Here is a 55074-nt window from a genome sequence, read left to right as displayed (position 1 = left end):
CAGGCGTCCGAGTGATTCGGGCGCCCGTTTTTTATCGCTCGACAAGCACGCGCTTGAGCCCGCCTTCGACCAAGCGCTCATACAGACGCCTTGTCTCAGGCTCGGGCACGCCTTGAACCTGCTCTCGCAGGTGGTGTATGTGGCCGCTGTACAGCTCAACGACATCGCGACGTCGTCCCGCCGCGCCGTAAACGCGCATGGCGCAGCGAACCATGTCCTCGCGCGCCGTCTCCTGGCGAAGCCCCGATTCCACGAGCCAAATTGCCGATTGCAGGTCATTCTCCTCGAGAGCGGCATTCGCTCCCCTAATCATGCAGTCGATGTACTTGGATTGCACAATGTGGCGCATGCGCGTAAAGAATGTGGGATTGCAACCGGTGGGAACATACAGCGGACCCGCGTAGAGCTGCTCAACCTTAAGACACAGCTCAACCAGGTGAGGCCCTCTCGCACCCATGCGGTTTCCCAGAATCTCGCGGCTCAGCTGGTCAAAGAGCCTTACATCGGTCTTAACGTAGTCGCCATTGAGCCCAATGCACTCGTTTTGGATGAGCACGCACGACTTGCCATCCGGCGTTGGACCCAAAGCCGAGCGCAAGCGCGATACCGTCGAATACAGATTGTTGCGCGCGGCGTTAAACTCGGCATGGGGCCACAACTCCATGGCGATTGTCTCGCGGTCGACCATGGCATCCATACCCAGCGCAAGGCGTTCGGCAAGCGTTGCCGCCTTTTTGCGACGCCACATCTTATCCGTGATGGGAAAACCGTCGCGTTCGGCGCGAAACACGCCAAACATGCGCATCTCAATATGGCCGATGGTGTCGACAGCCTCAACCTCGCCCGCCTGGAATAGATGCTCACTTTCGCCCTCAAAGTCATCGCGTAGTGAATACCGCGACAGTTCGCGCACCGGAAGCTTCTTGCGAATCCTAACGGCAGGCTCGCCCAGACAATGCATCGCAAGACGCGCGAACAGCCGATACGATGGGTCTAAAATCCCCGAGCGATTCATGGACATCCAAGCGGCAAGATCGCTATCGCGGCCCGCAGCGGCCAAATGCAGTGCCACGATCCAGGCTTCTGAGCCACCGACCCGTGTCTTGCTAATATCGAGCAGCTCTGCCTCTTCGCGAACCGATACCAGCGACGTATTGCGCAGATACGCCACGCGCTCCAGCAGCAACGCGTTTTCGCGCATGTACGTAATCGATTCGTCGGCGAGCTTGAGCACCTGGACCGCGCGGAACTTTGCGTTGACCGGCCGCCCCTCCGCCAGCGATTGCCAGCCCTCCAGCAATAGCCCAAACAGCTGAATTTGATTGTCACGAACACGCACCGCAAAGCGGTCGAGCTCGCCAAATGCCACATCGTCGGTCACGGGCAAGCCCGCGAGCAGGCGCCGCGCTGCCAATACCATACGCAGCCAAATGGATGGCGCCTTAAGCCCGCGGATATCGAGCGCCTCGAGTATCTGCGCCATCTGGTCATCGCGCTCGTCGGGTTTAGCAAACGAGCCGTCGAACAGTTCCACCAGCATATGGTCGGCCTGTATGAGAATCCCCGCGATGTCGAGCTCGCAATCGTAGACTTTGCACACCTTGGGCTTCGCTAGAACATCACCGTCTTCCGCTCGCTCGGTTAGATGGCGCTTGACCTCGATATGCGCGGACAGCATGTCGAGTACCTCGCAGGATGTCTGTTCTTGCAAAACAGGGTTGGCGGGAAGCCCCAGGTCATTGTCGCCGTAAAAGGCGATAGTGAGCGCCTGGGCTATTTTCCAGGTAGCGGGGTCGACCTCGCGGGCCGCCTGGTCACCCGCACGTTCGATAACGGACGCCATATACCTTGCTAGCTTTGTATTGCACACGCTGACAGCCGCCAGATACACGCCGAGTGCCTCGTCGGGTGCCAGCTCTTGCTCCTGCTGTTCTGCATTGATCATCGCTGACGCCGCACGGCAAATGTCCCCTCCATGCCCGGTCAGGGCAAGATCGGCACCATACTGCCCGGCTAGCTCCAACACCACACGACGGTCCAAGAACGCATCGGCCAGGTCCATGGCCAAATCGCATCGGCCTGCCTTAATCAAAATGCGCGCAGCCCGCGATACTAGTTCGGGACGGATCTCGGCAACAAGCTTTCGCAGCCTCAGGCGCGCGTTGTCCTTAGCGCCCAAACACCTAAAGGTGCGATCAGACGGATCCACGCCAAAAATCGGATAATCGCGCACAAAGATGGACTGGTCGATCATCGAAAGCCTCACACCGCACGCCTCTAGCTCCGCAATGCGGCCCTCGCCCATCAGTACCATCAAACAGGCAACGGTAAACAACAGGTTGTTCTCGAGCGATGCGAGATCGGCCAGCGCCGCACCGTACACGTTGACGATTTCGTTCTCGAGCAACCCGGCAACATCGCCCTGTCCATACATTCCCGTCTGCAAGGCAGATACCAGCTCAGGCACACCCTGTGTGAGCCGATAGAAATCAAGCGATGTGCTGATCGAGAAGGCCGTGGCCCATGACGAATACTCATAGGCGTGCACCTTGAGCATCTGCGCATTGACTTTTACAGAATCGCCCAGCCCGTGGATAAGCAATCGGTTGGAAGGACGGCAGGCAATAAAGACCCCCGTCCCCGTAGCACGTAAGCTGCGGATTCGATCGATGAGGTCCTCGGTTTCGTGCTGCTCGAGATTGGGCACGTTGTCGATCGCAACGAGCGAATGAGGTTTGTCCTTAAGCTCATCGGCGACAACCTCGAGCTGCATAAAGAGCTCGCGTCCAATCGCGCGGTCGGCCTCGATAATCCGAACCGGCCCTCGCGTGGGGTCCGATTTAACCTCCTGCACGTATTGCAGCAACACCGACGTCTTACCAAACCCGTCGGGCGCGTAGAGCAAAACAATTCCCGCCTTGCGCCCTTTAACGATAAGCTCGTTCATCAAGCGATCGCGCCGCACTATATAGCCGCCGCCCGTCGGCATCAGCTCGAGATCGTCCGTATTGCCCAGATCGTTTTTCATGCCTGCTCCTCAACTCGACCATATGGACACCGTAACTGCAGGACCATATGAGCCACCCTGTGAATAGCGCGACATAGAGTTTTTTGGTTGTCTGCCGGTACGTATTTGGCAAGTTTTTGTACAGCGAGGCCCGATGGTAACTTATCCCCCGACCAATAGGTCTTTGCGCAGGTCAATGCGCTTGCCAGCATGTCCCATCCCATTTGCAGTGTAGCGCAGTCGGCTGTTTTTATTTGAGTTGCGCAACTCGCCTACTCCTCGCTACCGCCTGCGACTCTATGGTGGTAAATGTGCATAGAATCTGCTATAGAACGAATCGAATGATTTAGAACCCACCAGTCAAGCATGCGGCAAGGTTCTCGTCATGCATGCACCACGGCCCACGTCCACTAAAAAGGCCCCCGCAAAGCGAGGGCCTTTTGAAAAGCTCTGCAAGATCGCTTGGTCGCGCTACTCGCAGAGCGAAAGGGCGGCCTCGTCGGCAACGACAACGCAGTTGGTGTGCAGCTGCAGGATCGAAGCCGGGCACGCGGGCGTAACCGGACCATAGCACATGTCATGCACGGCCTGAGCCTTGGCCTCGCCGTTGGCGACGACTAGGATCATGCGGGCATACATGATGGTCTGGGTACCCATGGTGTAGGCCTGACGGGGAACATCGTCGATGCTGTCGAACAGGCGGCTGTTGGCCTGAATGGTGCTCTCGGTGAGGTCGACGCAGTGCGTGCCCTTGGAGAAGTGGTCATCGGGCTCGTTGAAACCGATGTGGCCGTTGTTGCCAATGCCGAGCAGCTGCAGATCCGGGTAACCGGCGGCGGCGACGATCTTGTCGTACTCAGAGCAGGCAGCGGCGGCGTCGGGGTTGGAACCGTCGGGCACATGCGTGTTGTTCAGGTCGATGTTGATGTGATCGAAGAAGTTCTCACGCATGAAGTAGTGATAGCTCTGGGGATCGTCGTGCGAAAGGCCGCGATACTCGTCCAGGTTGTAGGTGCTGACCTCGGCAAAGTCGACGTCGCCCTTCTCGTACCAAGCAGCGAGCTGCTTGTAGGCACCGATCGGGGTGGAGCCGGTGGCAAGACCCAGCACGCAATCGGGCTTGAGGATAACCTGCGCCGAGATGATATTGGCGGCCTTGCGGCTCATATCCTCGTAGTCTTTAGCTTTAATGATCTTCATTACGCGTCCTTTCTCGTACAAGAGAGGCAAGGCTCCCCTTACAAGCACTTGCCCGCGGCCCGCGTCGGCCGCAACCAACGTGTGCGGCCACCAGGGCGAGGTCGCGTAATGTATGTGTCTCGTGTCTAGCCGCGTCGAGGCCCCTGCCCGTCCACGGTGACCCAAAGCCGTTTAGCTTCGGACAAATCCCATCTTGCCACGGAGGGCGCCCTCTTTCAAGGGCGCCCTCCATAAACGTGTTTGAATTGTAGGCTAATGGCCACGTGCACTTGCTAGCGCTCGCGAGCAACGATGAGCTGGTCCATCTCTTCGACATGCGCACCAACGGAGCCCTTGATACTCGAGAACTCAACGGAGTTGCACACCAAGATGGGAACCGTCACATCGTAGCCCTCGGCAGCAATTGCCTCGCGATCGAACTCGATGAGCACGTCACCCTTATGGACGACATCGCCCACCTGTGCATGCACGCTAAAATGCTTGCCCTCAAGCTGAACAGTGTCCAAACCAACGTGGATCAGCACGTCTAGGCCATCGACCGTGTTGAGCGCAACGGCGTGACCCGTGGGAAAAATGGCCTCGACCTTGGCGTCTGCCGGCGCAATCACACGCGTGCCGGTAGGCTGAATCGCCACGCCCTGGCCCAAAAGGCCGGTGGCAAATGTCTGGTCATTGACCTCGGACAACGAAATGACGTCGCCCGAGATGGGAGCATCCAGCGTAAGAACTCGTCCACGCATACCAAAAGACCTTAGGACTTTAGTGAACATGCTCCCCCTCGGACATACCAATCAATCAAAATAGCTTTAACAGTTTACCACTTGGCACCCGTTTTTGACCATTAGGGAAGTTCGCGCTTGACAACCTCGACGATGTCGTCGACGACACGCTGGGTCAGCTCGTGCGTCTCCGCCTCGGCCATAACGCGAACCAGCGGCTCGGTACCGCTCGGGCGCACCAAGATGCGGCCGCGACCGTTGAGCTCCTTCTCGGCGGCAGCGACGGCGTCCCAAATGGGCTGGCAATCGTCCAGGCCGGCCTTGTTGTCGGAATGCACGTTGACGAGTACCTGCGGGTACTTCTTCATGATGCCGGCAAGGTCGGTGAGGGTGCGGCCGGTGCGCTTGAGCACGGCCAGCAGCTGCAGAGCCGTCACCAGACCGTCACCGGTGGTGTTGTGCTCCAGGAAGATGATGTGGCCGGACTGTTCGCCGCCGATGACGGCGCCGTCCGCGAGCATGCGCTCCAGAACGTAGCGGTCGCCCACGGCGGTCTGGACCATCTCGAAGCCCTGCTCCTTCATGGCAATGGAGAAGCCCAGGTTGCACATAACAGTCGAGACAATCTCGGAATTGGCGAGCTTGCCGCGAGCGGCCAGGTCGGAGCCACAGATGGCAAGAATGTAGTCGCCATCGATCTCGTTGCCCTCGCTGTCCACGAACAGCACGCGATCGGCGTCGCCGTCGTGGGCCAGGCCGATGTCGGCGTGGGTGCGCAGCACGAGCTCGCGCAGGGGCTCAAGGTGCGTAGAGCCGCACTCAACGTTAATGTCGGTGCCGCAGTAATCGGTGTTGATGGCATGAACCGTGGCGCCTAGGCGCTGCAGCGCGGCGGGCGTGGTCTGGCAGGAAGCACCGTGGCCGCAGTCGACGGCAACAACCAGGCCATCGAGCTTAAGGCCGTCGAGCGTGCTGATGGCATGATCGACATAGGCCTTGCGGGCATCTTTCATCTTGATGATGTGGCCCACACCGGCGCCAGTCGGCAGCGTGTCGGCAGCCATGGCCTCCTCGGACATGACCCAGGCGCTGATCTCTTCCTCGACAGCATCGGGAAGCTTCATGCCCTTGCGGCTAAAGAACTTGATGCCGTTGAACTCCGGCGGATTATGCGAAGCGGAGATGACGATGCCGCCGTCGAGCTCGTTTTGGACGGTGAGCAGCGCCACGGCCGGCGTAGGGATAACGCCGCAGCAATGCGGACGGCCGCCCTCTGCCATAATGCCAGCGGTCAGAGCACTCTCGAGCATGGTGCCCGAAAGACGCGTGTCGCGGCCGATGCAGATGTCCGGGCCAAGGAACTTGGTCGCCGCGCGGCCCAGGCGAAACGCGAGGTCGCACGAGAGGTCGGCGTTGGCGACGCCACGGACGCCATCGGTACCGAAGATGTTCTGGGGCATAGGATCGCTCCTTCCCAAGTGGGCAAAACGAAGCCGCCCACCCTAGTCGAAAAGAAAAGCGGGACCCACCGAGCAGTCGGTAGGCCCCGCTTGTACATTGTATCTCGTAAGGAGATAAAACCTTAGCGCTTGGAGAACTGGGGAGCGCGGCGGGCCTTCTTGAGGCCGTACTTCTTGCGCTCGACCACGCGAGCATCGCGCGTAAGGAAACCGGCCTTCTTGAGGTCAGCACGGTAATCGCCAGCGTTCAGAAGAGCACGAGCGATGCCCAGGCGCAGAGCGCCGGACTGACCGGAGATGCCGCCGCCATCGCACAGAGCGATAACGTCGAACTGACCGGCGGTGTCGGTCACCTTGAAGGGAGCAAGGGCGTTCTCAACGAGCTGATGACGGCCGAAATACTGCTCGGCGTCACGCTTGTTGATGGTCACCTTGCCGGTGCCGGGGACGAGACGGACGCGGGCGACGGCGTTCTTACGACGGCCGGTACCCTGGTAGACAACGGTGTTCTCAGCCATCTTTAAGCCTCCAGCTCAATCTTCGTGGGGTTCTGGGCAGCGTGCGGATGCTCGGCACCAGCGTAGACCTTAAGCTTGGTCATCTGGGCACGGCCGAGGGTGGTCTTGGGCAGCATGCCGCGAACGGCGCGCTCGATGACCTTCTCCGGGTGCTTCTCCATAGCCTGGCGGAAGCTCTCAGCCTTGAGGCCGCCGTTGTAGCCGCTGTGGCGATAATAGGTCTTCGTGTCGGCCTTGTTGCCGGTAAGCTGGACCTTATCGGCGTTGATGACGACAACGAAGTCGCCGCAGTCGCTGTTGGGCGTGAACTGGGGCTTGTTCTTACCGCGCAGGATCATTGCGATCTGGGTGGCAAGACGGCCCAGGACAGCACCATCGGCGTCGACGAGAACCCAGTTGCGCTGGACCTCGCCCTGCTTGGCGTAGTGAGTCGATTTCGAAATCACTTAGACTCCTCCATGTACAGTACGTGTTGTTACAGAGATTCACGGGGCTCTGCAAGTAACCCGTCCATATTACCCCGCTCGCCGCCCGAGTCAACAGGTATTTTGGCTCCGACCAGAGTTTCTGCACATGTCATCCATGGGTCATGACGTCGCGACACTAGCGCTCGACAAATGCCTCGATATCACTCAGTAGGCGCTTTGCCTCCTGGCGGCCCTGAATATACAGGTCGAGGAGCTTTGCCGGATCATGCTCAACGTGACCGACCTCGACCGGCTTTTGTGGAGCAACGACCAGCGCGCGGCCCTCGCGCTCATACTTCCACAGATGCATGCGCTGGATGTTATAGCGGTCGTGGCGCGTCTCGATGGCCTCGAGCAGGTAGGGGTAGTCGGCATAGCGGGCGCGTGCAGCGGGCATAAACTCGTAGGGCTTTTTTTCGTACGAGCGGTCCTGCGTGACAATGACAACCGCACGGTCGAAGCCGGCCTCCTCCAGCACGTGCTCGATGGGGACCGAATCGGCTACGCCGCCGTCGACGTATTTGTGCCCATCGATCTCGACCGGCGGCGTCACCAGCGGCAGCGACGTCGAGGCGCGCACGGCATCGAGGTCGAGCACGGCGCTTTTGACCGGCAGGTATGCAGCGGTTCCAAAGAGCATGTCCGTCGCGACGGCGTACATCTTGGTGGGGCTCGCGTCGAACGCTTCGTTGTCAAAGGGATCCAGGCGGTCCTGGACATCGTTGAAGATAAAATCGTAACCCACGATGGAGCCCGTGGACGCAAACGATGCGGCGCCCATGAAGCGGTTGTCATTGCAGAAAGCCAGGTTGATGCGGTTGGCACGGCCGATCTGATGCGACTTGTAGTTCACGCCGTTGAGAGCGCCGGCCGATACGCCATATACCGCCGGAATCTCGACGCCGGCCTCCATGAGAACGTCGAGTACGCCTGCGGTAAATTGCCCGCGGAAGCTGCCGCCCTCCAAAACGAGCGCGACCTTGCCGGCGTTCTTTGCCTTATCTTCTGCAGTCATATTGACCTCCTGCGATTGCGTTTTGGCTTTCTTCTACCCAGTTTTGGAATGGAGGGCGCATAGGTTTTGGAGTTGAGAATATGGAGCGGAAAGCGTGTCCCAGTTTGAGGCGGGATTCCGGGATGAACTTTCCGCTTGGACCGCCGTTGGGAAAGCGTGTCCCGTTCTGAGCGCGGATTCCGGGATGGATTTTCCGCCTGGGCCGCCGTTAGGAAAGCGCGTCCCACCCTACGTTGCCGTAGCGTTTGCTTAACGCCCGCGCCCTGCACAGAGTTCGATTCTCCGCGGTATCCATATGTAATAAAAAGGCAGGTAGAGACACTTCTCTACCTGCCTGTTACGTATGGTGGAGCCTCAGAAAATCTTTGCGAACCCTACGATAGCCGCCAATGGCCGCGAAATCAAAGTCTCCAACAACTGGTTTTGCATTGTAACATTGTTCAACTCGAAAAAAAGTTAACGAAATCGAAAATCAGCTTGCGTTACTATGGGGTATACCCTATAATAATAGACGTAAGAAAGAAAGGAGGTGGTTCAAATGGATGACAAAATATGGGACTTAACGATTGCTGTCATCAGCGTGCTACTGGCAAAGGCACTGGATGAAGGAATCGAAGCCCTAAAGAAAAAGACCTCTCGCAAGCCCGGAAAGCACACAAAGAGGTCTAGGTAGGGCAAGGGGCGCTGCTTCGGCGGTGCCCCGCTAGCCAGAAACATCTTACATTAGGAGTGCAGCGATGAAAACAGGCATTATAGTTTTTGTCATCTCGTTTATCTCATTCCGCATCTGGCGCAAGGCCAGAAAAAAGCGCGGTGAATGAAATGGCAACCGAAGCGCAAAGACGAGCAACATCCTCCTACCGCAAAAGATCGGTGAAACAGCTTGTCATACGCTTTTACCCTAACGAGGATGACGAGAGTATATATAAATGGCTCAAGGAGCAAGACAATACAACCGAGTACATCAAGAGCTTGATTCGAGAGGACATGAGCCGTTAGAGACTTGTTGCAATGCCCCCAAACGCAAAATGCCCGCGCCCCATTACAGGGCGCGGGCATTTTAGTTAAAGAAGCTCGTTTACTCGTTTTTGCACGGCATCAAAGTTGGCGCCAAGTCTGGCCTTGCGCTCGTCACCGTTGCCGTACTCGCCGCGAATGACGGCGCGTGCAAGAGCGTCGATGTCTACGGCGTTGACGCGGGAATTGACCACGGCTTGCACCTCGTCATAGCGGGTGCCAAGAATTACCTTGCGCGTCTCACCGTTGCCAAGCTTTCCGTTGAGCACGTCCGTTGCAAGATCGTCGGCACTTGCGGTAGCCGCACGATTTACAAGGGTTTGAACCTCGTTGAATCGAGTGCCAAGCTTGGCCTTGCGCTCGCCACCGTTGCCGTACTTCCCTCGCATTACGCCTGCTGCAAGGTCGGCGGTACTACCACTATTCTCATGGGCAGTCTCCACCGGCGCATTGTAGGTGCTGGGCTTCGCATAACGCGACCAAGCGGCAGCGTCCATGAAAGCAATGTCAAGATCGAGGTTGCCGTTGTACCCAGATAGTCTACCGTGCGAAGAATACTGGTGCATCACGCAGGTATTCCAAGCACCAAAGCCGCCATCAGGAAGCCATGGCGAATCCTGGTACCCAGTCTGATTCTCGTTGGCATACTGGGCAACCCAGAGGGCGTGGTTAGGCGCAATCTTAGACCAATCTTCCTCTTTAGTGAGATTGCGGTAGGTATACAAGAGACACCTCACGCCCGTGAGTGCATAGATACGATCAAGGAATTTCTTGGCACCGTCCGTGCCGATTCTGCCGCCGTCCTCATAATCGAGCACGGGAACACCCTTACCGAAATAGTTTTTACAGTTCTGATAGAAGTGATCCGCCTGCTTGACAGGATCATCCATATTCATGAAATGGTAGAAGCCCCAGAGCTTACCCGCCTTGATAGCCTTTTGCACAAACGCGTCACAAAACGTATTGACGCAATTGGTGCCCTGGGTTCCTTTGATGATGACAAAATCGTATTCGATTGAATCAAGATTAAGGTTTTTTTGCCAGTCTGCAATATCGATGCCCTTCATGGTCATCTGCATCACCTCTTAATTGCATTGAATTGTGTGAAAGTGACGGCGTTAAGCTCGTCGGCTGTCCATGCATGGATTGAATTGGTGCCGTCATCAGGGTCGCGGAGCGCATAGGTACCGTCGGTGTTTTCGCGCCAAATCATCACGACGTGCGAGCCGTAAGAGCGCTCGCCAAGGGTTCCGGTAACGCCTGCGAAGACGATCCAGCCGTCATCGACGGCCTTGAGGGCTTCATCCGTGCCCCAAAACGTGTCACGGGTTTCGAAATGATAGGTCTTCGCTAGATAGGCGCTGAACTTGGCCATGTCGTTAACCCGGTCGGTCAGGCAACTTTCGCCGACGAAAGCTGCCAGCAGGTCGGGCGTAATCTCGCGACCGTTGAGGTAGCTCAACGCCATTGCCGCCGCCGTTAGGCCGCAGCCGTATGTACCTATAGTTTCGTCCGAGTAAGCGGCATCAGCCCATTGAGGGTCTTTTTGCAAAAAGAGCGGCATATAGCCGCTCTTCGCACTCGTCTTATTTTCATAAACAGGCAAAGCCGCTGTATAACCATCGCTATAGCCTTGGTTATATGCTTTTCCAAATGCTGCCGTATCTCTGCCAACGTGGTCGACGGTCAAAACGAACCATAAGCCCATGCCTGCCGCGAAGCCCAGCAGCAACGCCGCCGCAATCCGCATCCTAGCCGCGCTTAGCGACTTCATCGGCAATCGCCTTCGTAATATCGTCTGTGTCAACGTTGGCGTGCTCGAAAATCTTCATGATTGGAGAATCGGCAAGCTCTGGATAAGCCTTCTTGAGGTTCTCGAGGATAGAAGCAAGCTCCATGAAGATGATGGTAATGCAGACGACGTAGACGCTGAAGCCATTGAAATTCAGCCCAACGATATGCGAGCTTAGAATCTCGATGCATATCACAAGCATGATGATAAGTGTAAGCGTCGCCTTATGACACAAGCCACGGCGCATCGTCGAAGACTTGAAGTTACAGTTGAAGATTGCCTGGGCGATTCCCGTAACCATGTCGATAAGCATCATCAGGAATGCGCCGGCGATTGCCCAGATTTGCGGCTCGGTAAACGTGTAGATATCTCCCATTATTTCTCCTTTGCATTGTCATCGATCATCTTTTGCACAGCGGCACGCCAGAGCTTTGGCACGCTATCGACAGTGCGGGTGCCATCCACGACGGCTTCGTAGTAGATCTTTGCCATAGCTACTCACCGCCTACCAAATCGCCGATCTCAAGAAGTGCGGCATTGGTGTCCTTGAGCGCCGCACGTGTGTCCTTGAGCTGGTTGATGAGCATGTCGATGCGCTCGGTGTCCGTAAGCTCGTCAACCTCGTGCGCATCCCACAGCTCGTTGAAAGCAGCCGTCACCTCTTCTACGCTCGGCACGCCGACGGCCACGAAATGCAGCTCGTCGGCTCGGTAGAACTCAACCGCACTTCCGTCGGCACCGTTGTCCGCAACATCCTTCTCAATGTTTCGGCGAAGCCAAACATCTGCGGTCACGCCGCCCGGTCGAGCTTCGATCATCACTGCGTCAAGCGGCGCCGCGCTGCATGTCTGAGTGCTCATGCATGCTCCTTTCTGCCGCGCTTATGTGTGCGCGGGCTTTTTTAAATACCTTGTTGAATCCGTTGTCGCGCCATACATCGGCGCAATCTGCATGGCGAAACCAGCCTCCATAGCTCGTAGCCCTCCGCGCTCGCTTGAGCGACGGTGAGCGTCTATACCTACGAAGCGCCCTGCACGCACGCAGGAAAAGCGAACCGCGAAGCGTGGTACGGTTCTTCCGTACCGTGTATCCAACGACATCGACCGGTTCTTCGTTGCTCATGCGGCTTATCTTCCATGGCTTGACGGTAAGGCCGAACTTTTTGTGCAGCAGCCTTTGGAGCTGCCTTGCCGCGCTCCGCAAGTTGCGCTTGTCTGGGCTGAACAAATAGATGTCATCTGCATACCAAAGCTGGTGCGTGATCAGCGGAACGCTAGCGCCGCGCCTTACCTTGCGCATGCACTCGACCTCGTGATAGCCGAAAGAAAGCACCAGCTGTGCCATTCGCAGGCTGAAATAGCTCCCGATCTCAAGCCCGCCGCCGTATGTGGCTAGCAGTGATTCGGCTATATAGAGCACATCAGGACTTCTCACGTATCGGTGAAGCAGTTTCATCACAACGTTTGCTCTGATGGACGGATAGCACTTGCGCACGTCCATGTGCACGTAGTAACCGCCATCTTGCGACCACCTGCGCACGGCATGAGCTGCCATGAGCTGACCTTTGCCGGGGATGCTCGAAACCTGCCAGAAGCCTACCTTCGCATCGAGCAGGCGCGACATGGCGGTAACGGCCACATAATCGCAAACCTGCTGCTTCACGCTCTCGACGCCGATGATTCGCATCTTGCCGTTCGTTGGCTCGCGATGCCTGTAACGCTTTATTGGTCGAAACGTCAATGAGCGCGTTTCGACCTCGCGCACGATCTCTTGAATCAACGCTGGAGCGCTGCCGTGCTCTTGCGGAACGCGCCAGGCGTTTTTCTTCCCCGCCTTCGATTCGAGCCACGATTCGTAGGCGGCAAAAACAAGGGCCTCGTTCACGCGAAGCCCTTTGCAATAGCTCTTCAATTTTTTGACCTTGTTACTCTCTGGATGTCGTACGAGCGGTCGCGTTTCCGTTACTGGCCCGCTGGTCTTAAGACATATTTCACTTAGTTAAGCCAGGCTGCCCCCGCTCGCCACCAGCGGCGGCGGGTAGTCGCGGCGGAAATAAAGATAGATAGCTGGTTGTTGAGATAATCACCCAGATAGGCGCGAGCCGATGTTCCACCTAGCGTTGCCGGTGCCGTTGTTGCCGTTGACGTACCAAAGGCCAGCATTGCCCCTGTTCCTCAAGTTGCCAAGGGAAAGCCAAGAGAACATGACAGCCCACGCGCCGCGAATCCCTGCTTGTTTTTACGAAGGGGACAAGTCCCCTCGCGGCTTACGCCGCTTCACCCCTTGAACGACCATTGGCAGAGCGGCGCGAGCCGACGTGCCACCCAGCGCTGCCGGCGCCGCTGTTGCCGCTGACGTACCAAAGGCCAGCAACGCCCCCGTTCCGCAAGTAGCCAAGGGAAAGCCACTCTCGCCAGCCTACAGTGGTGTCCGCGACTTTATAGTTGCCATCGCAGATGCCGACCGACGTTGACGCGCCCGTGCCATGCTGCATCATCAGGCCGTTGTCGGTCTTCGGGTAAAGGCCGTAGTTCCAACCTTCGCCAGCTGGGCCGGGGAACGTGCCGATGCTCAGAGCCGTATCCGGCATGCTTCCAGACTTCTCGTCTTTCGTGTCGGGATTCACCCAGACGGCTGTACCGCTGCCCGTGTACTGAATGAGCACGTTGCCGAAAACCTCGTACATGCCAAGACCAAGCTCGATGCCTTGGATCACGAACGGCTGCTTGGAATCGGCGCAACTCGTCGGTGAGCCATCACCTTCAACCATGTCGCACGCGCCTGTGATCCACGGCGAAGTCGCGAGCTGATAGGTGGTGTCGGTGTTGAAGGGCTTAGCGACATCGAAGTAGATCGCGACGTTGGACGCATCGACGGTGGCTTTCTTGATAACCTTCGCGCTGTCGAAAATATCGCGGTTGTACGAATTGCCACGGTCGGTGCTGGTGCCCGCATGTGTGCCGAGCATCATGGCCGAGCCGACGATGATCTGGTCGGCCTTGTCCTTCGCGATGACAACACGCGTCGTGTTGCTCTCGGCTAGCGTCGGCGTTGCCGTTATGTCGTAGCCTGTGCATCCGGTGAAGACGCTCTGCGAGTTTTTGGTGGCGTACTTGAGCAGGAACATCGCCTTGACGTACCAATCATCTGCTGCAACCTTGAGCGAATCGCCTGTCGCGGCTGTCTTCATAAGGCTGACGCCGGAATCATGGCTGATGCTCATGGTCTTGACCGAAGCGCCGCTAACGCTGCGCGGCTTGCCGTCGGCATCGACCGAGAGCGCGTATTTCGCATAGAGCATGAATGGGCGCTTTGTGCCGCTCGGAAGGTAGGCGGCTGGCTGCGCCTTCATGCCCTGATTCTGCGTGTCGGAGACGGTTAGGTTAACGGCATCGTCCGTCTCGGTTTCCAGCGTGTAGAGCACTGGCGTCATGATCCACGTGTCGTTGCTGCGAGAGAACCGACCGTCACCGTCGATTGCCGTGACGTAAGGCGTGCCGTCAGCATCAACGCCGCCGTTGACCTCGAAGAACGTGAAGGCTCCGTGGTTGACGTAAGGGTCGGTTGCGGCCTTGCCGATGATGCCGGGCTTGGGGTTGGCGATGCCTGCGTTTGCGCCGGTCTTGGTGCAGGCCGTGGCGCTGCCCTTCGGGATGCTAACGCCGTAGTTCTTCCCGTCGCGCATCTTAGCGAGCCATGCGGCGATACTCGCGTTTGTATAGCGTCCGGTCTTGTCATCAAAAATGGGGACTGTCGAAGCCCCCATGGATTCGAGCGCGATTGCCACGCGCTCGAGCGTCTCGTGATCTGCAATGTGGGTTTTGCCCATGCTTAATCCTCCGTATCGACTAGCGAGATGTAATCCGTATCGCCAACGGTGTCGTAGGCAAGATAGATGCGCTTGTCGGGGCTGATCGACCCTCGCGCTTCCTCAGCTGCCTTACGAGCGTCCGCAGCCGCCTGATCCGCGCTGAACTTGGATGCTTTCGTCGCGTTTGTCGCGGCGTTCGCCGCATTGGTTGCGGTGTCGGCGTTCGCCTTGGCTGTATTTGCAGCAGCCGCCGCGTCTGTGGCACTTTTTGTCGCGGCGTTCGCCTTGGCCGTCGCGGTGTTGGCTGCGTCCGTGGCGCTCTTGCAGATGTTGACCGCCGCGTTGGCGTTATTCAGCGCCTTGCCCGCATCGGTGACGGCCTGCTCGCCCTTGGTGACAGCGGTTTCGGCTCGCTTCTCGAGCGCTTCGACTGCGTTGTCCCATGACTTCGCCGGAGTATTTCCCTCACGGGCGTCGCGCATGATGTCCAGCGCGAAACGCTCGGTCTGCACCGTCTGCGAGCCTTTCTTCAATTCGAAATAGGCTTCGTCGGTGTAGCCGGAAACGCTTGCGAGCTTGGATTCATCGCAAACGTAGGTAATCGTATTGCCGCTGACCGTGGCGCTGCCACGGTAATAGTGGATTCGGTCGGGCAATCGAGCAACCAAATAGGAACTGTACCCAGACAAAGACAGCTCGCCGCCGTTGTCATAGATAAGCGCCTTGATGGTTGTTCCGCCGCCTTCGCCTTGCGCGATTCGAATGCAGTTGTTTCCGCATCCGCGCTTGTTAACGTCAAGCTCGATTGTCTGCGTGTTCATTACGCATCACCGCCAGACTTTAGCGCCCGCAGCTTCTCGAGCGCCGCCATGAAAGCCTGAACCGGATCTGTCTGCATTTCGGTGCCACCGTCTTCTGTCGAGACCGCAACTGAAGGGTTGACGATTGCAGCCAGGGCATCGAAGCATGCAACCGTGGCATCGGTTCGGTCATCAACGTACACCGGAGTAACGAGCGTGAACGGCTCGTCGGCGGATTTCGGCTTAACCACGTCCTTGCTGTCAACAACCTCACGCGTGCCGTCATCGTAGACGGCAATGAAGACGATGTTTGCCGCCGCCGCGCGTGCAATGAACTCGGCGTCGAACTCCGTCAGATAGCTCTCGGTGTTGCCCACCGGATCATGCACCATGTAATGTGTGATCTGTGCCATATGACCTCCTAATCAAAATTGCAAAGTGTGCAGATTCCATTTACGAAATCGATGTTCCTTGTCGATGTCCACCAGGTGATTGATCCATTGCCGTTGTCCTGTATCTGGCTGATGTACTTCATGGTCACGTTGGATGTAATGGCGTTGGTTGTGGTTACGCTCGTACTCGCCGAGTTAGACACCGAGATCTTCGGAACGGAAATCCTAAGACTTCCTTCGGCCTGCATCTGAAGCCCGTATAGAACCTTGTTGTCAGATAAATCCTTCATCGACGAAGAAAAGTCGATGTAACCGACCTGCGAGGCACTTGACGCGCCGGATTTCTTACGGAATCCCGACATCTGACCCATGTTGTTGAGAAGCGTGTAGTAGCTGTCGTATCCGCAGCGAAACGTGCCCTTGGCGGTAATGTTGTTCGCGCTCATGTAATTTGTCACGAGCTCGCCGGTCTTGAGGTTCCAGGAATTGCGGCCTTTGGCATCGGCGATGATTCCGGCAGACATGTATGTCGCGTTGATATAGACCTTGCCGTTCTGGAGGAAGATACCCTGAGCCGCACCGTTGCTCGTCAGGCGGTCGAAGATCTTCTTCTGGGTCAGCTGCTCGTCGTAGTCGCTGAGGATGCCGTTCGCGTAGTCAGAAGCGTCTTGCTGCTCGATGGCATGCTGAGCCGCACGCGCCGCCGAAGCGTAAACCTTAACTGCTGACGAGTACGAGCCGTACGACGCGTCGTATTCGTACATTGCCGCCTTGAGCGCGTCTGCCGTCTTGCACTCCAGCACCGCGTTTACCTTGTCGGCGTAATCGCTGTAGGCACCGCCCTCTTCGGTAGATCCGAATGCAGCCGTGTATTTAGGCGCGAGTACTTGTGTGAGGAATTGCGCATTGAGCGACTTGTTGGATTTCAGCGAGTTGTACTGGCTCGTGAGCTCTTCGCGCTCTTTGTCGACCGCCTGCATGGTCTTCTTCACTGCTGCCGCTTCGGCTGTTGTTACCACACCGTCTTTAGCCAGTTCCTGCACGGTGCCGTCAAGGCCAGTCAGCGATTCGGTAAAATCGTATGAGCTCTGGTATGCCTTGTTGTAGGCACTTTCAAGCACTGGTGTCGTGTGGCGAACGGATCCGTCACCGAGCGTGATGCGCTCCATAGACCAGACGTAATAGCCGTTACTCCATTCCGGCAATGTCTCAGACCATCCAAGCTCAGGGTTCTGCGCGTTGATTGGCGGAACCGTATCGCTCTGGTTCTTCGCATAGAGTTTGACGCTGGATGCGATGCCGTTTCCAGCCATCTGGTTCGCACCATTGATTGCCTTGGCGAGACAAGGCGTCGTGTAGCTTACGGCTCCGTCACTCCAAGTAACCTTGCTGCGAGTCCAGATGTACTTCTCCTTGCTCCAGGCAGGCTGCTGTTCGCTCCAGCTACCGCCGACTTGGGAAGAATCGCTTGAAGATAGGTGATACTGCTCGACGATGGATTTGATTCCCCTACCGGTTACACCCTGCTTGCCGTCCGCACCGCTAATGCATGCTGGATCTGAATAGGAAATCTCGCCGGACTGCGTGACAGTCTTCGTCCGAGTCCAGATGTACTTCCCCTCAACCCATACTGGCGCTTCAGACTGCCATCCGGTTTTCGGCGCTTCGGTACGCGAGATGCCTTGCGCGTACTCGACATCGACGGATGCAATTACGGCATCTGTCGTGGCGATCTGCTTGTTATCCACGGTCGTTCCGGCAGACAAGCTAAACTCGCCGGTTGTCATATCCCAAAAGTTCTTCCCCACCTCGTCGGTGAGCAAGCCCGCGCGGATGCGGTCTGCTCGCATCGTGCCGGCGTTGATGCAATCGGCGCTCACCTGAGCGCCGGTAATGAAGGTGCGCCAATTCCACTGGCCGTCGCTCGTGAGCGATGCGGCAAGGCGGATGCCCATGCCGTTGATGTTGACTGCCCACATGCCAGACGTTGCCTTGAGCGGAACGCCCGTTGCGGCATCCAGCGGAACGTTGGAGTAGATCACGCCTAGCTCGAACATCTCGACCTTGTATGTGCCAACGGCATTGAACGCCTTGTTGAGCGCCGCCATGAGCTGGTTGAGCCACGAGACGGACGTGGAAGCCGCCGCGTCGTAATTCGCACGCTGGTTGCTTCCGCTCTTTAGCTGCTGAGCCATCGACTGGAAGATGTCTGCGAGGTCATCGGTCAGGTTGCCGAACACCACCGTTGCACCTCCGGTCACAAGGTCGCGGCAAAGCTTCGAGACGCGGCCTTTGATTCTGATTCCGGCATCGGAAAAGCCCTTGTCGATGATCGCGACGCGATCGCCGACGGCAACGCTCTCCCAATCCCGACCGAAAGCAAACAGGTCAATCACGCTTGCCTCGTATGAAACGGTTGGCGTTTTGGCCTGCTCGAGGTAATCGTTCGTCTCGGCAAGAAGCTGAGCCGCATCCTCGCACTGCTCGTTAACGTAAACGTCTACGGCGGGCGCGATGCCGCCGCTACCGTCGGGATGCCCCCAAACCTCTGTGGCTGCGGCATCCTCGACGTAATCCTTGCCGCCGTTTATGTCACCGAACGTCAAGCGTCGGCCATAGCCGCCGCCGTCCGTCTCAACGCCTTTTCCGTAACCGTAAACCCTCGTCTTGGGGTTCGCGCTGCCGGTCCTGCGCTTGATGCTTATGAGGTCTTTAGTCCACGTGAAGCGTTTCGGGCTTTGCTGGTTGCCGCGCGTTGCGACCACGCGCACGTATCGGTGCGTGACCCGCACGCCGTCTGTCTCGATGACGGTTTCCAGCTCGCCGCCCCATATCTTGAGTAGGTCGCTCAAGCCCTCACGAACTTTGATGTGGTAGAAGGTGTGCGAAGCGCTGCCGGGTTGGTCGCAGTTGCCAACCTCCCAGCGCGTGCCCGCGAGGATGGACGTAAGCGCTACGGCAACGCTTCCGGACGGTCGCTTGTCCTCGATGTAATCGTCCCAAGTCTCGTTGATTGAGTTGATGCACGTGACGTTGGTATAGGGCTTGCCGGAATCGTCGTGCAGGCGCTCAATCTTGTCAACGATATGCTCATGCACGACACCTTGGCGGTCAATCCAAACAAGGTACTCGCCCTTGGTCAAATCATCATCGCACTTGATCTTAAGCTCGTCTGTTCCGTCGGTAGCTTCATCATGGGTGGCGGCGGTATACGTGAGCCGCCCAAGGTTAACGCCCCATCGGCTGAAACGGGTGAAGTTGACCTTGTTGACTAAAGCCATCTTTCCTCCCATTCCAACGTCGCGGCGCCGCTAGAGATCTTGATATGCGCACGGTCTTTAACCGTGAAAAAGTCGCTCATGATATTGAGCTGGGCAACGGAGCCGTTGACCGTGACGTGCTCCTTGTCGAAGTCCATGCGAACGACACTCGTAGCCGTCAGCGGCTGCACCACCTCCACGAACTCGGCTGTGTCGGTGTTGGTGATGCGCCAAGAGCTGCAAGCCCCGGGCTTGGCCGTCACGGTTAACGCGGCTGGCAGCGTGCCGCCGACGGCGAACGTTGCCGCCCCGTTTACGTCCATCCGGCGATGCTGCCCGTAATAGTCGGGGTCACCGATATGGAACGTCACGGTTGCCTGCGGGCAATCGTCGGTGATCTCGTCAAGGTCTGTCGCACCGCTAACGATCGCCATCAAATAACGCGTTGGGTCATCGGGCAGATAGAGCGGCGCAGGCTCGTCAGACCATAGCAGAGCCGCCAGCTCGTGCCGTGCCTTTGCGACCTCGCGCCGATGCTCGGTGCGGAGCCACATGTCAACCTGTAGGTCGTAACCGGCACGGCGAACCGTCTTGAAGTATTCACCGTGCCGTCCGGGCGCGTCCTCGAAGCTAGCCGAAACGTCAGCCATGATGGGGCGGCGCACCTTGCAGTAGACGAACTTCGACAGGTCATGCCCGTTGAATATGATGCTGTCGCTTTGGTTTCTCTTACGCTTAAGCTCCAACGGGCACTCCCCTCTGCTTCAGCCTGCTGGCAATTCCAGCGCCGATCTGCTGGCCTGTCGCGTACGCGTCCATGTTGTTCGCGACAGTCGCGTTGACGGTCACGTTCACCTGAGCACCGCCACCGAAACCTCCGCTTAGACGGTCGAGGACGCGCGAGATGCCAGCCTCGACGCTCTCTCTGACGCTTGTGCGCAGCTTGGCATCGGGCGCGACGTGCTCAAGTCCTGCTTCGCCAACACCAATGATCGAAGGTTTGTCGAAAGATGCGCCCTTTGCATACCAATTGACGCTGATAGACGGCAGTTTCACAACGCCGCCGATGTCGCGCCAGCTGACGCTGAAGTGCGGCATGTTTATATGCGGCAAACTGATTCGGATTCCACTGAAAGCGCCCTGAATCCTACCGGGGATGCCGCTCACGAAGTTCCAGGCATCGCTAATGGGCGATGTGATGTTGCTTTTGACCGTGGCGAAAACCCCGGCGACCTTGCTGCCAAGTCCGGGGAACCCCAGCTTTTCGCCGATGGCGTTTCCGGCGTTTATTGCGTTGGTTTTTGCATTGTCCATCTTCGTTTGGATGTTGCTCTGGATGGCTTGAAAGGCGATACCGGCTTGCGACTTTGCCGCATCCCAATCCCCGTTCATGGCGGCTTTCAGGGCGTTTGAGGCCGAAGAACCGACAACCTTGCCAGTCTCCATATCTGTTTGAATCGAATCCCTGATAGCGCCGAATTTTTCGGACGCGTTGGATTTCAGATTCTCCCAAGCATCAGACGCGTTGGATTTCAGATTTTCCCAAGCATCGGACGCGCCTTGCCTTATCCCGTCGAATTTCTCGCCAAGGCTGGATTTGACCTCCTCTGCCTTGCCTGTTATACCGTCCCAAATACCAGACCAGAAATCCGGCACGCCTGCAAAGAAATCCTGCACGCCTTGCCATTTTTCCGAAATCCAGCCAGTGAAATCAGACCAGAGCTGCTTGCCCGTCTCGGTCTGCGTGAAGAACCACGTAAGGCCAGCGACGGCGGCGGCGACCGCTGCAACGCCAAGCAAGATGGGATTTGCGGCAATCAATCCGGTGAACGAAGTCCAACCGGTCGAGAGCTTGCCGCCAAGAGTAGTAGCCAGCCCGCCAGCCTTCTTGGCGATACTGCCGAAGCCTGTTGCAGCAGTGCTGATCGCGCCGCCGCCCTCACCGAACTTGCCGGTGAGCGACGCGAAGCCCCCCGCAACATCCTTGAACGTCTGGCCGATCTCAACGCCCTTTTGGAGCGTCTTGCCGATGCCGGTTGTAAGTCCGCCGAACGCGACCGTCCCCAAAGCGACATTGGTCGCCATGTCCTGCTGCTCGGGCGTTAAAGACTTATACCAGTCGCTAACGCTCTCAAGCGCCGGCGTTACCTTCTCAAGCAAGGTCGTCCCAAGCTCGAGCGCCTTCTCCTTGAAGGGCATGGCGGCTTCGCCGGCTTCTGCCATCTTCTGATTTAACTCGGCCTGCGCTTCGCGCGTGTCGAGCATCGTCTTATTAGTCTCTTGGTACGTCTCGCCGATGTTGCCGTAAAGACCGTCGAGGGTCTGGGTGATAAGCGAAGATCGCTCCTGCTCGTCACCGCAGGCGGCAAGGGCGGCGTTGAAGGCGTCCTCTTTGGTAGCGCCCTGCGCGATCTGGTCATTGAAAGCCTGCTGTGCCGCCTGGTTGCCGGAGAGCGCCGCGCTCCACTGCTCGTTGCTCGCCGTTGCCCAATTGAGGGCATCGGCAAGACCGCCGGTTACGGTACCGGTGTGTGCCGTTTCCTGAGACGCTTCCACTAAGTTTTCGAGTGGCAGGGCATCGCCGAACTTCGAGAACGACCCTGCTGCGATGTTGTTCCACTTGTCCAGCTCCTGCTGGTTGGTGGTCAAGCGGGACAGGTTCTGCGCGGCCTCGGTCGCGGTATCCTCTTCCCCAAGCAGCTTATAGAAGAGTGTATAGGAGTTTCGCGCCTGCTCGGACGTGCCGCCCGCGTCTTTCCAGGCAGCGTCAAGCTGATGCGTCTGCTCGATCTGCTCTTCTTGGCTGCTGGCAAGCCCGACAAGCGCGGTGGCAGTGCCGGTGACGGCACCGGTGATCGTCTTTCCGGCAGTCTCAAGACCCTTGCCGGCCTTTTCCAGCTTATCGCTGTTGTCCTGTATCGTCTGCCCGAACTGATAAAGGCTGCTCTTCGATGCCTGCGCTTCGCGGCTGACGCTTTTAAGATCGTCTGAATAGCTCTCAAGCTGGTTTTCGCAAATGGCTATTTGCGCCTTGAGGCTCGAATACTGCGCTTCCTCGCGCTCGGTGAGTGCAGCGCCGCTGCGTTTCTTCTCGTCGAGCGTCGCAAGCGCCGACTTGTAGGCATCGAGCTTGGTTTTCGTCTCGTCGTACGCGCGGTTCAGAAGCTTTTCCTTCTCGACGAGCAGATCGGTGTTGCCGGGGTCGAATTTCAGAGCGCGATTGATGTCCTTCAACGCGCCTTGCGTATCCTTCGCCGTGCTCTGCACGCTCTTCAACGCGCCTTGCAACTCGGTCGTATCGCCGCCGAACTTGATAGTCAGACCCTTGTACGTGACAGCCACGGTATCACCTCTTTTCGGTTTTCAAAAACAATGAGCGCACAGAACAGCGCACCGCAGAGGCGCGCTGTCGCTTTACGCTCACAGGCCAGACCAGAAGGCAGCTTCGCCTTGCCGCGCCTGGGCGTCATCCTCGGCGTATGCCACAGCGTCGTTGACGAAGCTGTACACGTCGACAAGGTTCTGAACCTGCGCGTAGGACAGTGTATGCAGGTCTTGGATGCTCAATCCCGCCTGCTGACAGGAGTATATATAGAGCGCGTCACAGCTACTCTCCAGCTCCGTCGGCAGCGGCGGCATCGGGTGCTTCGGCGGGCGCGGCTTCCACGTCCGCTTTTGCGTTCGGAAAAAAGTTGTCCTTGATGATCTGCATCACATCGGATGCCCAACCGCCTTCGCGCTCAAGGTCGAATTCCGATTGCGGGAAACTGCAAACCCAATCCTCAAAAGACTTGCCAAGGTCTGTCTTCTCCTTCGCCGTGGCGTTGTACGTCTTCGCGCAGGCGTAGAAGATTTCGAGTAGCGGCACGATGGGCGGCATATTCGACGCGCTGGTAACCTCGAGTACCACGGATACATCTTCGTTGATGTCCTTCGGTCGGCGGCTCCCGTCCTTTCGCTTGACGAAGAACTCGCGCGAGAACGCAATAGGGGTAAAGGCGTTGCAAACGACCGGATATTTAACGCCGCCAACCTCGATGATCCCGCCGTCCATTACGCGGCCTCGCTATTAGGCTTTGGCGTGACGGTAATATCGACCTCTTCGAAGAACTTGTCGTATCCTTCAATGTCCCCGTACGTGTCGATGTAGCTGCCACGCCATCCAGTCGGCAACGTGACAGGACGGAATGTAATCTCGTAATCAAGTTGCGTGATGTCGGGCTTTTCCTCAAGCGTCTTCGCGTCGACGGACGCCGGCTTGCACATGCAGCGGTAGATGCAACGGCGCTTTCCAACGACGTGTCCGGGCTGTTCGCACATGAACGCGAACGGCTTAGGGGTCTTGCCGGACGTTGCCAGCAAACGCCCCTTTGCGTCGATGTCGAAGCCGATAATATCGGCCAGAAGCGCACGAAGCTCAGGCGTGCTCTCGATGTCGTAGATCGACCACGTGATGGAGCCGCCGTTGTCCTGATACTTTTCCAACCACGTATCATTATCTCCGTGGCTCGTCGACTGCTCAATGGACGGTGCGATCTTGATCTCGACCGTACCGGGGATGTGGATAGGCTTCTCGTACTCAAATGTATCCTCGTTGGTAAGACGCGCCAAGTGCGCGTTCTTAACGCCGAAGAACCCATTTCGCGCCATGTCGGCTCCTTTCTTTACTCGGCCACGCCCACCTCGTAGGCTGTCTCGATAAGATCGTCACTATCGAGCGGTGTGACCGTTTTCACATAATTGAACTCTGCGGCATCGAGCGCCGCTTCGAATCGCTTCTCAAGCCCGTAGTCGCGCTCTCGCACGTAAAGCGCCACATCGTATGGCATCCAGCGGCACCATCCGACGTTGTCGGCGCTCACGCCATCGCCGTAACCGGCTTCGATATCGATATACGGCGGCGCTGGAAACTCGCCGTCACGAAAGCCGCCGTTAGCCCACGGCAGGTCGAACGCATCAAGCAGCGCCGCCAGGTCTTTAAGGCTGTTCATTGCGCCCCCTTCGAAAACTCGGCGGCAACCTCCTTGTAAACTCCTTCGATTACGTGATCGCCAGCGACCTTGCCGGGATAGCTGCCGCACTGGTTTTTGATCGCGTGGCCGTTTTCGAGCAGATGGGTAAGCTGATATTGCCTATTGTGGACAACGCAGGTCGTGCCGGTCGCTTCGGTCTTAACGTCGGCAGACCAGCCCTTAGCGTAGCTGCCGCCGTGACGCTTCCTCTTGCGGCTTCGCTCCTTGAGCATACGGACTGCCTTGTTGCCAGCCGCCTTGACGTTTCCCTGCAAAGCCTCTTCGTTATCCTCGATTACCTCTTCGATGCTGTTCACGATAATCGCTTCCAGCTCGCCGGTCCTTATCCCGCTCACCGGTTGCCCACCTTCTCGACAAGGGTCAGGCGCACGTTATCGGCGTTCGCCACCACCGCCGAATCGACGGCGTAGCGGATGCCGCCGAACTCGCAGAGCCTTTCGCCGCTGTAGGCGCACGCGCGTACCGCGATGACGGCCTGCGGCTTAACTCCCGCCTGCGCGGCGGCGTAATACGCCGCCTGGCTGATGCCGTAGACGTTGCACGGCACGCGCCGCCGCCGCTCCTTCTTGTGCGATACCCCCAGCTCGTCACGCTCGGAAACCGTAGCGATCAGCGTGCAGATGCCAGCCCAGCCGCTCATGACGCATCGCCGCCGCTGTACGCCGAATCTCCACTCATGCTCGTGAGCATGGCGTCGAAAGACTTCATGAAGCGTTCGGAATCGGGATTGTCCATGCCGAAGTTGGCCTTGACGTAGACCTTTATCGCAAGGCGAACGCGGCCGTCCGAATCATCGTGCGCCTTGGCATCCGCCACGCCGCCCGCCACCAACTCGGCGCGGGCGGCTTCAATAACGTCCGAAATCTCTTCGTCATAGTCTGTGACGAAAGCAGGGATGCGAAGCGCGGCGCGGCACGCATCCAGCAGATTCCCTTTAGCCTTTGCGGCCATGCCGCGCCACCCCCTTAAGCCTGCTTGATAGTGAGCTGTGCGAACGCTTCCGGCACGGCAAGCACGCCGTCAAACAGAACATAACCGTCGAAGCAGCGCTTCTGGGTGCGAGGCTGGACGTAAGGCGTCACATCGGGGCCATCAAAGATATTGCCCTTGAAGAGGTCGGGGAAGCCGGCCTTGATAACGCCATCGGCAATGGAATCGTCCTGCTTGACCACCTTGCCGAAGATGCGACCCTGAATGGTCGGGTCATCGGTCGCTTCATTGACGAAGTAAGAACGGCCAGTCGTGTCCTCGATCATGGCAATCTGATTCCAGATGGTGCTGTTGTTGGCGTAAATGATGATTCCCTTTGCGGCGGCGTTGCCGTAGGTGCGAAGCAGGCTGAGCATCTTAACCATATCGGCCTTGGTAAGGCTCTTTGCCGCTGCGGTCTGAATCTTGTTCGCCGCCGCCATGCCGTATTTGGCATCGCCAAGCTTCTCGTGGGCAAAGGCGTTGCACGCGACGGAAAGACGCGCGGAGACCTCGGTAATGATGTACTGCTCGAAGCCGGAAAGAGACTGCGTTGCCATCTTGCGGGACATCTCGACAGTCTTCTTGATCTCCTCACCCACAAGCGGAACGTTGTCGAAATCATTCTCCTCGACGTCGGTGGGCGCTTCGCCCTCTTTTGTCTTGGCCGCGTCGCCTGCGGTAATAGACTTGTGACGCGGGAACTCGACCTGACCGGACATGTTCGTTCGGCTGATGTCACCGAAGAAAACCGCGGTGTTGTCGATAAGGGAAATGATCTCGTTCTGCACGGCAACGGGAACGAGGGATCCGGTGTTGGCCGTGGTGATGGTGAACTCTTCTCGCTGCTCGATTGCGTGTCGCTGGGCGGCACGCTCGGCATCGGTAAGCGCGGTGCCGCCGACAAGCTGGATGCCGGAACGCTCGGCAAGACCCTTGACCCACGCGCGGCGCTCGGCTGCGTCATAGTCGGTCACATCGTAGACAGCGCCGGAAGCGCCGGCGACGTTGGAGGAGCGCGCCAGCGGCACGGAATCCACGCGCTGTGCGCGGCCTGCGTCGATGGCGGCACGGGCGTTCGCGACGGCTGCGGCGCGGGTCTGTGCCGCCTGCTCGCCAGCGGCACGGCGCTGGTTGATCTCGTCGGTCAGCTCGGCCATGCGTGCCGCATCCTCTTCAGTCGGATCGGTATCGGCATCATACTTGTCGATAAGAGCTTGAAGCTCGTCAATAAGTGCCTGCAAATTCATAGCTACATGCCTTTCTTCGCGTTGATGATTGCTACACATGCTTTGGCGCGAAGCAACGCGCCCTTCCTTCGCGCAAACTCCTTGCGCGACTGCTCAATCACTCCGCTGAGCAGGTTTCTTGCACTAATCTCCGTGTTCGGGTCTGCCGGCAGGCTCACGGCGCTCACGTCGTAGACCTTCTTAACGCGGGTGATAGTCGTTGTCCGGGTTTCGCGGTCGTACTCGTCTGCCGCAATCATGAAAGCCCACGACATGCGAGTAATAAGCCCGTTGGTAATCTCTTCGTAAAGGTCGCGTGCCGCCTGCGAACCCGACAGGTCAGCAGCGACGAACAGCCCGTGTTCGTCAGGCTCGATAATCAGCGTCCCGTTGCTCATTCGCGCAAGCACCTTACCGGAATGGTCGAACTGCATGATTACGTCGCTCATGTCCGCATCGACGAAAGCCGTTGGCGCGATGATCTCGCGGTACTCGTTTCCGTCGTAGTCCTCAAAAAGCACGTAAGGGTCATTGAATGTCGAAGCGTATCCCTCGACGTAATACTCGGTATCGAAACGCTTCTCGCGCTTCCCGTCATCAGCGCCAAGAGCACGCACCATGACCGGCATGGCGCGGTATTGGCGCTCATTCGGTTTTGCTGGCATCTTCACCACCATCTTTCTTACCGTCGATTGCGGCAACGTTCGCGTTGGTCTGGGCGGCAGCCGCCGCCTGCTCGGACGTGTGCTGGCTGATCAAATCGAGATCGATATACTCGCCGCGTATCACGTGACGTTCGCCGCCCGGATAGCTCGGCGATTGGAAGACCTCGGCAACTTGGTTGCCGCACCAAATCCCTCGGTCGAACAGCGCCGTGGAGACGTTGAGCTTCGTTTGATTGCTCGCGAACTCAAGGCGGTTCGCGCTGAACATAATCGAGTTGCCGTGGGCGATCTCGTTCGGCGTGAACGTCATCGCCGTGAGCACGTACCCGAGCTGGATGGCGAAGACCTCGGTACGCCCCTCGTAAAACGCGTTGTACGTGTCCTCGTCGGCCTTGTTCATAACGACGTCTTCATTGCTACCGAAGAATCGATAGGCCGCTTTTTCGATGCGTTCCATTTGCGCGGCATCGACCGTGTAGCTCTGCGGCTCGATCTGCTTGACTTCTTGATATTTGTTGTCGTAAACGACGATTCCGCCAGCGTTAGAAGCCCCCAGCTGCTTATTGAAAGCTTCTGTGGATTTCTTCGTGTCTTCAGGGTTTCGGTTTTGCGAAAGCTTGCCGATAAAGCGCACCGCCGCGCCTTGCTCGATAGCCGTTTTCTCGGCTTCTTCCTGAGCGTGAATCAAATCAAGCGTTGGATTAAGGACGTTTGTGCCATCGCCGAATAGGTCGCTCTTGAATTGATGCCGCGTCATAACTCCGATGCGCGACCACTCAATAAGCGTCTTATCGCCGCCGGGAAAGCGAAGCTCAAGCCACAAAGCGCCGTCGACGTCATAGGCTTCACACTGGCTCGGCAGCACGGGATAGTAACCAACGGACGTGATGCCGTCCCCGCCATCGACGGGAACGATCAAGCAGGTGTCGCAAACGTCAAGCATCGTCGATATGCGGTGCAGGAATTGCGGCGTTGTCATCCATGGATTCGGTTGCCACTGCAAAGAGCGCGTCCATTGCGGTTGCGCGGTGCCAGAAATCTCAGGCCGCAGCTTTGAAGCGTGGTCGGCGTTTCGCTCGATGATGGAGCGTGTAAGCTCGGCTTCATAGATGCCGCCGCTCCACGACGTGAAGCGCGGCGCGTAGGCCGTGAACGTCTGGAAGTAGCCATCGACCGCCTGCATGATCGGCTTATGGAACACGGCATCGAACATCGAGCGGAAAAGCTTTGGTTTTCGCACGTTTTAACCTCCAATCATGCTTTGGTAATCGTCCATCATGTCTTTGAGCACCACGAACGCGTCGCACTCAGCCGCCCAAGCGTCGATGCGGTTGCGCGGGTCTTGGTTTTTCTTGTCGGGCGCGATGTTGCCGTTCGCGTCGTTGCGGATCATCACGTTGGAGCGGCACCATTCCGCAATTGGGTTCTGGTTGTCCACGATGCGGTTTTCCTTGTAGAGGGCGCGAAGCTCCTTCATCGGCATCGACAGCGTCTGAGCGCCTTGGATGACCTTCTTGAAGTTGTCGGCTCCGAAATATCCCTCGTAGGCTTCGACGGTCGGTACGTCTCGCATGTGCCAAGGGTCGTATCCGCATGCAACCGAATAGATTCCGTACTTCTCCTGAACCTCAGTGACCCAATCCAGAACGTCGCGCTTGTCGATGATTGGCGTTGCCGACGTCCTGAGCAGGCCGCGGGCAATCCAGGCATCGTATGGCACGCCGTCTCGACCACCGCGCCGCCCCTCGGCTTCGGCCTGCTCCAAAGCGCGGAGCGGGATCCATGCCATGTGCATTGCGTATATATGCTCGTCATTCGGGCGCATCATCAGCAGACACGCCGCCGTCAGGTCGGTGGTATCGGAAGCGTCAACGCCCAGCACTGCATAAGAAAAAGACCCGTCTGACGGGTCGAAAGTTTTCTCGTTATGGATTTCAGACCACGTGAGCCATGCTTGCGACTGGTTTTCAATGAGGTTGAAATCCTTCACAAGCAACGTCGGTAAAAACGTCGGGTCGTCTTTCGCCTTCGAGACGTTTTGTCGCAATGCGTTGATTGACTTGATGGTTCCAAGACCCGGATTGGCTTTGATCCAACACTTCTCGTCTTTCCATTCCTCGCGCTCGTCAAGCTCGAAGATGAAAGCGATGAAATGCTCAGCTTTCTCGCCGGACGCTTCGCCGCTCAGCCATTTGGCGGCGTATTCGTACTGGGCATCGAAGATGCCTCCGCGAACGAAACCGTTGGTCGTGATCTCCAAAACCAGCGGCTGTCTGCGAGCGGATGTGCCCTGAATGGTCAGGTCGTAAAGGTCGCGGTTTCGCATGGCGGCAAGCTCGTCAACGATAGCGCCTGAGATGTCCAAGCCGTCAAGGTGATTCGTGTTGGCGGAAAGCGCCTTGATCGTCCCCATGTTGAGGTCGCAGTAAAGGTCGCTCACGCGCTTGCGCACGTGCTTTGCCAGCGCCGGCGATGTCATCACCATGCGCCAGGCATTGGCAAAGCCCTTCGCCGCCTGGTCGTGAGCCGTAGCGACGTTGTAGATCTCAGGTGCGCCCTCATCATCGTTTACGAGCAAGTCGTTCTCGATTGCAGACCCAAGTGCGGTCTTGCCGTTCTTGCGCCCCATGATCCAGAGCACTTCGCGGTATTGTCGCAGCCCCTCGGCATCCACGAACCCGAAGATAACGGAGAGAATCGCCAGCTGGAAAAGCTCAAGCTTGAACTTGCGCCCAAGCTTACCGCTCGGAAGTCGGCAAAACGTCTCGATAAAGTTAACGTGCTTCGCCGCAAATTCCTCGCGGAAATGGTACGGATAGAGCGGGTCGGCGTTATCAAGGTCGCGCAACACGCGCTCCGCGACCTGATGCATCTTCTCGCAAGCGGTGATCTCACCGTTGAGGATGCCACCGAAGTAGCTTCGTATCGCCTGCTCGCAGCGACCCGCGCTGCTTCGTTTCTTCTTAGCCGCCGAAGCGCGTTTCATTGATGTAGTCAATGAGCGCATCGCCTGCGGTGCTGCCGGACGGCATCATGTCGGTGAGCTGCTTGATGCCGCGCGAGAACGTGGTGAATAGCTTGTTGTAAGCGGAGAACCCCGGGTGCTCGCGCACGCCGGATTGACCGCCGCCGTTGTCATATTCGGTGAAGATGCTCTCGTGCATCAGCTCGCGGCGGGCTTCGTCAAGCTTCACCTTCAGAAACGCGATGTTCGACATCAGCGGAAGCACGGCGCTTCGCTTCTCGTCCGGTATCGCGTCCTTGGTGAGCCGTTGTAGCTTTTTCAGCTCACTTTGGTAGCGGCTCTCGATGGAAGCGGTTCGCTTCTTCGGGGGACTTTCCGTGGCTTTGGGCAAAAGGTCGTTACTTTCGCACACTTTTCGCGTTCCCACAAGACCACCCCCGTTCTGAAACCCGTCACGCGCATAAATCTATCTTCCGGCGTTGGTGCCCTATGCTGGGTGCCTTGATTTTAGGCCGGGGGGATAGCTCGAAGCTGTGACCTGCTGTTTTGTCTGTCGTTTTGTTTGACTGTGCGCTTGTGCTCAGTCTGTGTTTTCGTCTGTCAGCGAAATCAAGTTGCCGTCCTCGTCAAAGCGCAGCCCTTGCCTTGTGCTGCCCTGCCTTGCCCAGCCGTGCACCTTCTTGTGGCAAAGGTCGCACAGGCTTACAAGGTTGCGAGTGTCGGTCGCTATGTTCGGATCGCTGATGTTCGATGGTGTTAGCTCGATGATGTGATGCACCATCGTTGCCGGTGTTGCGATGCCAGCCTTAAGGCAGTGCTGGCAAAGATAGGCGTCGCGCTGCAATGCAAGCTCTCGCGCCTGTTCCCAATCGCGCGAATGGTAGAAGCGGTATGAGAAGCCCTTAGCCATTGCGCGACCTCCAACAAAAAAGGGACGCGACCAAAGGCCGTGTCCCTTTCTGATAATCCACCGTACCGAAATATAACGCAAACCGAAAAGTGATGACAAGTACCAATCTCAAATATCTTTGAGCGCAGCAAAGCCCACCTCGTCGATATAGCGGAACCCAGTGTTACAAAGCTCCCTGCACCATTGGCGCGAGCACTGCATCACATCGGCAATCTCGTCCCATTGCATCGCTTGGAGATAAGCCATGCACAGCGCGTCGGCGTAGCGGTTGCCCTTGAGTTTAGCCAAGCCGCCGCGATTGTCAGCACCGTAGAGCAGCACGCACGCTTCGTCCACCTCGGCTTGGCTATCCGCGATCCTCCTTTCCAACCTCCCCTCAAAGTCGATACGCCCGTTAATCGCATCCATAGGGTCTGAGCCGCCACCGCCGCCGCCTGCGCTGTAACTCTGCGCCTTGGCTCCTTCGCGAGCCTTAAGGCGGGCTAGCATCTCCTTTGCATGTTCGATGCTAGCCACCTCGTCACGAATGCGCTCGAAGTATTCCTTGGCATCCACAAAGCATCAACCCTAGTCGACACCCGTAGAGCCGAAGCCGTCGGTACCGCGCTCGGTGTCGGTCAGGCTATCGACCCCGACAAGATCGCACGGCACGAACGGGACAACGACCATCTGGCACACGCGCGTACCCTTGGGAAGAAACACGGTGTCGCAGCTGAGATTGACCAGCGGTGCGTACACCGCGCCAAGGTATCCGCTGTCGATGACACCCACGCCGTTGCGCAGAGTCACGCCGTAGTGAGCGCCAAGGCCGGAGCTCGGGATGACCAAACCGACACAGCCGCTCGGAATCTCGCAGGCAAAGCCAAGTCCGCAGACCGCGCTCGCGTTTGGCTCAAGCCTTACATCCTCGGCGATGCAAAGGTCGAAGCCTGCATCGCCATCGTGCGCGTATGTCGGCATGGCTGTTCCGTCAGCCAGGCAAACGTTCATCTTTCGTCCGTACATGTCAGCTCCTAAAAGGGAATGTCTTCGTCGTACAAATCTGGGTAGGCCGCAGCCTGGGGCGCTGCCGCCTGCGGTGCCGCCGTCGGCTGCTGTGACTGTCGCTGCGAGGTCATGATCGCTACGTTGTCAACGATGACCTCGAGCTTGCGGTAGCACTTGCCGTCCTTCTCCCACACGTTCTGGTGCAGGTGCCCAAGGATGGCTAGGCGTGCGCCTTTCATCAGAAGCCCGTTGTTAAACATCGCTTCTCCGCGCTTGCCGTACATCACGCAGTCGACCCAGCTGGTCACGTCCTTATAGCTGCCGTCCTGCTGCTTGCGACTCTTGTTCACAGCTAGCGAAAAGCTCGTTACCGCAAGGCCGCTGTTGGTGTACCTAACCTCTGCGTCTTGCCCAAGGTTGCCACTCAAGGTGACGCTGTTAAGGCTGTCACTCACAGCTACCACCCCTCACGATTGCAAGTGCGATATAGGTCAGGATCACCATCGCGGTCGCGAGCGACGGGAAGACCCACGAGAACAGGCAACCAGTGATGATGCTTATGAACAGTTCCATAAGACAAAAACAGAGAAAGACGATGATGCAGCCCAACAACGCCATGAGCACCGCTACAAGCACACTCAGCCTCTTGATTCGGCGGCGTGCCTGCTCACTCGACCTACTCACGGCATCCACCCCCAAGAGCCTTGATAAGTCCCTCGCGCTGGACGTGCCCCAATCCTCGCACACGCCTGCCCGCGCTGATGTGCAGGCTCTTCATAAGCTGCTGTGTACGTTTCTTGGCATAACCAGGCATCGACCTAATCAGATACTCGACGCGCATATCAGCTGCGGCCTGATAGTTGCGGTCTGCCAGCTCAAGAAACCCATCAATGCCCAGCGCCCCAGTTTTGAGATGTTGGCGAATGTCTGAGCGCTGCCTGCGAATCTCAAGCGCTCTGTCAAGAGCCCTGCGGCGCTCATCGCCGGTCATAATAGTCACCATTTTCGGTATCTCCTGATTCTTACTTGGAATACGGCGGCTAACCGTTCCCAAACCATCGGTTTTGCTTTCTGACCTCTCGTTTTCGTGTCGTGCAGCAAATGGCTGAGGTCTTGCCATTTACACACCATTTACACTCCGTCCTCAAGCTTCTTGGCGAAGCTGTTGAACGCCTGAGCCGCAGCCTGGTCGCGCCCCGGCAGAAGGTGCGCGTAGAGCTTCAGCGTGGTCGCTTCGTTCGAGTGTCCCAATCGATCTGCGAGCGTCTTGAGGTCAACGCCGTTCGCAAGGCACCACGTGGCGTGCGTATGGCGCAACGAGTGGAACACGTACGCCTTAGGCATGCCCGCACGGTCGCGAACGCGGCTGAAAGCCTTTGAGACGGTCGTGGGGCGCATGTAAGAGCCGTCTACGCTCACCAGTGGCGAATCGGGCGTGAAAGCGTCTGAAATCGAATCCTGTTGCGCGAGATAGGCTTTTATCTGCTCCCACTCTTCGTCGATTAACGCCACAGGCCGCGTCTTCTTGTTCTTGGTCACGTTGGATCGGATAACGCCACCGCCCGGAACCTCGATGACCGTTCCGCTCACGAGGATGAACCCCTGCGCCTTGTGGAGGTCGCGGCGCCTCACGGCACACACCTCGCCGACGCGCATCCCCGTATGCAGTGCGAGCCAAGCCGCGAAAGCATAGGCTGATTGGCGCATGAAGCGCTTCTCGGGCATCTCAAGGTCGAGCTTTTCGGAAACCATGGCATCGAGTGCCCTGTAATCCCATTCGTCGATGCTCACGGCCTCATGGCGTTCCTCTGGCGGCTTTGTGACCATGAGCATTGGGTTGTTCTCGCAGATGCCGATGCGCACCCAGAAGTTGTATGCGCCGCGCAAAAAGTGGTGAACGCTGATAATCGTGTTGCGCGAAAGACCTTGACCGCCGTTCTTCTTACTCACGCCAAGCCGCGTCTCGAAGTCGTTCAGCTCGATAGCGGTAAGGTCGCGAGCGACTTTGCCTTTAAGGTACTTGCCCACGTAGGTTCGTGTGAAAAACGTCCACCTCTTCACGGTGTTAATGGCTGCGCCCTTAATCTTCCGCTGCTCGATATACTCCCAAAGCAGGTCGACTATGAGCGTGCTCTTGACCTTGCCGTCAAGGGTCAGGTGCGAAGCCCAGGCATCAGCCAAAGCCTGCGCTTCATCGCGCGTCCTGGCATCCGGGAAGCTGCGTCGTGGCCGTATCTGCCGCCCGTCCGGTGCCTTGCCAAGGTACGGCTGCGCGTACCACACGCCCTTTGGGTCGCGCTTGACCTCAACGTCCATGGCGGCGCTTCAATTCACGTACGACGTCGATAACGCTACCCGACATGTCGCGAATCTCGTGAACGCAGTTCTTGCAAATGTCGAACTCGACCAGCTTGCCCTTGTCATAGGCGTGCACCCTTGCGAATTCGTTAATGTTGGTGCAGTCGGCTTCCTTCCCGCACCCGTCGCAGCAGCCGGAAACCTTAATCATCGTCCCGCTCCTTTTCAGCCGCCTTCTTCGCCTTGTGCATGCTGAGCTTTGCCGCGTAAATAAAGTAGATGCACACGATCAGCAGGAAGCAGGAGAAGGCCAGGAACCCATATCCAGCTCCGAAGATGAAGCCAATGGCGATACTGGCAACCAGCATCGCAAACGGGACGATCAGCAGGGCGCACCCAACCAGCATCGACGATGCCTCTTCATACTCTTCCTCGGTCTTAAACTCTTTCATTGCTTTCCTCCAAATTTCGGTGAATCACTTCGATTGCGTCGGTGACGCAATCGCACCAGCAAATAAGATCGTCGTAATCGACCCGCGCACCCTCGTGTCCGCGCTTCTCGCAGGTCGCAATGCGCCTGCTAATGTCCTGCGATACGGCGCACAGGTTCTCAAGGGTCTTGCGATCGCTCCTAATCGTCATCGTCGGTCACCCACTCGTCTCGGTGGTGTTCCCGCATGAACTCGTCGAAGTCCAATTCGATGGATTCGCTTTCACATCCCTGCCAGCCCCAGAACTCGCTGACATACGGCTGGCAGCGCGGGCATGCGTAGCGCTTCCAGAACAGACCCACCCAAAGGCCGCTTTCCATGAGCACGCCACGCGTCCCCGCCGGAATCGTCTCGCCGCAGTACGCGCACTTATGCGCCTTGCGGACAGTGACGATTTTGGGCGCGGCGTAGAAGTCACCACCGCTCATGACGCGCCGCCTTCCAGTGCTTCAAGCATGTTCTCGATGCACTCATGCGCCTTCTTGAGGTCTTCGATGCCGTTCTTGGATTTCCAGCGCCACAGGTACTTGAAGGCGCATCCCTGCATATAGGACACGTATTCATCGGTGCCAAGCATCGATTCCATTGCCTGCTTGCACTCAATGCCGGTATGCCCCGCGTAATGCGCAGGCTTGGTCACAGGGTCGAACCCCGTATCGACCGTCGAGGTCATCTTCTCGGCAATCTGCGAGGCGCTGAGCTCAACAGGCTCAGTCAGATCACCTACACGCTTAACGTAAGAGCTCATTGCAATCACTCCTTTGAAACCAGCTTCGCCAACTCGTCAAAATCGACCGTATGGAGCAGCTTTATCAGCTGCGTGACCTCTGGTGAACGCCAAGCGTGCATGCAGTACACATGCGCCTCTGTCGAGTAGTGGTGGGAATTGGCCTTAAGGTGCTCTTCCGCTTCGCGAAGCGTGAGAAACATGGTGTCCGGGACAATTGCCCACAGCTTCGTAAGGAACACGCAACCCAGCGCGTTGTTCTCGGCGTAATCCTTGATTACACCCTTAGAAATGCTGATGCCAAGATTCGTGTAACGCGCCCACAGGCAACCGTCCGTGCCAAGCTCAAGCCAGTTGTCTTCAAGCCATTTTTTGGCGTGCTCTTCGCCGCCAAGATCAAGCTCGTCCTTGTAGGCTCGCGACACCGCTTCCTCTAAGCTAATGATTTCGCCTTCGCCGTCTTCAAAAAGCCCAACGGCTTCGATGTCATCACCATCTGTTGCTTCGCGGTATTCGTAGTCTCGAATGGCCCAAAAACGTGGGTCAGCCGTTGCTAATGTCGGCTGACTGTTCAGCTCATGCTGTAGCTCTTTAAGAAAAACGAGATCGTCTTGCGTAAGGCTACGCTTGACGTAAGCGCGGTCTTCGAGATCAACCGATGCTGTCATTTCTCTTCACCTCCTTCTCGCTCTTCTTCGTCTCCCTGCACTTCCAGCAGGCTTCGCTGTCCTTGATGAACCAGTCCAAATTCCGCTCGATGCCGCAGTAAGGGCACGTGCGCTTTCGGACTTTGTTGACATAGCTCCCGTAAGGCATAGCCAACGCTCCTTTGTTGAAAACTCTGCTATTGTTGAAAACTTGTTGAAAACCTGTTGATAACTACTGTTGAACGCTCAAAAACAGGCTCTGGAATCGCGCGAAATTCGAATCGCTAAAGAAAGAAGAAGCAAGAAAGAAGAACCTTGCTTGTATGTCAACATAACAAGCAAGTGCGGGTTTTTGGCTTTGGGTTAGGGTCTAAAGACCCAAACCCAAAAACCCGCTTCTGTATTGTTATGTTATGTATTGTTAGGCTTAGCCCAGCCTAAAACCGATGGTTTCGCGCTGGTTACAATCCGCAACAACACAAACATATGCCCTGACCTGCTATTCTTGCGGGTTTTCCTGCTTCTTCTTCGGCCTGCCGCCCTTGGCTCCGTTGACGCGCTGTTTGCCAAAATAAAGGGCGTTTTTGCACATCCTCTCGCTCTCGATGTGACCTTTTCCGTCCCTAACGAGCAAGCCGATCTCGAGCAGGCAGTCGATGAAATCGCGCGTCTCGGCGATGCTCACCGTCTCGTCAAAGGCACCCATCGAGCGCATGCCGATCGCGCCGGCGAGAATGAGCCAGTCTTCGTCGGTGTCCACGGCGATTGAGTGGTGCTTGGTGCTCGCCAGAAGCTCGCACAGCCGCCAGTAGGCTCCGTAGCCCTCGTTACCGCGACGCATGAGCAGCCGTTGGCATTTGATGTCCTGCTGCGCATTGGCGTCGTGCTGGAACCATGCCATAGGCTCTTGCGCCTGCTCGTGCACGTCTTTAGGAATCGCTGCCATCGTCCTCACCTCCCATCGTCAGACCATCGCTTGTCCCCTGCTGGTGCCAGCCGTCCCAAAGGCACTTGCCGACCTCGCGGCAGTTAGTCCAGACGGTCGCTCCGCGAAAGCCGCACGCGCTCTTTTGCTTCTGTCCATGTTCGAGTAGATGAAGCTCGAACTGGCATCGCCCGGGCGTCGGCATCGGCTGCTCTCCAAAAAGGTCAAGCGCCAGCTGCTCAGCGCTCTTGGAGCTGCTGCACATATGCGTTGCACGCCGATTTGGTCATCAGGTAGACGAACATGCCAGGCGTCATATCGTCGAGCCTGTCGCTCTCAAGCACGTCCTTCATGGCAACGATGGGTGTCCACATGAAGCAGAGAGCCAGATCGGTATCAAGGTTGATGCTCTCGCCGCTCTTGGAGTTGAATACCGTAATGGTGCCGTCGGTATTGCTGATGTACTTGGCAACGGAATCGAGGAACTTGATTGCGTCCTTACGCTTCATGATTGTTCTCCTTGTCATAGATTGAATTGCGTAGCTTGATGTTCAGCTGCGGATGCTTTTTGAGAAGCCAACGAGCTAGGAGCGGCGTATCCGTATTGTTAATGCCGTAGACGTGCTCAGTGCCGTTACCGTCCACGAACGGCACGCCTACGAGCTTTACGCTGCCCTCGTAGCGCTGCTTCTCAATGAGGTACTTGGTGCTCACGCGGATGCCGCGCTGGTCGATTGCGAGCGCCGTGAGCTCGATCTGCCGCAGCGCCCTCGGATTGAGCTTGCACCACGTCTCGAACAGCTCTTGGCGGTCTTTGAGCTTGAGCGGCACCGGGTACACCGCCAACCGTTCCTGCCGCATCACGGATTCGAGCGGCTGCGTGAAATCGTCAACGTCCATGGCGCTTCCTTGCCTCGCGGCTCATAAAGCGCCTGAAAGCCACTTCCGCGACCTCTCGCGGTGCCGATGGCGGCACGGGTAGCACATGGCGCGCGCGAACGTCTCCGGCTCCGCTAACGCCCGGTCTGCGGGCTTCATCGATGATCACCCGCGCGACCCAGAAGCCGTTCGCATCGCGGTCGAGATAGCCCCTCATTGGTCAACCAATCGGACGATTGCCCAAAGCTCAAGCCCGGCAAGGACGAACGGTAGCCAAGGCAGGTTGCATGCTTCGGTAAGCCAGATAATGGCACCAGCCAGGGCGATTGGCAGGATTCCCGTTGCCGCTAGCACGGCAATAGCGCCGCAAAACCACCGCTTAACCATTGCTAGTGGTGTAGAATTCTCGATGTCATTCCCGGTGAAGGTTTTGACACAGCCCGTGCCCGGTTGCAGCCAGGCGCGGGCGCTTTCATTTCGCAGGCGTGCATCATAGCCTTGACGCGCCGACAAAATGCCGCCTGCGCGGTATCGAGCCTGCGGTGGCTTCCGCCCGTCAAAACCACTATGCAAACCAACGGTTTGCTGTTGGGTTCCATACATGTGAAACCCCTCCTTTCTTACTTGCTGAGCCACCCACCGAAGGCAACGGCAGAGGCAATGAATAACCAGAGGGTCAAGACGTGGATAACTTCATCCATTAGGCAACCTCCTTCCATCCCATCAAGTCGTTGGGGCTGATGTCGGCAACGTCGCAGATAGCCATGATCTTGTCAGCGCCGGGGATATAACCTTCGCCGCTCTCGTACTTCACGACGGAATCTTTGGAGATGCCAACACGGCTAGCAAATTCGTCCTGCGTAATGTCAAGCTTGGCGCGAGCAGCGCGAAGATTTGCGGCGAAGACCTCTTTGTTGAACTTCATACTGTCCACCTCCTTTCATTGAGTGATAATTGCAAACCTTGCTTGTCAAGGTTTGCACCCGTATGTTTATCGGGTTTACCCGTTAAACATACGGCTTTAGGAAGGTTTCTTCCTAACTCGCATTGCAGTATAAGCGAGTTTCTTCCTATTGCAAGAGGAAAATAAGAAATAATTTGCCTATTCTCGTCCAATAGAATAGAATTCACGGCAGATAGTTGCTAAAAAAGGAGGTGTGAAATGAAGCTTGCCATAAAGGAATTACGTAAAAAGCTGCACATTTCACAAGCAGACTTTGCGAAAGCCGTTGGCGTGTCCATGCGCACGGTCGGATCTTGGGAACGTGGCGAATCATTCCCAAACGCCGAACAAGTTTGGAACGCAGCTTTGGCGTTAGGCTGCTCGCCGAATGAGATATTGAGTTGGGATGGTGAAGAAAATGAAGATAGCCAGATCACTAGTGATGAGCGCGAAATAGTAGATAACTATCGCGAAAGCTCCCCAGAGTGGCAGCAGAACATTTCGATGACCGCCAGGGCGGCAGCATCGGAATCAAAAAGGAAATAAAAAAGCCCCGCGCAACCGTCCAAAGTCTCGCAGGGCAATACCAAAAGGCAAGGTGATTTTATCATGCCAAAGGGCACACGTGCCGCTATCTATGCGCGTTTCAGCTCGCATAACCAGCGAAGTGAATCAATCGATATTCAGGTAGAAAAGTCGCGAGAATACTGCAATGAACACGGCCTTGACGTTGTGCGCGTATATAGCGATTACGCGCAAACAGGCCGTGACGTGCAGCGCGTAGAGTTTCAGCGGATGATGAAAGACGCAAAACTCGGAATATTTGATTATGTGGTGATCTATAAGGTCGCGCGCATTATGCGTAACCGTGATGAAATGGCGCTCGCGCGTATCAAGTTGCGCAAAGCAGGTGTTGAAATACTTTATGCCGGTGAGAGCCTTGGTGAAGGCTCAACGCGCGTGCTCAACCTTGGCATGCTCGAGGTACTTGCCGAATGGGAAAGCGCAATCGACAGCGAGCGTATCCGAGACGGAATCAACAAGAACGCCCAGCGCGGCATGGCGAACGGTCGCACTCATTACGGCTGGGACATCGTTAACGGGTATTACGAGGTCAACGAACGTGAAGCTGCCGTGATGCACCGTATGAAAAACATGCTCTTTGCCGGATCGACCGTTGCCGAAATCAAGCGTGCTGTCGCAGTTGAACGCGGCAAGCGCGGCAAACCGTTGACGCATGGCGTGATAACAAAGCTGCTCAGGCGCGAACAGAACTGCGGCGTTTACGATTACGCAGGCGTTCGAATCGAAGACGGCATGCCTGCGCTTTGGTCGCGTGAAGACCAGGACATGATCAACAGCATTTTGGGTTCAAACGGGCGCAAGCACAACAAAACACGCGACACCAACGATTACCCGCTGTCTGGCAAGATGTGGTGCCCAGAGTGCGGCCAGTATTACGTTGGCACCTGCGGCACGTCAAAAACGGGACGCGTCTACCACTACTACAAGTGCAAGAAATGCCGCCGTACCTTTAGGCGTGATGCCGTCGAAGAAGCCGTGCTCGACACCGTTCTCGAGACAATCAAGAAGCCGGATGTACGCCAGCGTATCGTTGACGCAATGGCTCTTTACGATGAAATGAATGAAGAGAAGGAAGAGCCGGAGAGCAAGCGCATTGAGCGCGAGATAAAGCGCATAGAAGCGGCGTTTGAGCGTATCTGGCAGGCTATTGAGGACGGCATAGCGCCGCCGGGCGGCAAAGAGCGCGTAGACATGCTGCGTGAGCAGAAAGCGGCCTTAGAAGCTGATCTGCGGCAGGCTCAGGCTAGCGAAAGTGCGCATCTGTCTGGCGAAGACATAGCCGCTTGGCTCGATCACATCGCACAGGAACCAGATGCAGCCGAAATCATCGATACGTTCGTGCGGCTCATTGAAGTAGACGGGGAAGAACTCAAGCTTTACTTTGCGTTCGACTACTGGGGCGATGACTTCCAGCCGAAACAAAAAAAGACGAACCCCGAAAAGGGTTCGTCTAATGTTCCAATGGTGGAGGCGCGGAGAATCGAACTCCGGTCCACGAAAGCCCTCTGATTGGCATCTCCAAGCTCAGTCGCTGGTTTTGTCTCGGACGCTTTGCGCGCAGCGACACGCTCGCGGCGTCCTAACCGGTTCGGTCTTAGCCTGCGCCATACCGATTACGTGCGCAGGAGCATTCCCCTAAAATGACGTCGCGCCGGTGTCGGGGAAATCACCGGGTTGACGCGCCGCTATAAACTAAGCAGCGAGAGCCATAGGCTCAAAAGAAGAGTTGTTGTCAATTCAATTTGACGGTACCCCTGTTTAACGAGGCGAGGAGACCTCGGCTTGCTTCCTCTCTCAGAGCTATCGTGTCGAAACCAGTCGCCCCCGAATGTTGGGAAAGTCTGGATGGTATCGGGCCTGCAAACACCCGATAACCGTCGACTTTTCAAGGAACATACGGGGCGAGCCCCGCTTGTGGAGTGTTATCTTACCACGTTCTGAAAGCGGACAGCTGTTCTATGCACGAGCTGTGAAGACCCCAATGTGCGCCGCACTTCGCACTTTTGTTACCGATCGCGTCACGTATATTTTCGCCAAGCAAAATTGACCCGTCGAAAGGACCGTTATGGATACCAAGCAGCAACTCGTCAATGCCCTCGCAGGCCTGGGCTCAACCATTACCGAAGCTATGGATGTCATCGAAGGCTTTGTCCCCTGCGGACATCCCGCCCTCACGGTATCGAACGCACTCGTCGCGCTGGACGCTGACGATGATGCGGCTCTCGCCCAGCAGCTTGAGACCGTCGAGGGCTTTATCGACCACGTGAGTGAGAACCGCGGCGTGGCCGCCTACCACGGCATCGAGATCGAGCTCACGGGTCCCAAGGCCGATCTGTTCGCAGCAATCCGCGAGGTAGGCGCCCTTATGCAGACCGCAGGCGTCAAGAACACCCAGGTCAACGAGTGGGTCTACCGCAGTCTGGCAGCACTCGACAGCTCCGACGAAAAGGCAGCCGAGCAGCTCGCAGAAAGTCCCGCCATTAAGGCCGAGCTTTTGTAAATAGAAGGCGCGGGTCCCTTGGCGCATCGTCGTCCAAGAGGCCCACAAACAGTTCGCGTCAACCGATAGCCGCGCCGCCGCGTTCGGCCAAAGCCAGAATCGGCATCATTTGGCGCGGGGTCTTTGCTGCAAGATCGGCATGTTCGAGCAGCTTGCGATCGTTGGTCACCAAGTAATCGACCTGCGCGCGCTTGCACGCGGCGAGCACCAAGTTGTCCTCGTAATCGCGATAGAGCGCTAAGTATTTGTCGGCCAGCCAAAGGTCCGACGCATCTGCACCCACGGCCGTGGCGTTTTCGGTCATGTTCCGAACAAACGCCAACGCCGCATCGCCAATTGCACGGGCAGATGCCTCGTCGAGCGCTCCCCCACTGGCAAGAACGCTACGCTTCAGCTCGTGTTGGACAACGTACAGCACGTCCTTGGCGATATGCACCGGAAAGAACAGCAATGCCCCCGCCTCCGCCGCCTGCCCAATAAACGCACGCGCGGCAAGCGACTCAGCATGGTCGACGCAAAACGAATCAACCCATACGTTGACATCCAAACGCAAAAGGCCTGCGCCCGGACGACACCGATGCCGTCTGGGCGCAGGCCAGATAACGTGGGCGAACACGTCTGCTAACGCAGGTACGCCTTTGCGTTGCCCAGGCTGTAGGCGATCGTTGAGCCGTTGTGCAGCAGTGACGACGTCTGCGGAGTGATCATGCCGGTAATACCCAATGCCAACAGCGCCGAGTTGGTGAGCATCACCTTGGAATACGAACTCGTCAGACGGTCGATGAGACCCTGGCTCATGCGGCGCAGGCGCACGATCGCGGCCAGATCCGTATCGGTCAGGATGATATCGGCGACTTCCTTGGCGATGTCGCTTCCGCCACCCATGGCCAGGCCCACGTCGGCCAAACCGAGCGCCGGCGAATCGTTGACGCCGTCGCCCACCATGGCAACATGGCGCCCCTCGCTCTTAATGCGTTCCACATAGGCGTACTTGTCCTCGGGCAGCAGTTCGGCCTTAAACTCGTCGACACCCGCCTCGCGCGCAATGCGCTCGGCCGTGCGCTCGGAATCGCCCGTGAGCATAACGACATGCTTGACGCCCAGCGCATGCAGGTCGGCGATGGCCTCACGGACCCCAGGCTTGAGCGGATCTTCGATGCCGAGCACGCCGACGACCTTTCCATCGACCGCCAGATACAGCGGCGACAGGCCCTGCATCTGGGACTCAATGCGCTCCTTGATGTCGGATTCGAGCTGTGCGCCCTCGTCCTCAAATACAAAGTGCGCGGAACCGATGATGGCGCGACGTCCTTCAATGGACGAAGCGATGCCGTGCGCCACGATGTACTCGACAGCGGCATGGCGCTCGCGGTGCTCGAGCTCGTGCTCGCATGCCGCATTGACCACGGCACGCGCCACCGGATGCGGAAAATGCTCCTCCAAGCAAGCGGAAAGGCGCAGGACCTCGTCCTCGCTCCAGCCATCGGTGGTGAGCACGCAGGCAAGACGCGGCTGCGCCTCGGTAAGCGTGCCGGTCTTGTCAAACACAATGGTGTCGGCCTTGGCAAACGACTCAAAGTACTTCGCGCCCTTGACCATAACACCCATCTTGGCAGCATCGCTCATGGCAGTCATGACGGCGACCGAACCCGTAAGCTTGAGTGCGCACGAGTAGTCGACCATCAGCGCCGCCGAGGTCTTGATGAGGCTGCGGGTGGTAAGCGCAACAAGACCCGCGAGCAGGAAGTTCCACGGAACGATCTTGTTGGCGAGGTCCTCCATGTGCGACTGGCCCTCGGACTTAAGCGAGTCGGCCGTCTGCACGAGCGAGACGATCGAGCGCAGTTTGGTTTGCGCCGTATTGGCGCGCACGCGCACCAAGATGCCGCCGTCTTCCACGACGGTACCGGCGAACACGTCGTCGCCCACGCTGCGCTCGACGGCCAGCGGCTCGCCGGTCAGGGTCGCCTGGTTGACCATAGCGCTCCCCTGCTCGACAACACCGTCGATGCAGATGGACATGCCGGTGCGCACGGCGACCAGATCGCCGGGCTCAAGCTCGGTCGCGGCAACGCTTACCTCGGTGTCGCCAACAACCTTTTGCGCCTTGTCGGGCACATCGAGCAGCGAGTTGATGAGCTCGTTTTCACTCATGGCGCGGGTGTAGTCCTCGAGCAGCTCGCCCACGTTGAGCAGGAACATCGTCTGGCCCGCGGTGTCGACATCACGCTTGACGAACGAAATGCCGATGGCCGAAGCGTCGAGCACGGGAACGGTCAGGCGCGGCTGCGCGAGCTCACGGAGGGCGGCGCGCAAAAAGGTCATGTAACCGGCCACGACAAACACCGCACGCAGGGGCGTGGGCAAAAACCAGCGACGTGCGTAGTGGGCGCCGACAAGTGTGGCAAGATCCATGACGAGCTTGTGCTTGCGCGGCTCGAGTTGTATCACGTAGCCCGTCTTTGCGTCGGCAATGGCCTGAGCGTCGAGCGCACCGACGGCGGCCAGCACGGCATCGCGTCGCGGCTCGTCGTACTCCAGCGCCATCTGGCCAATGCGGCCATACACGCGCACCTTGCGCACGCCGTCGATGTCGCCACCAAGCTTAAGAAGCGCATCGAGATCGCTCTCTGGCACAGGACCCGCCAACTGGAGGCGGGTCCTGCCGGGGATCTCGCTGATAATCGAGAATCTCATAGTTTGTGCCTGGAAGCGCTACTCAGCTGCGTTGTCCGCGGCGGCCTCGCTCTGGGTGATGTAAGCAGCCTCGGCAACCATGTCGTCGACATTAGCCTTGGCCTGCTCGACCATGTCCTGGTAGCCGTTCTTGATGCGCATACCGCACGCAATACCCTGCACGCAGGCATTCTTGACCGGAGCGCTGGTAAGCAGCTTGATGCCGGCCGTGCCAAGCAGAAAACCGCCACCAACAAGCAGGGTGTTAAACGTCGACTTCTTCATGTTGCTTCTCCCTTTTGCCGCATGGGGCGCGGCATGGTGCCTTAGCACCCGAGTTCATCAGTTAGCTCGAGCACGCTTTTGAAATACCTTAATTCTATCTAACTATCTAGGTCAGCCATGGCTAACCTTTTGAAAATTAACGATGCGGAGTAACCGATTGTCAATGTGACAAAGGGACTGTTCCTTTGCCCCTTCTTACAGCTGCCAGGCAGCCGCTTCCTTTTGCAGCGCAACCATGCGGGCGAATTCTCCACCTGCCGCCTTGAGCTGCGCCGGAGTGCCCTGCTCGGCAACCACACCATCCTTGAGTACAACGATCTTATCGGCATTTTCTACCGTGCGCATACGGTGGGCGATCACGATAACTGTCTTTCCTGCGAGCAGGCGGGAGAGCGCCTGCTGCACCACGGTCTCGTTCTCCACATCCAAACTCGCCGTCGCCTCGTCCAGCAACACAATCGGCGCATCTTTGAGCAGCGCGCGGGCGATGGAGATGCGCTGGCGCTCGCCGCCGGACAGCTTGGAGCCGTTCTCGCCGATCATGGTGTCATAGCCCTGCGGCATGCGGCTCACAAACTCGTCGCAGTTGGCGGCACGCGCGGCAGCAAGCACTTCCTCATCGGTGGCATCGCGACGACCAAGACGGATGTTTCCCATCACCGTGTCGTCAAAGAGCAGCACGTCTTGGAACACAATGGCGTAGTCGCGCAGCAGTACCTCGGGATCAACGCTCGCAACATCCACGCCACCCACGGTGACCGTGCCTTCGGTGGCATCCCAAAAACACGCGGCCAGGCGGCTCACCGTAGACTTACCGGAACCCGAAGGACCGACCAGCGCCGTAACTTCGCCTTCCTTGGCGGTAAAGCTCACATCGGTAAGAACTTTCTCGCCGGCGCGGCCGTCCTCGCCCGCACCATAGCCAAATGCCACATGATCAAACACCACGTCATGACCTACGGGCTCAAACTGCTCGCTGCCCCGCGCCACGGGCTCTTCCATGATGGAGCGCATGCGCTTGGCCGACGACTCGGCGACAAACAGCTCCGACACGAGCATAAGGGCCTGATCAAACGGCGCGTAGATACGGCTCACCATAAGCAGGAAGGCAAACATCACCAAAAAGTCGACCTGCCCGGAGGCGACCATCGTGGCGCCCGTGACCAACGTGGTGGCTATCCCCAGGCGCAGGATGGCAAAGGCGGAGTTGACCAAAAGCCCGTTGGCGAGCTCGCCTTTGGTGGTCTCGCGCTCCTCGGCATCGATCACGGCGTTAAGCCCCTCAAGATAATGGGCCTCCTGGTTGGTGGCGCGAATCTCGCGCACGCAGTCGAGCGTCTCCTGGATCGCCTCGGTGACCTTGACCTTCTCGGCGCGCACACGGTCGAACACCGGGGTCATGGGGCCGCGTGTTAGATACAGCACGGCAAAGGCCACGGGAACGCTCCAAAACGCCGCGATCGCCAGCTGCCAGCAAAAGAGCAGCGACGCCACGAACACAATGGCGCTTGCGATGACGGCACCCCAAAGCTCTCCCAGCACGTGGCTGTAGGCGTGCTCCATAGTCTGAACGTCGCCCATGATGGTTTCGGTTAGATCGGCCAGATCACGACGGCCGAAAAACGACAACGGCAGTTTGCGCAAGCGCTCGGCAATCCCCATGCGCTGCTTGCCGCACTCCTCGTAAAAGATGCAGTAGGTGTAGTAATACTGCTGCCAGTTAGAGGCAAAGAGCAACACAAAAAAGACCAGGAGGCCGCCCACGATCGGCAGGGCATCCGGCAGGTCAGCCCCGCTGGCGAGATGCTCGACAAAGCCGGCCATAACCAGGAATAAAAAGCCCATGCCGGCCATGGTAATGAGATTAGTGAGCGTGGTCCAGAAAATGCCGCGTTTTACGCCGGCGACGCCTTTATCGGATAGGAAATACTTCTTTTGGAATGAGGCGAACATTTAGGCCTCGCCTCCCTTCGTGACGGCGGCATCCGCGGTCGCTGCAGTGATTTTCCAGCTCGCGGCCTGTTCGTATTCGGCCCACATCTTGGCGTATAGACCCTTTTGGGACAGCAGCTCGGCATGGGTGCCGGCCTCCTGCACGCTACCTTGGTTGAGCACCACGATCTTGTCGGCCCCCACCACGGTAGAAAGCCGGTGCGCGATCATAATGACCGTGCGACCCGCCGCCAGCTTGCTAAAGGCGCGCTGGATGAGCGCCTCGTTCTCGGGGTCGGCAAACGCCGTGGCCTCATCGAGCACCACGATAGGAGCGTCTTTAAGGATCGCGCGGGCGAGTGCCACGCGCTGGACCTCGCCGCCCGAAAGATATGCTCCGCCGGCGCCGAGCATGGTGTTGATGCCCTGTGGGAGCTTGGCCACAATGTCGTCGCACTGAGCTGCGGAGAGGGCCGCACGCACTTCGTCGTCAGTGGCCGTAGGCTTGGAGGCGCGCACGTTATCGGCAAGTGTTTGCCGGAACAGCTGGTTGGTCTGGAACACGAAGGCGACCTGGTCCATAAGCTCGTTCGGATCCATATCGCGAACGTCCACACCGCCTACGAGCACTCGACCCGAGGAAACATCCCAAAAACGCGGGATCAGGCTTGCACAGGTTGACTTGCCGCCTCCCGAAGGACCCACAAGCGCGAGGGTACTACCCGCGGAAACGCTAAAACTCGCATGGTTGACGGCAGGCGCCTCGGCGCCCTCGTAGGTAAAGCTCACATCCTCAAATCGCACGTCGCTGCTGGCAGGGTACTTGGGTTGAGCGGGCACGGAGAGCTGCTTGGAATCCATGACGCTTCGGATGCGAGCCAGCGAATCGGCACTCATCTGAGACGCCTCGCCCACAAACATGAGCTTGGTCATGGCCGTCGGCACCACGGCCGAAAATATCGCGTAAAACGTGAAGTTGGCCATAAAATGCGCGAAGTCCGTCTCGCCCGGCGCCAACAGCAACGCCACGGGCAATAGGAATGCCACAAGACCATTGAGCGCGGTAAGGTTGAGTACCTGCGGACCTCGACAGAACGTGCCCGAATAGTTTTGCGCCATGTCGGCGTATTCGGCGATCGCGTCGTGGAACGCCTTAAAGGAATAGACCGTCTGCTGAAACACCTTGACCACGGGAATGCCGCGTACGTATTCGGTACCGGTCTTGTTCATCTTGACCAGCGCGCCCATGTAGGCCTTCATAAACTCGCCGCCCTTGCCGCCCATCATGGTAGCCATGGCGCCAAGCGAAACGACGACCGAGATAAGGCACGCCGCGCCCAAACGCCAATCGAGGGCGAAAAGCAGCACGAGCAGACCTGCAACCATGGCGGTGGCGCCGGCGATATCGGGTAGCATGTGTGCGAGCAGCGTCTCGGTTGAGGCGGCGCATCCGTCTACGATACGGCGCAGCTCACCGGTGGCATGCGTGTCAAAGTAGCCGAGCGGCAGCTTAAGCAGATGCTCGCTCGTAGCCTTGCGGATATTGGACGCGCAGCGAAACGCGGATAGGTGCGTACACATGAGTCCCACGAAATAAACCACAATGCTCGCCAGGGCAAAGCCCACAGCCCACCAACCATACATCGCGATGTCGGTGGCCTCGCTCCAGTTAGGCGCCACGGCGATAAGGTCTCGCGCAACAAACCAGATACACACGTACGGGCCAAAGCTCAGCAGCTGCGAGAGCGCCGAGAGAGCCATGCCCAAATATGTTAGGAATTTACGGTCGCCGGCATATGCAAGCAGCTCGCCGATGCCGCCGCCTTCCCTTTTTGATCCCTTTGCCATGAGATTCCTTTCTAACGGCTTGAGAGTTAACCGTTAGAAACTTATCATTGGCGTGTTAGCCGAGGCACACAATCGAGCCAGGCGTGGACGTTTCCGCAAAGGAAGGGGACGCTTTTGAAAATGCGGCGGGCAGCAACCGATATAACCGAGCTCTACGCACCGCAATTTGAGCAGTTTGGCCTGCAGCTTTCCGGCAAGGGCGCCGTCTTTACCGGTGAGGTGGCAAACGATCGGGCGCACGGACGCGCATGGATCATGCCCCTTTCCCCCACCTGCATCGTCATGGAGCATTTCATTACCCCGATGCACAACATGCACCTAGCCGAATACACGCCCGAACCGTACGCGTGCGTGAGCGAGGTCAGCGCGCCCACGCTCATATGCATGCCCAAGGCTGGCATAACGCCTGCGAACCTTAAGCCACTGCGCGGGCCGTGGCCGAACAGCGCGGTGTGCAGCTTTATCCAAGATAGCTGCGGCGAGGAGCTAAGTCCGCTGTTTGCAGGGCAGCTTTATCACTCGCGCTCGGTGCTCTTTTTGCCTGGATTTTTTGACGAACTGGAGCACCGCTATCCCACCGAGTTCGCGGGAATCTTCGAGGCGTTTGCCGAGCCATGGCACGAGGAGGCGACGTCTGCCATCTGCCACACGCTGCGTCGGATTAACGAGGAACGCGCCCGTACCGTAGGCGGACACGTCTATATGCAAGGCATCGTGGAGACCATGGTCGCGGAGCTCGCCTGTTCGCGCGCGGCCCACAAGCAGGCGCGGCAGGCGGCAGACACACGCGTCAGCATAACCATTGCCGAAGAAGCAACGGCAATGATTGAGCGCGCGCTCGACAAAGGCAGACGTGTGGGTATCAACGAGGTGGCCGAGAGGCTCTACACAAGCCGCTCCAAACTATGCGCCACCTTTAAGGCCCAAACTGGCGAGTCCCTGGGCGCCTACATTCGCAGACGCCGTATAGAGCGAGCACAGGACCTTTTGGCCGATAGCGCGCTCACGATAGCGCAGGTGGCAGAGCGTCTAGGCTACCCTCAGCAGGCCGCCTTCGCCCAAGCCTTCAAGCAACACACCGGCACCACCCCCACCGCCTGGCGCTCCCAACATATATAAAGAATGAAGGCGCCAACGGCGCCCTCATTCACCAAATTCAATCCAGCCCACCTGACCCGAACGGCCGAGTCGTCTGATCGTGGAAGCCCCGAGTCGCCGGGGTGTTTGCTCCAAATGAGTTCCGCATGCAAAGAAGGCCACTAAATGTGGCCTTCGTCTTGCATAGGACTGTTTGAAATTTGGAGGAAATACCCCGGCGACTCGGGGCTTCCCCGGCCTCGCAGCTACGAGAGCGACGTTCTCAGCAACTCGTTGAAGAGCTTCGGGTTGCCCTTGCCGCGGCTCGCCTTCATGCACTGGCCTACCAAAAAGCCGATGACCTTCTGGTTGCCGTCACGATACTGCTGCGCCTGATCGGCACAGTTTGCCAGCACCTCGTCCACGATCGGCTGCAGTGCGCCGGCATCGCTCACCTGACGCATGCCGCGCTCGTCGACGATCTTGTTGGGGTCGTCGCCGGTCTGGGCCATCGCCTCAAAGACCTCGTGCGCCTGGTTGGAGCTGATGGCATCGGTCGCCAGCAGCTTGGCGAGTGCCGCCACCTGAGCCGGCGCGATGCCGGACTCGGCGAGCGACACGCCTGCGCCCTTAAGGTAGGCGATCATCTCGTTGACCAGCAGGTTTGCGACCGTCTGGGCCTCCTTGCCGGCCATACCGGCAGCGGCGGCCTCAAAGAAGTCGGCAAACTCAGGGTCGCCGGCGATCTGCTCGGCGTCAGCCGTCTTAATGCCAAAGTCGGCCTCAAAACGGACGCGCTTGGCATCGGGCAGCTCGGGAATCTCGCCACGGCAGCGGTCGATGAACTCGTCGTCCAGATCGAACGGCGCCAGGTCGGGATCGGGGAACAGACGATAGTCGTCTGCCGTTTCCTTCACACGCATGACCACGGTGCGCTTGCGGCTGGGCTCCCAGTGGCGGGTCTCCTGATAGATGATGCCGCCCTCCTCGAGCACCTCGGCCTGGCGGCAAATCTCGTAGGCAAGGCCGTCGTGCAGACTCTTAAACGAGTTGAGGTTCTTGAGCTCGGTCTTGGTGCCCAACTTGGTCTCGCCACGGCGACGCAGCGACACGTTGCCGTCGCAGCGCATGGAGCCCTTCTCCATGGAGCAGTCCGAAATGCCCAGCGTCACAAAGATGCGACGGAGCTTCTCCATAAACAGGCGAGCCTCCTCGGGCGTGCGCAGGTCGGGCTCGGTGACGAGCTCGATCAGCGGCGTGCCGCAGCGGTTGTAGTCGACGAGCGACTCGGCCGCGGCGGTAATGCGGCCCTCGGCGCCGCCCACGTGAACCATCTTGGCGGCGTCCTCCTCCATGTGGATGCGCAGGATGCGGATGGGCACCGTGTAGGAACCGTCCTCGCGACGCTCGGGCATCTGCAGGTTGGACGCATCGTAGCTGGCCAGATGACCGGCGCGCTGATTGCCCTCGCGCATGGTCGACGTCATGGACGTGGACAGACCCTCGGCGTTGGCCGAGGCGCTCGCCAGGCTCTGGGCCTCGGCCTCGCCAAATGCGCAGTCGGGGCGCTCGGCGGCACCGCGACCGGTCACGTCCAGGTCCAGGTGACCGTACATGGCAAAGGCGACCGGACCCTGCGTGGTCTGAAAGTTCTTGGCCATGTCAGGATAAAAGTAGTGCTTGCGGTAGAACATCGAGTGGCGCTGGATCTCGCAGTTGGTGGCGAGACCTGCCTTGACGATGCTCTCGATGGCGCGCTTGTTGGGCACCGGCAGCGCACCGGGCAGGCCCAGGCACACCGGGCACACGTTGGCGTTGGGCTCGTCATCGTGGCTGAGCTTGCAGTTGCAGAACATCTTGGTATCGAGTGCGGTGAGCTCGGTATGGATCTCCAGGCCGATCACGGCCTCCCAATCCTGCAGGACCTCGGAAAGCTCCTTCATTACAGCTCGCCTCCCTTCCCGGCAAAATCGGGCGCTACGGAAAGCGCGGGCGCACCCGTGGCGGCATCGGCAAAGCCGCGCTCCAGGGCGCGGGCAAACGTGAGCAGCTGACGGTCCTTAAAGGCAGGCCCCACCAGCTGGGCAGAAACGGGCAGCTTGCTGTCCTCGCCCAGGCCCAGCGGCACCGAGATACCGCCGTTGCCGCAAATGTTGAGCGAGATGGTATACAGGTCGGAGAGATACATCTGCGTGGGGTCGCTGATCTCGCCAAACTTAAAGGCCGTGCGCGGCGAGGCGGGCATGAGGATGGTGTCCACCTTGGCATACGCGGCGTCGTAATCCTGCGTGATGAGTGTGCGAGCCTTCTGTGCGGCGTAGTAGTACTTGTCGTACACGCCCGAGCTCAACAGGTAGGCGCCGAGCATCTGACGGCGCTTGGCCTCGGCGCCAAAGCCGTGGGCGCGCGAAAGCGAGCTCTGGTCGGACAGGTTGGCGCAGCCCTCCTCCTGATAGCCGTAGCGAATGCCGTCGAAACGAGCCAAGTTGGAGAACGCCTCGGCCGGGCCGATGACGTAGTAGGCGGCGATGGCGGCGTCCAGGTGCGGCAGGTCGACCTCCACGAGCTCGGCGCCCTGGTTCTGCAGCTCCTGGGCGGCGCGCTGAACAGCGGCCTTGACCTCGGGCGTCAGGCCCTCGGCCTCCATAAACGCAGGGATAATGCCCACGCGCTTGCCCTCGATGCTGTCGTTGAGATGTTCGGTAAAGTCGACGGCGCAATCCTGGCTGGTGCAGTCGTACGGATCATGGCCCGCGCCGGTAAGCGCGTTCATGGCCAGCGCGACATCCTCGACCGTGCGGCCAAAGGGGCCCACCTGGTCGAGCGACGAGCCAAAGGCAACCACGCCGTAACGGCTCACAGCGCCATACGTGGGCTTAAAGCCCACCACGCCGCACAGGCTCGCCGGCTGGCGAATGGAGCCGCCGGTGTCCGAGCCCAGCGAGAGCGCGACCTCGCCCGCGGCGACGGCGGCAGCGGAGCCGCCCGAGGAGCCGCCGGGCACGCGCTCGGTATCCCAGGGGTTGTTGGTGCGGTGGAACGCCGAGCTCTCGGTGGAGCTGCCAAAGGCAAACTCGTCCATGTTGGCCTTGCCCATGGGCAGGCAGCCGGCATCGAGCATGCGCTGGACGCAGGTGGCGGTATAAACGCTCCGGTAGTCCGCGAGCATGCGGGAAGCGCAGGTGGTGCGCGTGCCCACGAGGTTCATGTTGTCCTTGATGGCCAGCGGCACGCCCGCGAGCGGGGGCAGTGGCTTTCCGGCGGCACGGTCGGCATCCACGCGCGCGGCGGCCTCGAGCGCAAGCTCGGGCGCCACCTGCAGGAATGCCTGGACCCCGCCCTCGCGCGCCTCGATGGCGGCGAGGGAGGCTTGGGCCACCTCGGTAGCGGTAAAGTCGCCGGCGGCAACGCCTGCGGCGATCTGGGCGGCGGTAAAGGAATCGAAGCTTAGCGCCATTACTCGCTCTCCCCCTCTCCCAAAATGGACGGCACGCGGAAGTAGCGGTCGCGCGCGCTGCCAGCGTTTTCGAGCGCAATGTCGAGCGGCAGGTCGCGCTCGGGCTCGCGCAGGTCATCGCCCATCACGTTGGACAGGCTTCCGATGGGATGGAACGTGGGCTCCACGTCGGGCAAGTCATATTGCAAGACGGGCTCGAGCATCTGGACGGCGTCGTTCATGTAGGACGTCATCTGGGTGAGCTCGTCATCGGTCAGTGCGATCTTTGCGTACTCGGCGATGCCTCGCACGTCTTTCTCGCTGAGTGCCATAGGCGCTCCCTTCCGCATAACAGTTAAACCGCTCTAGTATACAGGGCAACGCCGCTTGGAGCAGGTGCTTTACCCAAATGCAGCGAAAACGTAACGAGGGCGGCAGGTTGGCAGGCAACGGGCTGGCGGTTCTGCAGCGAAACCGCACCGTCCATAGCGAAAACCGCACCGTCCATAGCGAAAACCGTCCCGCCCACAACGATAACCATCTCGCCCACAACGGAACCGTCCCGCCCGCAACGAAAAGCATCACAACATTCGACACTTTTCGTCAAAATCGCGATTTTCATCGAATGTTGTGATGGTTTGGAAGCCCCGACCACCGCAAAGGTGCCTGTCCCCATTGTGGTGGTTCTGAACAATGTCTTATGCCGAGGCCTTGGCCTTGCGGCGCTTGCGGACCGCATGAATCACGATGTCCAGCAGCAACAGTACAATGGCCACGACCACGATAAGCACGGCGAACTCGCGCTTGCCCCAGTGGCGGCCGGCCAGCGACTTTTGCTTGTCAACGTCCTTCTTGTTGTACTTGGTGCGCACGCAATGCACCAGCAGGCGATGGTCGTTCACGCCGTAGGGCGTGCAGGTGACGAGCGTCACCTTGTCGGCGCCGGGCTCGATGGTCAGCGACTCCATCTCCTCGGGCAGCACCACCTCGGAGTCCACCATCTTGTAGGCGAGCGTCTTGTTCATGGTGTGCAGCAGCACCAGGTCGCCGGGCTTCAGCGAATGGATGTCGTCGAACATGCTCAGGTTGCGCATGCCCGAGTGCGCGGTAAGCACGCAATGCGTCGAGGTGCCGCCCACCGGCAGGCTCGTGCCCTCCAGGTGGCCGACGCCCGCCATAAGGACTTCTTCGCTCGTGCCGTGGTAGATGGGCATGCTCACGTCGATGGAAGGGATCTCGACCCAGCTCATCATGGGGTCGCGGTCAAAGATGAGCTGCTGAGCGTAGGGCTCGATCTGGTCGGCCGGAAGCTCGGTGGCCTCGCCGGCAAGCTGCTCGTTATAGGAGCGCGCTTGGAGCAAGATGCGTTCGCGCTCCTCGGCAGACAGCGCGTCCACGGTGCTGGACACGGTGCTGATCTGGTTGAACACGCCCGAGGCCTCGAGCCGGTCCAAGATCCACGGCCAGGTCATAAGGCCCACGCCGATAAGGATGATGACGATGGTGATGAGCCGGTCGGCCCAGCGCGGCAGTCGCTTGCGGCGGCGCTTGGGCTTTGGTTGAGATTTGGGCTGAGGGCTTGAGCCGCCGTTGTCCACGGCGTTATTGC

The 55074-nt window shown here is 58.3% G+C and carries 64 protein-coding genes and 1 other RNA gene (1 of these 65 cut by a window edge); 5 read left to right on the top strand and 60 right to left on the bottom strand.

What is annotated here, in order from left to right; genetic code table 11:
- Nucleotides 1–31: 31 nt before the first annotated feature.
- The 7 genes from DW796_RS04780 to DW796_RS04750 all read right to left on the bottom strand — a co-directional run bounded on the left by DW796_RS04780 (nt 32) and on the right by DW796_RS04750 (nt 8386).
- The gene (locus DW796_RS04780) at nt 32–3028 is read right to left on the bottom strand and encodes a BTAD domain-containing putative transcriptional regulator (protein ID WP_118094440.1); all 2997 of its coding nucleotides are present in this window, start codon (nt 3026–3028) and stop codon (nt 32–34) included.
- A gap of 450 nt (nt 3029–3478) precedes the next feature.
- Entirely contained in the window at nt 3479–4207 is a 729-nt protein-coding gene (gene nagB / locus DW796_RS04775) for a glucosamine-6-phosphate deaminase (protein ID WP_055251013.1), read from the bottom strand.
- A gap of 272 nt (nt 4208–4479) precedes the next feature.
- A complete protein-coding gene (locus DW796_RS04770; protein ID WP_338134620.1) occupies nt 4480–4947 on the bottom strand; it encodes a PTS glucose transporter subunit IIA in 468 nt (155 codons plus the stop codon).
- A 101-nt stretch (nt 4948–5048) separates the two neighbouring features.
- Complete coding sequence (gene glmM, locus DW796_RS04765) at nt 5049–6386, bottom strand: phosphoglucosamine mutase (protein ID WP_117805965.1); 1338 nt, start codon at nt 6384–6386, stop codon at nt 5049–5051.
- 122 nt (nt 6387–6508) lie between these two features.
- Nucleotides 6509–6904 (bottom strand): 30S ribosomal protein S9, encoded by a 396-nt coding sequence (gene rpsI, locus DW796_RS04760; protein ID WP_022094634.1) that lies wholly within the window; start codon nt 6902–6904, stop codon nt 6509–6511.
- A 2-nt stretch (nt 6905–6906) separates the two neighbouring features.
- On the bottom strand, nt 6907–7350 hold the full coding sequence (gene rplM / locus DW796_RS04755; RefSeq protein WP_022094635.1) for a 50S ribosomal protein L13: 444 nt from the start codon (nt 7348–7350) through the stop codon (nt 6907–6909).
- A gap of 157 nt (nt 7351–7507) precedes the next feature.
- Nucleotides 7508–8386, bottom strand: coding sequence for a patatin family protein (locus DW796_RS04750; RefSeq protein ID WP_118094438.1), 879 nt, complete (start codon nt 8384–8386; stop codon nt 7508–7510).
- 538 nt (nt 8387–8924) lie between these two features.
- Between DW796_RS04750 and DW796_RS10740 the strand changes: the two genes are divergently transcribed.
- Nucleotides 8925–9059 (top strand): hypothetical protein, encoded by a 135-nt coding sequence (locus DW796_RS10740; protein ID WP_255413552.1) that lies wholly within the window; start codon nt 8925–8927, stop codon nt 9057–9059.
- A gap of 391 nt (nt 9060–9450) precedes the next feature.
- On the opposite strand, the gene DW796_RS04745 is transcribed toward DW796_RS10740, so the two are convergent.
- The 43 genes from DW796_RS04745 to DW796_RS04545 all read right to left on the bottom strand — a co-directional run bounded on the left by DW796_RS04745 (nt 9451) and on the right by DW796_RS04545 (nt 39108).
- Nucleotides 9451–10470 (bottom strand): GH25 family lysozyme, encoded by a 1020-nt coding sequence (locus tag DW796_RS04745; protein WP_158567694.1) that lies wholly within the window; start codon nt 10468–10470, stop codon nt 9451–9453.
- 11 nt (nt 10471–10481) lie between these two features.
- Nucleotides 10482–11177, bottom strand: a complete 696-nt coding sequence (locus DW796_RS04740) for a C39 family peptidase (RefSeq protein WP_118094436.1) — start codon at nt 11175–11177, stop codon at nt 10482–10484.
- Complete coding sequence (locus DW796_RS04735) at nt 11155–11571, bottom strand: phage holin family protein (RefSeq protein ID WP_118094435.1); 417 nt, start codon at nt 11569–11571, stop codon at nt 11155–11157. Before DW796_RS04735 ends, DW796_RS04740 begins: the two co-directional genes overlap by 23 nt.
- A complete protein-coding gene (locus DW796_RS10735; RefSeq protein WP_255413551.1) occupies nt 11571–11687 on the bottom strand; it encodes a CD1375 family protein in 117 nt (38 codons plus the stop codon). Before DW796_RS10735 ends, DW796_RS04735 begins: the two co-directional genes overlap by 1 nt.
- A 2-nt stretch (nt 11688–11689) precedes the next feature.
- The gene (locus DW796_RS04730) at nt 11690–12055 is read right to left on the bottom strand and encodes a hypothetical protein (protein ID WP_118094434.1); all 366 of its coding nucleotides are present in this window, start codon (nt 12053–12055) and stop codon (nt 11690–11692) included.
- Nucleotides 12021–13079, bottom strand: a complete 1059-nt coding sequence (locus DW796_RS04725; protein WP_118094433.1) for a reverse transcriptase domain-containing protein — start codon at nt 13077–13079, stop codon at nt 12021–12023. The genes DW796_RS04730 and DW796_RS04725 overlap by 35 nt, the downstream gene beginning before the upstream one ends.
- 382 nt (nt 13080–13461) lie before the next feature.
- Complete coding sequence (locus DW796_RS04720) at nt 13462–15024, bottom strand: hypothetical protein (protein ID WP_118094432.1); 1563 nt, start codon at nt 15022–15024, stop codon at nt 13462–13464.
- Nucleotides 15025–15026: 2 nt separating this feature from the next.
- Entirely contained in the window at nt 15027–15827 is an 801-nt protein-coding gene (locus DW796_RS04715; RefSeq protein WP_118094431.1) for a BppU family phage baseplate upper protein, read from the bottom strand.
- Complete coding sequence (locus tag DW796_RS04710; protein WP_118094430.1) at nt 15827–16219, bottom strand: hypothetical protein; 393 nt, start codon at nt 16217–16219, stop codon at nt 15827–15829. The genes DW796_RS04715 and DW796_RS04710 overlap by 1 nt, the downstream gene beginning before the upstream one ends.
- Nucleotides 16220–16227: 8 nt before the next feature.
- The gene (locus DW796_RS04705) at nt 16228–19479 is read right to left on the bottom strand and encodes a phage tail spike protein (RefSeq protein ID WP_158567693.1); all 3252 of its coding nucleotides are present in this window, start codon (nt 19477–19479) and stop codon (nt 16228–16230) included.
- Nucleotides 19470–20204, bottom strand: coding sequence for a distal tail protein Dit (locus DW796_RS04700; RefSeq protein ID WP_118094428.1), 735 nt, complete (start codon nt 20202–20204; stop codon nt 19470–19472). Before DW796_RS04700 ends, DW796_RS04705 begins: the two co-directional genes overlap by 10 nt.
- Nucleotides 20194–22800, bottom strand: coding sequence for a hypothetical protein (locus DW796_RS04695; RefSeq protein ID WP_118094427.1), 2607 nt, complete (start codon nt 22798–22800; stop codon nt 20194–20196). The genes DW796_RS04700 and DW796_RS04695 overlap by 11 nt, the downstream gene beginning before the upstream one ends.
- A gap of 78 nt (nt 22801–22878) precedes the next feature.
- Complete coding sequence (locus tag DW796_RS10420; RefSeq protein ID WP_158567692.1) at nt 22879–23025, bottom strand: hypothetical protein; 147 nt, start codon at nt 23023–23025, stop codon at nt 22879–22881.
- Between the two features lie 40 nt (nt 23026–23065).
- Complete coding sequence (locus DW796_RS04685; RefSeq protein WP_118094425.1) at nt 23066–23512, bottom strand: hypothetical protein; 447 nt, start codon at nt 23510–23512, stop codon at nt 23066–23068.
- Nucleotides 23512–24108, bottom strand: a complete 597-nt coding sequence (locus DW796_RS04680) for a major tail protein (RefSeq protein WP_118094424.1) — start codon at nt 24106–24108, stop codon at nt 23512–23514. Before DW796_RS04680 ends, DW796_RS04685 begins: the two co-directional genes overlap by 1 nt.
- A 14-nt stretch (nt 24109–24122) precedes the next feature.
- Entirely contained in the window at nt 24123–24449 is a 327-nt protein-coding gene (locus tag DW796_RS04675; protein WP_118094423.1) for a hypothetical protein, read from the bottom strand.
- Complete coding sequence (locus DW796_RS04670; RefSeq protein WP_118094422.1) at nt 24446–24826, bottom strand: HK97 gp10 family phage protein; 381 nt, start codon at nt 24824–24826, stop codon at nt 24446–24448. The genes DW796_RS04675 and DW796_RS04670 overlap by 4 nt, the downstream gene beginning before the upstream one ends.
- The gene (locus DW796_RS04665) at nt 24823–25131 is read right to left on the bottom strand and encodes a hypothetical protein (RefSeq protein WP_118094421.1); all 309 of its coding nucleotides are present in this window, start codon (nt 25129–25131) and stop codon (nt 24823–24825) included. Before DW796_RS04665 ends, DW796_RS04670 begins: the two co-directional genes overlap by 4 nt.
- Nucleotides 25128–25442 (bottom strand): DNA-packaging protein, encoded by a 315-nt coding sequence (locus DW796_RS04660; protein WP_118094420.1) that lies wholly within the window; start codon nt 25440–25442, stop codon nt 25128–25130. Before DW796_RS04660 ends, DW796_RS04665 begins: the two co-directional genes overlap by 4 nt.
- A gap of 14 nt (nt 25443–25456) precedes the next feature.
- A complete protein-coding gene (locus tag DW796_RS04655; protein ID WP_158567691.1) occupies nt 25457–26710 on the bottom strand; it encodes a phage major capsid protein in 1254 nt (417 codons plus the stop codon).
- Nucleotides 26711–26712: 2 nt separating this feature from the next.
- Nucleotides 26713–27366 carry an HK97 family phage prohead protease gene (locus DW796_RS04650; RefSeq protein WP_233539667.1) on the bottom strand — a complete coding sequence of 218 codons (654 nt, stop codon included), beginning with the start codon at nt 27364–27366 and terminating at the stop codon, nt 26713–26715.
- A complete protein-coding gene (locus tag DW796_RS04645; RefSeq protein WP_147351016.1) occupies nt 27335–28594 on the bottom strand; it encodes a phage portal protein in 1260 nt (419 codons plus the stop codon). Before DW796_RS04645 ends, DW796_RS04650 begins: the two co-directional genes overlap by 32 nt.
- Before the next feature lie 3 nt (nt 28595–28597).
- Nucleotides 28598–30340, bottom strand: coding sequence for a terminase large subunit (locus DW796_RS04640; protein WP_118094416.1), 1743 nt, complete (start codon nt 30338–30340; stop codon nt 28598–28600).
- A complete protein-coding gene (locus DW796_RS04635) occupies nt 30318–30710 on the bottom strand; it encodes a hypothetical protein (RefSeq protein ID WP_118094415.1) in 393 nt (130 codons plus the stop codon). Before DW796_RS04635 ends, DW796_RS04640 begins: the two co-directional genes overlap by 23 nt.
- A gap of 189 nt (nt 30711–30899) precedes the next feature.
- Nucleotides 30900–31229, bottom strand: a complete 330-nt coding sequence (locus tag DW796_RS04630; RefSeq protein WP_118094414.1) for an HNH endonuclease — start codon at nt 31227–31229, stop codon at nt 30900–30902.
- Nucleotides 31230–31337: 108 nt separating this feature from the next.
- A complete protein-coding gene (locus DW796_RS04625; protein ID WP_118094413.1) occupies nt 31338–31784 on the bottom strand; it encodes a hypothetical protein in 447 nt (148 codons plus the stop codon).
- A gap of 12 nt (nt 31785–31796) precedes the next feature.
- Entirely contained in the window at nt 31797–32234 is a 438-nt protein-coding gene (gene dut / locus DW796_RS04620; RefSeq protein ID WP_118094412.1) for a dUTP diphosphatase, read from the bottom strand.
- An 8-nt stretch (nt 32235–32242) separates the two neighbouring features.
- On the bottom strand, nt 32243–32671 hold the full coding sequence (locus DW796_RS04615) for a single-stranded DNA-binding protein (RefSeq protein ID WP_118094411.1): 429 nt from the start codon (nt 32669–32671) through the stop codon (nt 32243–32245).
- Nucleotides 32664–32900 (bottom strand): hypothetical protein, encoded by a 237-nt coding sequence (locus tag DW796_RS04610; RefSeq protein ID WP_158567689.1) that lies wholly within the window; start codon nt 32898–32900, stop codon nt 32664–32666. The genes DW796_RS04615 and DW796_RS04610 overlap by 8 nt, the downstream gene beginning before the upstream one ends.
- Complete coding sequence (mihF, locus tag DW796_RS04605; RefSeq protein ID WP_147351015.1) at nt 32893–33336, bottom strand: integration host factor, actinobacterial type; 444 nt, start codon at nt 33334–33336, stop codon at nt 32893–32895. The genes DW796_RS04610 and mihF overlap by 8 nt, the downstream gene beginning before the upstream one ends.
- Nucleotides 33337–33347: 11 nt before the next feature.
- Nucleotides 33348–34532: a site-specific integrase gene (locus DW796_RS04600; protein WP_118094408.1), complete on the bottom strand. Its 1185-nt coding sequence runs from the start codon at nt 34530–34532 to the stop codon at nt 33348–33350.
- Complete coding sequence (locus DW796_RS04595; protein ID WP_118094407.1) at nt 34522–34725, bottom strand: hypothetical protein; 204 nt, start codon at nt 34723–34725, stop codon at nt 34522–34524. Before DW796_RS04595 ends, DW796_RS04600 begins: the two co-directional genes overlap by 11 nt.
- Nucleotides 34718–34966 (bottom strand): hypothetical protein, encoded by a 249-nt coding sequence (locus DW796_RS04590; RefSeq protein WP_118094406.1) that lies wholly within the window; start codon nt 34964–34966, stop codon nt 34718–34720. Before DW796_RS04590 ends, DW796_RS04595 begins: the two co-directional genes overlap by 8 nt.
- Complete coding sequence (locus tag DW796_RS10375; RefSeq protein ID WP_147351014.1) at nt 34953–35156, bottom strand: hypothetical protein; 204 nt, start codon at nt 35154–35156, stop codon at nt 34953–34955. The genes DW796_RS04590 and DW796_RS10375 overlap by 14 nt, the downstream gene beginning before the upstream one ends.
- Entirely contained in the window at nt 35146–35433 is a 288-nt protein-coding gene (locus DW796_RS04585; protein ID WP_118094405.1) for a hypothetical protein, read from the bottom strand. The genes DW796_RS10375 and DW796_RS04585 overlap by 11 nt, the downstream gene beginning before the upstream one ends.
- Nucleotides 35430–35753, bottom strand: a complete 324-nt coding sequence (locus DW796_RS04580; protein ID WP_118094404.1) for a DUF3310 domain-containing protein — start codon at nt 35751–35753, stop codon at nt 35430–35432. Before DW796_RS04580 ends, DW796_RS04585 begins: the two co-directional genes overlap by 4 nt.
- A 5-nt stretch (nt 35754–35758) precedes the next feature.
- Nucleotides 35759–36400 (bottom strand): hypothetical protein, encoded by a 642-nt coding sequence (locus tag DW796_RS04575; RefSeq protein ID WP_118094403.1) that lies wholly within the window; start codon nt 36398–36400, stop codon nt 35759–35761.
- A gap of 478 nt (nt 36401–36878) precedes the next feature.
- Nucleotides 36879–37325 (bottom strand): Lin1244/Lin1753 domain-containing protein, encoded by a 447-nt coding sequence (locus DW796_RS04570; protein WP_118094402.1) that lies wholly within the window; start codon nt 37323–37325, stop codon nt 36879–36881.
- Complete coding sequence (locus DW796_RS04565; protein WP_118094401.1) at nt 37309–37509, bottom strand: hypothetical protein; 201 nt, start codon at nt 37507–37509, stop codon at nt 37309–37311. The genes DW796_RS04570 and DW796_RS04565 overlap by 17 nt, the downstream gene beginning before the upstream one ends.
- 34 nt (nt 37510–37543) lie before the next feature.
- The gene (locus DW796_RS04560) at nt 37544–37813 is read right to left on the bottom strand and encodes a hypothetical protein (protein ID WP_118094400.1); all 270 of its coding nucleotides are present in this window, start codon (nt 37811–37813) and stop codon (nt 37544–37546) included.
- Nucleotides 37803–38204 carry a hypothetical protein gene (locus tag DW796_RS04555; RefSeq protein WP_118094399.1) on the bottom strand — a complete coding sequence of 134 codons (402 nt, stop codon included), beginning with the start codon at nt 38202–38204 and terminating at the stop codon, nt 37803–37805. The genes DW796_RS04560 and DW796_RS04555 overlap by 11 nt, the downstream gene beginning before the upstream one ends.
- Nucleotides 38205–38396: 192 nt before the next feature.
- Nucleotides 38397–38786, bottom strand: coding sequence for a hypothetical protein (locus DW796_RS04550; protein ID WP_118094398.1), 390 nt, complete (start codon nt 38784–38786; stop codon nt 38397–38399).
- Nucleotides 38787–38883: 97 nt separating this feature from the next.
- Nucleotides 38884–39108 carry a helix-turn-helix domain-containing protein gene (locus DW796_RS04545; RefSeq protein ID WP_118094397.1) on the bottom strand — a complete coding sequence of 75 codons (225 nt, stop codon included), beginning with the start codon at nt 39106–39108 and terminating at the stop codon, nt 38884–38886.
- Between the two features lie 237 nt (nt 39109–39345).
- Here DW796_RS04545 and DW796_RS04540 point away from each other — a divergent pair, with 237 nt between their 5' ends.
- Both DW796_RS04540 and DW796_RS10415 read left to right on the top strand, forming a co-directional pair.
- Nucleotides 39346–39672, top strand: coding sequence for a helix-turn-helix transcriptional regulator (locus tag DW796_RS04540; protein WP_118094396.1), 327 nt, complete (start codon nt 39346–39348; stop codon nt 39670–39672).
- 63 nt (nt 39673–39735) lie between these two features.
- Nucleotides 39736–41220 carry a recombinase family protein gene (locus DW796_RS10415; RefSeq protein WP_158567688.1) on the top strand — a complete coding sequence of 495 codons (1485 nt, stop codon included), beginning with the start codon at nt 39736–39738 and terminating at the stop codon, nt 41218–41220.
- Here DW796_RS10415 and ssrA read toward each other — a convergent pair.
- Nucleotides 41174–41537, bottom strand: a transfer-messenger RNA (tmRNA) gene (gene ssrA, locus DW796_RS04520). The two genes, DW796_RS10415 and ssrA, sit on opposite strands and share 47 nt — an antisense overlap.
- Before the next feature lie 239 nt (nt 41538–41776).
- On the opposite strand from ssrA, the gene DW796_RS04515 reads away from it, so the two are divergent.
- Nucleotides 41777–42211 carry a hypothetical protein gene (locus DW796_RS04515; RefSeq protein ID WP_118094393.1) on the top strand — a complete coding sequence of 145 codons (435 nt, stop codon included), beginning with the start codon at nt 41777–41779 and terminating at the stop codon, nt 42209–42211.
- 58 nt (nt 42212–42269) lie between these two features.
- On the opposite strand, the gene DW796_RS04510 is transcribed toward DW796_RS04515, so the two are convergent.
- From DW796_RS04510 to DW796_RS04490, 5 genes are all read right to left on the bottom strand, one after another.
- Nucleotides 42270–42758 carry a PIN domain-containing protein gene (locus DW796_RS04510; protein WP_158567687.1) on the bottom strand — a complete coding sequence of 163 codons (489 nt, stop codon included), beginning with the start codon at nt 42756–42758 and terminating at the stop codon, nt 42270–42272.
- A gap of 74 nt (nt 42759–42832) precedes the next feature.
- The gene (locus DW796_RS04505; RefSeq protein WP_233539666.1) at nt 42833–44848 is read right to left on the bottom strand and encodes a heavy metal translocating P-type ATPase; all 2016 of its coding nucleotides are present in this window, start codon (nt 44846–44848) and stop codon (nt 42833–42835) included.
- A 78-nt stretch (nt 44849–44926) separates the two neighbouring features.
- Nucleotides 44927–45172 carry a DUF6110 family protein gene (locus DW796_RS04500; protein WP_035136895.1) on the bottom strand — a complete coding sequence of 82 codons (246 nt, stop codon included), beginning with the start codon at nt 45170–45172 and terminating at the stop codon, nt 44927–44929.
- Between the two features lie 195 nt (nt 45173–45367).
- A complete protein-coding gene (locus tag DW796_RS04495) occupies nt 45368–47125 on the bottom strand; it encodes an ABC transporter ATP-binding protein (protein WP_118094390.1) in 1758 nt (585 codons plus the stop codon).
- A complete protein-coding gene (locus DW796_RS04490; protein WP_187362370.1) occupies nt 47126–48952 on the bottom strand; it encodes an ABC transporter ATP-binding protein in 1827 nt (608 codons plus the stop codon).
- Between the two features lie 120 nt (nt 48953–49072).
- Here DW796_RS04490 and DW796_RS04485 point away from each other — a divergent pair, with 120 nt between their 5' ends.
- Nucleotides 49073–50071 (top strand): AraC family transcriptional regulator, encoded by a 999-nt coding sequence (locus DW796_RS04485; protein WP_117797055.1) that lies wholly within the window; start codon nt 49073–49075, stop codon nt 50069–50071.
- A 224-nt stretch (nt 50072–50295) separates the two neighbouring features.
- Here DW796_RS04485 and gatB read toward each other — a convergent pair whose 3' ends face one another.
- The 4 genes from gatB to DW796_RS04460 form a co-directional block, all read right to left on the bottom strand.
- The gene (gene gatB, locus DW796_RS04480) at nt 50296–51972 is read right to left on the bottom strand and encodes an Asp-tRNA(Asn)/Glu-tRNA(Gln) amidotransferase subunit GatB (protein WP_117648459.1); all 1677 of its coding nucleotides are present in this window, start codon (nt 51970–51972) and stop codon (nt 50296–50298) included.
- Nucleotides 51972–53486, bottom strand: coding sequence for an Asp-tRNA(Asn)/Glu-tRNA(Gln) amidotransferase subunit GatA (gene gatA, locus DW796_RS04475; RefSeq protein ID WP_118094388.1), 1515 nt, complete (start codon nt 53484–53486; stop codon nt 51972–51974). The genes gatB and gatA overlap by 1 nt, the downstream gene beginning before the upstream one ends.
- Nucleotides 53486–53797, bottom strand: coding sequence for an Asp-tRNA(Asn)/Glu-tRNA(Gln) amidotransferase subunit GatC (gene gatC, locus DW796_RS04470; RefSeq protein WP_118094387.1), 312 nt, complete (start codon nt 53795–53797; stop codon nt 53486–53488). The genes gatA and gatC overlap by 1 nt, the downstream gene beginning before the upstream one ends.
- A 366-nt stretch (nt 53798–54163) precedes the next feature.
- On the bottom strand, nt 54164–55074 hold the 3' portion of the coding sequence (locus DW796_RS04460) for a class C sortase (RefSeq protein ID WP_158567686.1). 7 nt of this gene lie beyond the right edge of the window; the window shows 911 of its 918 coding nt (coding positions 8–918); the start codon falls outside the window, past its right edge; the stop codon is at nt 54164–54166.

Source organism: Collinsella sp. AM31-2AC, from assembly GCF_003469285.1.
GTDB classification, from domain to species: Bacteria; Actinomycetota; Coriobacteriia; order Coriobacteriales; family Coriobacteriaceae; genus Collinsella; species Collinsella aerofaciens_AT.
This window is presented reverse-complemented; position numbering and strand designations above follow the sequence as displayed.

What these genes read in the sequence shown, in the direction of transcription:
- DW796_RS04780 (WP_118094440.1), bottom strand. Translation starts at nt 3,028, where the DNA reads ATGAAAAACGATCTGGGCAATACGGACGATCTCGAGCTGATGCCGACG.
- nagB (WP_055251013.1), bottom strand. Translation starts at nt 4,207, where the DNA reads ATGAAGATCATTAAAGCTAAAGACTACGAGGATATGAGCCGCAAGGCC.
- DW796_RS04770 (WP_338134620.1), bottom strand. Translation starts at nt 4,947, where the DNA reads ATGCGTGGACGAGTTCTTACGCTGGATGCTCCCATCTCGGGCGACGTC.
- glmM (WP_117805965.1), bottom strand. Translation starts at nt 6,386, where the DNA reads ATGCCCCAGAACATCTTCGGTACCGATGGCGTCCGTGGCGTCGCCAAC.
- rpsI (WP_022094634.1), bottom strand. Translation starts at nt 6,904, where the DNA reads ATGGCTGAGAACACCGTTGTCTACCAGGGTACCGGCCGTCGTAAGAAC.
- DW796_RS04750 (WP_118094438.1), bottom strand. Translation starts at nt 8,386, where the DNA reads ATGACTGCAGAAGATAAGGCAAAGAACGCCGGCAAGGTCGCGCTCGTT.
- DW796_RS10740 (WP_255413552.1), top strand. Translation starts at nt 8,925, where the DNA reads ATGGATGACAAAATATGGGACTTAACGATTGCTGTCATCAGCGTGCTA.
- DW796_RS04745 (WP_158567694.1), bottom strand. Translation starts at nt 10,470, where the DNA reads ATGAAGGGCATCGATATTGCAGACTGGCAAAAAAACCTTAATCTTGAT.
- DW796_RS04740 (WP_118094436.1), bottom strand. Translation starts at nt 11,177, where the DNA reads ATGAAGTCGCTAAGCGCGGCTAGGATGCGGATTGCGGCGGCGTTGCTG.
- DW796_RS04735 (WP_118094435.1), bottom strand. Translation starts at nt 11,571, where the DNA reads ATGGGAGATATCTACACGTTTACCGAGCCGCAAATCTGGGCAATCGCC.
- DW796_RS10735 (WP_255413551.1), bottom strand. Translation starts at nt 11,687, where the DNA reads ATGGCAAAGATCTACTACGAAGCCGTCGTGGATGGCACCCGCACTGTC.
- DW796_RS04730 (WP_118094434.1), bottom strand. Translation starts at nt 12,055, where the DNA reads ATGAGCACTCAGACATGCAGCGCGGCGCCGCTTGACGCAGTGATGATC.
- DW796_RS04720 (WP_118094432.1), bottom strand. Translation starts at nt 15,024, where the DNA reads ATGGGCAAAACCCACATTGCAGATCACGAGACGCTCGAGCGCGTGGCA.
- DW796_RS04715 (WP_118094431.1), bottom strand. Translation starts at nt 15,827, where the DNA reads ATGAACACGCAGACAATCGAGCTTGACGTTAACAAGCGCGGATGCGGA.
- DW796_RS04710 (WP_118094430.1), bottom strand. Translation starts at nt 16,219, where the DNA reads ATGGCACAGATCACACATTACATGGTGCATGATCCGGTGGGCAACACC.
- DW796_RS04705 (WP_158567693.1), bottom strand. Translation starts at nt 19,479, where the DNA reads ATGGCTTTAGTCAACAAGGTCAACTTCACCCGTTTCAGCCGATGGGGC.
- DW796_RS04685 (WP_118094425.1), bottom strand. Translation starts at nt 23,512, where the DNA reads ATGGACGGCGGGATCATCGAGGTTGGCGGCGTTAAATATCCGGTCGTT.
- DW796_RS04680 (WP_118094424.1), bottom strand. Translation starts at nt 24,108, where the DNA reads ATGGCGCGAAATGGGTTCTTCGGCGTTAAGAACGCGCACTTGGCGCGT.
- DW796_RS04675 (WP_118094423.1), bottom strand. Translation starts at nt 24,449, where the DNA reads ATGAACAGCCTTAAAGACCTGGCGGCGCTGCTTGATGCGTTCGACCTG.
- DW796_RS04665 (WP_118094421.1), bottom strand. Translation starts at nt 25,131, where the DNA reads ATGAGCGGCTGGGCTGGCATCTGCACGCTGATCGCTACGGTTTCCGAG.
- DW796_RS04660 (WP_118094420.1), bottom strand. Translation starts at nt 25,442, where the DNA reads ATGGCCGCAAAGGCTAAAGGGAATCTGCTGGATGCGTGCCGCGCCGCG.
- DW796_RS04655 (WP_158567691.1), bottom strand. Translation starts at nt 26,710, where the DNA reads ATGAATTTGCAGGCACTTATTGACGAGCTTCAAGCTCTTATCGACAAG.
- DW796_RS04650 (WP_233539667.1), bottom strand. Translation starts at nt 27,366, where the DNA reads ATGGTGGTGAAGATGCCAGCAAAACCGAATGAGCGCCAATACCGCGCC.
- DW796_RS04640 (WP_118094416.1), bottom strand. Translation starts at nt 30,340, where the DNA reads ATGAAACGCGCTTCGGCGGCTAAGAAGAAACGAAGCAGCGCGGGTCGC.
- DW796_RS04630 (WP_118094414.1), bottom strand. Translation starts at nt 31,229, where the DNA reads ATGGCTAAGGGCTTCTCATACCGCTTCTACCATTCGCGCGATTGGGAA.
- dut (WP_118094412.1), bottom strand. Translation starts at nt 32,234, where the DNA reads ATGTACGGACGAAAGATGAACGTTTGCCTGGCTGACGGAACAGCCATG.
- mihF (WP_147351015.1), bottom strand. Translation starts at nt 33,336, where the DNA reads ATGGCAAGACCTCAGCCATTTGCTGCACGACACGAAAACGAGAGGTCA.
- DW796_RS04600 (WP_118094408.1), bottom strand. Translation starts at nt 34,532, where the DNA reads ATGGACGTTGAGGTCAAGCGCGACCCAAAGGGCGTGTGGTACGCGCAG.
- DW796_RS04595 (WP_118094407.1), bottom strand. Translation starts at nt 34,725, where the DNA reads ATGATTAAGGTTTCCGGCTGCTGCGACGGGTGCGGGAAGGAAGCCGAC.
- DW796_RS04590 (WP_118094406.1), bottom strand. Translation starts at nt 34,966, where the DNA reads ATGAAAGAGTTTAAGACCGAGGAAGAGTATGAAGAGGCATCGTCGATG.
- DW796_RS10375 (WP_147351014.1), bottom strand. Translation starts at nt 35,156, where the DNA reads ATGACGATTAGGAGCGATCGCAAGACCCTTGAGAACCTGTGCGCCGTA.
- DW796_RS04585 (WP_118094405.1), bottom strand. Translation starts at nt 35,433, where the DNA reads ATGAGCGGTGGTGACTTCTACGCCGCGCCCAAAATCGTCACTGTCCGC.
- DW796_RS04580 (WP_118094404.1), bottom strand. Translation starts at nt 35,753, where the DNA reads ATGAGCTCTTACGTTAAGCGTGTAGGTGATCTGACTGAGCCTGTTGAG.
- DW796_RS04575 (WP_118094403.1), bottom strand. Translation starts at nt 36,400, where the DNA reads ATGACAGCATCGGTTGATCTCGAAGACCGCGCTTACGTCAAGCGTAGC.
- DW796_RS04570 (WP_118094402.1), bottom strand. Translation starts at nt 37,325, where the DNA reads ATGGCAGCGATTCCTAAAGACGTGCACGAGCAGGCGCAAGAGCCTATG.
- DW796_RS04565 (WP_118094401.1), bottom strand. Translation starts at nt 37,509, where the DNA reads ATGCCGACGCCCGGGCGATGCCAGTTCGAGCTTCATCTACTCGAACAT.
- DW796_RS04560 (WP_118094400.1), bottom strand. Translation starts at nt 37,813, where the DNA reads ATGAAGCGTAAGGACGCAATCAAGTTCCTCGATTCCGTTGCCAAGTAC.
- DW796_RS04555 (WP_118094399.1), bottom strand. Translation starts at nt 38,204, where the DNA reads ATGGACGTTGACGATTTCACGCAGCCGCTCGAATCCGTGATGCGGCAG.
- DW796_RS04550 (WP_118094398.1), bottom strand. Translation starts at nt 38,786, where the DNA reads ATGTATGGAACCCAACAGCAAACCGTTGGTTTGCATAGTGGTTTTGAC.
- DW796_RS04545 (WP_118094397.1), bottom strand. Translation starts at nt 39,108, where the DNA reads ATGAAGTTCAACAAAGAGGTCTTCGCCGCAAATCTTCGCGCTGCTCGC.
- DW796_RS04540 (WP_118094396.1), top strand. Translation starts at nt 39,346, where the DNA reads ATGAAGCTTGCCATAAAGGAATTACGTAAAAAGCTGCACATTTCACAA.
- DW796_RS10415 (WP_158567688.1), top strand. Translation starts at nt 39,736, where the DNA reads ATGCCAAAGGGCACACGTGCCGCTATCTATGCGCGTTTCAGCTCGCAT.
- DW796_RS04515 (WP_118094393.1), top strand. Translation starts at nt 41,777, where the DNA reads ATGGATACCAAGCAGCAACTCGTCAATGCCCTCGCAGGCCTGGGCTCA.
- DW796_RS04500 (WP_035136895.1), bottom strand. Translation starts at nt 45,172, where the DNA reads ATGAAGAAGTCGACGTTTAACACCCTGCTTGTTGGTGGCGGTTTTCTG.
- DW796_RS04495 (WP_118094390.1), bottom strand. Translation starts at nt 47,125, where the DNA reads ATGTTCGCCTCATTCCAAAAGAAGTATTTCCTATCCGATAAAGGCGTC.
- DW796_RS04490 (WP_187362370.1), bottom strand. Translation starts at nt 48,952, where the DNA reads ATGGCAAAGGGATCAAAAAGGGAAGGCGGCGGCATCGGCGAGCTGCTT.
- DW796_RS04485 (WP_117797055.1), top strand. Translation starts at nt 49,073, where the DNA reads ATGCGGCGGGCAGCAACCGATATAACCGAGCTCTACGCACCGCAATTT.
- gatB (WP_117648459.1), bottom strand. Translation starts at nt 51,972, where the DNA reads ATGAAGGAGCTTTCCGAGGTCCTGCAGGATTGGGAGGCCGTGATCGGC.
- gatA (WP_118094388.1), bottom strand. Translation starts at nt 53,486, where the DNA reads ATGGCGCTAAGCTTCGATTCCTTTACCGCCGCCCAGATCGCCGCAGGC.
- gatC (WP_118094387.1), bottom strand. Translation starts at nt 53,797, where the DNA reads ATGGCACTCAGCGAGAAAGACGTGCGAGGCATCGCCGAGTACGCAAAG.